At 62.5% G+C, this 56,844-nt stretch carries 54 protein-coding genes and 1 tRNA gene (1 of these 55 only partly in view); 19 read left to right on the forward strand and 36 right to left on the reverse strand.

Translation table 11 applies throughout. The annotated features are described in order from the left end of the window. Positions 1 to 667 precede the first annotated feature (667 nt). Positions 668 to 892: a hypothetical protein gene (locus AC3WTO_RS29760; protein WP_492464800.1), complete on the forward strand. Its 225-nt coding sequence runs from the start codon at positions 668 to 670 to the stop codon at positions 890 to 892. Between the two features lie 183 nt (positions 893 to 1,075). Here AC3WTO_RS29760 and AC3WTO_RS29765 read toward each other — a convergent pair whose 3' ends face one another. Further along, a complete protein-coding gene (locus AC3WTO_RS29765) occupies positions 1,076 to 3,013 on the reverse strand; it encodes an AI-2E family transporter (RefSeq protein ID WP_492464799.1) in 1,938 nt (645 codons plus the stop codon). A gap of 229 nt (positions 3,014 to 3,242) precedes the next feature. Here AC3WTO_RS29765 and AC3WTO_RS29770 point away from each other — a divergent pair, with 229 nt between their 5' ends. Further along, entirely contained in the window at positions 3,243 to 3,524 is a 282-nt protein-coding gene (locus AC3WTO_RS29770) for a DUF982 domain-containing protein (protein WP_492464798.1), read from the forward strand. 98 nt (positions 3,525 to 3,622) lie between these two features. On the opposite strand, the gene AC3WTO_RS29775 is transcribed toward AC3WTO_RS29770, so the two are convergent. The 3 genes from AC3WTO_RS29775 to AC3WTO_RS29785 all read right to left on the reverse strand — a co-directional run bounded on the left by AC3WTO_RS29775 (position 3,623) and on the right by AC3WTO_RS29785 (position 6,126). Further along, a tRNA-Arg gene (locus AC3WTO_RS29775) sits at positions 3,623 to 3,699 on the reverse strand. A gap of 146 nt (positions 3,700 to 3,845) precedes the next feature. Further along, on the reverse strand, positions 3,846 to 5,102 hold the full coding sequence (locus AC3WTO_RS29780; protein WP_492464797.1) for an aminopeptidase: 1,257 nt from the start codon (positions 5,100 to 5,102) through the stop codon (positions 3,846 to 3,848). 109 nt (positions 5,103 to 5,211) lie between these two features. Further along, positions 5,212 to 6,126 (reverse strand): LysR family transcriptional regulator, encoded by a 915-nt coding sequence (locus AC3WTO_RS29785; protein WP_492464796.1) that lies wholly within the window; start codon positions 6,124 to 6,126, stop codon positions 5,212 to 5,214. A 135-nt stretch (positions 6,127 to 6,261) separates the two neighbouring features. Between AC3WTO_RS29785 and cnbZ the strand changes: the two genes are divergently transcribed. From cnbZ to AC3WTO_RS29805, 4 genes are all read left to right on the forward strand, one after another. Continuing rightward, a complete protein-coding gene (cnbZ, locus tag AC3WTO_RS29790) occupies positions 6,262 to 7,017 on the forward strand; it encodes a 2-amino-5-chloromuconate deaminase CnbZ (RefSeq protein ID WP_492464795.1) in 756 nt (251 codons plus the stop codon). Positions 7,018 to 7,139: 122 nt separating this feature from the next. Then, on the forward strand, positions 7,140 to 7,907 hold the full coding sequence (locus tag AC3WTO_RS29795; protein WP_492464794.1) for an SDR family NAD(P)-dependent oxidoreductase: 768 nt from the start codon (positions 7,140 to 7,142) through the stop codon (positions 7,905 to 7,907). 44 nt (positions 7,908 to 7,951) lie between these two features. Next, complete coding sequence (locus AC3WTO_RS29800; RefSeq protein WP_492464793.1) at positions 7,952 to 8,368, forward strand: RidA family protein; 417 nt, start codon at positions 7,952 to 7,954, stop codon at positions 8,366 to 8,368. A 170-nt stretch (positions 8,369 to 8,538) separates the two neighbouring features. Next, positions 8,539 to 9,141, forward strand: a complete 603-nt coding sequence (locus AC3WTO_RS29805) for a hypothetical protein (protein ID WP_492464792.1) — start codon at positions 8,539 to 8,541, stop codon at positions 9,139 to 9,141. 53 nt (positions 9,142 to 9,194) lie between these two features. Here AC3WTO_RS29805 and AC3WTO_RS29810 read toward each other — a convergent pair whose 3' ends face one another. The 14 genes from AC3WTO_RS29810 to AC3WTO_RS29875 form a co-directional block, all read right to left on the reverse strand. Continuing rightward, on the reverse strand, positions 9,195 to 9,659 hold the full coding sequence (locus AC3WTO_RS29810; RefSeq protein WP_492464791.1) for a helix-turn-helix domain-containing protein: 465 nt from the start codon (positions 9,657 to 9,659) through the stop codon (positions 9,195 to 9,197). A gap of 73 nt (positions 9,660 to 9,732) precedes the next feature. Beyond that, a complete protein-coding gene (locus tag AC3WTO_RS29815) occupies positions 9,733 to 11,940 on the reverse strand; it encodes a nitric oxide reductase activation protein NorD (RefSeq protein ID WP_492464790.1) in 2,208 nt (735 codons plus the stop codon). 35 nt (positions 11,941 to 11,975) lie between these two features. Continuing rightward, positions 11,976 to 12,809, reverse strand: coding sequence for a CbbQ/NirQ/NorQ/GpvN family protein (locus AC3WTO_RS29820; protein WP_492464789.1), 834 nt, complete (start codon positions 12,807 to 12,809; stop codon positions 11,976 to 11,978). A 171-nt stretch (positions 12,810 to 12,980) separates the two neighbouring features. Then, on the reverse strand, positions 12,981 to 14,018 hold the full coding sequence (locus AC3WTO_RS29825; protein ID WP_492464788.1) for an aliphatic amidase: 1,038 nt from the start codon (positions 14,016 to 14,018) through the stop codon (positions 12,981 to 12,983). A 70-nt stretch (positions 14,019 to 14,088) separates the two neighbouring features. After that, a complete protein-coding gene (gene urtE / locus AC3WTO_RS29830; RefSeq protein WP_492464787.1) occupies positions 14,089 to 14,784 on the reverse strand; it encodes an urea ABC transporter ATP-binding subunit UrtE in 696 nt (231 codons plus the stop codon). Next, positions 14,777 to 15,535 carry an urea ABC transporter ATP-binding protein UrtD gene (gene urtD / locus AC3WTO_RS29835; RefSeq protein ID WP_492464786.1) on the reverse strand — a complete coding sequence of 253 codons (759 nt, stop codon included), beginning with the start codon at positions 15,533 to 15,535 and terminating at the stop codon, positions 14,777 to 14,779. The genes urtE and urtD overlap by 8 nt, the downstream gene beginning before the upstream one ends. Next, positions 15,532 to 16,764 carry an urea ABC transporter permease subunit UrtC gene (urtC, locus tag AC3WTO_RS29840; protein WP_492464785.1) on the reverse strand — a complete coding sequence of 411 codons (1,233 nt, stop codon included), beginning with the start codon at positions 16,762 to 16,764 and terminating at the stop codon, positions 15,532 to 15,534. Before urtC ends, urtD begins: the two co-directional genes overlap by 4 nt. A 34-nt stretch (positions 16,765 to 16,798) precedes the next feature. Continuing rightward, positions 16,799 to 17,668 carry an urea ABC transporter permease subunit UrtB gene (gene urtB, locus AC3WTO_RS29845; protein WP_144377591.1) on the reverse strand — a complete coding sequence of 290 codons (870 nt, stop codon included), beginning with the start codon at positions 17,666 to 17,668 and terminating at the stop codon, positions 16,799 to 16,801. Positions 17,669 to 17,789: 121 nt separating this feature from the next. Then, complete coding sequence (locus AC3WTO_RS29850; protein ID WP_492464784.1) at positions 17,790 to 19,037, reverse strand: transporter substrate-binding domain-containing protein; 1,248 nt, start codon at positions 19,035 to 19,037, stop codon at positions 17,790 to 17,792. A 233-nt stretch (positions 19,038 to 19,270) separates the two neighbouring features. Further along, positions 19,271 to 19,936 carry an ANTAR domain-containing response regulator gene (locus AC3WTO_RS29855; RefSeq protein WP_492464783.1) on the reverse strand — a complete coding sequence of 222 codons (666 nt, stop codon included), beginning with the start codon at positions 19,934 to 19,936 and terminating at the stop codon, positions 19,271 to 19,273. A 23-nt stretch (positions 19,937 to 19,959) separates the two neighbouring features. Further along, positions 19,960 to 21,120 (reverse strand): transporter substrate-binding domain-containing protein, encoded by a 1,161-nt coding sequence (locus AC3WTO_RS29860; RefSeq protein WP_492464802.1) that lies wholly within the window; start codon positions 21,118 to 21,120, stop codon positions 19,960 to 19,962. A gap of 89 nt (positions 21,121 to 21,209) precedes the next feature. Continuing rightward, complete coding sequence (locus AC3WTO_RS29865; protein ID WP_492464782.1) at positions 21,210 to 22,226, reverse strand: alpha/beta fold hydrolase; 1,017 nt, start codon at positions 22,224 to 22,226, stop codon at positions 21,210 to 21,212. Positions 22,227 to 22,290: 64 nt separating this feature from the next. Beyond that, entirely contained in the window at positions 22,291 to 23,604 is a 1,314-nt protein-coding gene (locus AC3WTO_RS29870) for a purine-cytosine permease family protein (protein ID WP_492464781.1), read from the reverse strand. Between the two features lie 417 nt (positions 23,605 to 24,021). After that, entirely contained in the window at positions 24,022 to 24,813 is a 792-nt protein-coding gene (locus AC3WTO_RS29875) for a DJ-1/PfpI family protein (protein WP_492464780.1), read from the reverse strand. A gap of 219 nt (positions 24,814 to 25,032) precedes the next feature. Here AC3WTO_RS29875 and AC3WTO_RS29880 point away from each other — a divergent pair, with 219 nt between their 5' ends. Further along, the gene (locus AC3WTO_RS29880) at positions 25,033 to 25,992 is read left to right on the forward strand and encodes a GlxA family transcriptional regulator (RefSeq protein ID WP_492464779.1); all 960 of its coding nucleotides are present in this window, start codon (positions 25,033 to 25,035) and stop codon (positions 25,990 to 25,992) included. A 41-nt stretch (positions 25,993 to 26,033) separates the two neighbouring features. On the opposite strand, the gene AC3WTO_RS29885 is transcribed toward AC3WTO_RS29880, so the two are convergent. Together AC3WTO_RS29885 and AC3WTO_RS29890 are read right to left on the reverse strand one after the other, a co-directional pair. Next, entirely contained in the window at positions 26,034 to 27,227 is a 1,194-nt protein-coding gene (locus AC3WTO_RS29885) for a GGDEF domain-containing protein (protein ID WP_492464778.1), read from the reverse strand. 133 nt (positions 27,228 to 27,360) lie between these two features. Then, on the reverse strand, positions 27,361 to 28,527 hold the full coding sequence (locus tag AC3WTO_RS29890) for an MFS transporter (RefSeq protein WP_492464777.1): 1,167 nt from the start codon (positions 28,525 to 28,527) through the stop codon (positions 27,361 to 27,363). 113 nt (positions 28,528 to 28,640) lie between these two features. Between AC3WTO_RS29890 and AC3WTO_RS29895 the strand changes: the two genes are divergently transcribed. Both AC3WTO_RS29895 and AC3WTO_RS29900 read left to right on the forward strand, forming a co-directional pair. Continuing rightward, a complete protein-coding gene (locus tag AC3WTO_RS29895) occupies positions 28,641 to 28,910 on the forward strand; it encodes a hypothetical protein (protein WP_492464776.1) in 270 nt (89 codons plus the stop codon). A gap of 60 nt (positions 28,911 to 28,970) precedes the next feature. Beyond that, positions 28,971 to 29,864, forward strand: a complete 894-nt coding sequence (locus AC3WTO_RS29900; RefSeq protein ID WP_492464775.1) for a DMT family transporter — start codon at positions 28,971 to 28,973, stop codon at positions 29,862 to 29,864. Positions 29,865 to 29,900: 36 nt separating this feature from the next. Here the strand turns inward: AC3WTO_RS29900 and AC3WTO_RS29905 are convergent, their stop codons facing one another. Beyond that, positions 29,901 to 30,161 (reverse strand): cytoplasmic protein, encoded by a 261-nt coding sequence (locus tag AC3WTO_RS29905; RefSeq protein ID WP_492464774.1) that lies wholly within the window; start codon positions 30,159 to 30,161, stop codon positions 29,901 to 29,903. Positions 30,162 to 30,279: 118 nt separating this feature from the next. Here AC3WTO_RS29905 and AC3WTO_RS29910 point away from each other — a divergent pair, with 118 nt between their 5' ends. Then, a complete protein-coding gene (locus tag AC3WTO_RS29910) occupies positions 30,280 to 30,960 on the forward strand; it encodes a class I SAM-dependent methyltransferase (RefSeq protein ID WP_492464773.1) in 681 nt (226 codons plus the stop codon). A gap of 267 nt (positions 30,961 to 31,227) precedes the next feature. Here the strand turns inward: AC3WTO_RS29910 and zwf are convergent, their stop codons facing one another. From zwf to AC3WTO_RS29925, 3 genes are all read right to left on the reverse strand, one after another. Beyond that, the gene (gene zwf, locus AC3WTO_RS29915; RefSeq protein ID WP_492464772.1) at positions 31,228 to 32,610 is read right to left on the reverse strand and encodes a glucose-6-phosphate dehydrogenase; all 1,383 of its coding nucleotides are present in this window, start codon (positions 32,608 to 32,610) and stop codon (positions 31,228 to 31,230) included. 13 nt (positions 32,611 to 32,623) lie between these two features. Further along, positions 32,624 to 33,631 carry a phosphogluconate dehydrogenase (NAD(+)-dependent, decarboxylating) gene (gnd, locus tag AC3WTO_RS29920; protein WP_492464771.1) on the reverse strand — a complete coding sequence of 336 codons (1,008 nt, stop codon included), beginning with the start codon at positions 33,629 to 33,631 and terminating at the stop codon, positions 32,624 to 32,626. A gap of 170 nt (positions 33,632 to 33,801) precedes the next feature. Continuing rightward, a complete protein-coding gene (locus AC3WTO_RS29925; RefSeq protein ID WP_492464770.1) occupies positions 33,802 to 34,269 on the reverse strand; it encodes a VOC family protein in 468 nt (155 codons plus the stop codon). A 178-nt stretch (positions 34,270 to 34,447) separates the two neighbouring features. On the opposite strand from AC3WTO_RS29925, the gene AC3WTO_RS29930 reads away from it, so the two are divergent. Then, positions 34,448 to 34,864, forward strand: a complete 417-nt coding sequence (locus tag AC3WTO_RS29930; protein WP_492464769.1) for a hypothetical protein — start codon at positions 34,448 to 34,450, stop codon at positions 34,862 to 34,864. Positions 34,865 to 34,870: 6 nt separating this feature from the next. On the opposite strand, the gene AC3WTO_RS29935 is transcribed toward AC3WTO_RS29930, so the two are convergent. Both AC3WTO_RS29935 and pgi read right to left on the reverse strand, forming a co-directional pair. After that, positions 34,871 to 35,581: an HAD family hydrolase gene (locus AC3WTO_RS29935; protein ID WP_492464768.1), complete on the reverse strand. Its 711-nt coding sequence runs from the start codon at positions 35,579 to 35,581 to the stop codon at positions 34,871 to 34,873. A 5-nt stretch (positions 35,582 to 35,586) separates the two neighbouring features. Next, a complete protein-coding gene (gene pgi / locus AC3WTO_RS29940) occupies positions 35,587 to 37,230 on the reverse strand; it encodes a glucose-6-phosphate isomerase (protein WP_492464767.1) in 1,644 nt (547 codons plus the stop codon). A 342-nt stretch (positions 37,231 to 37,572) separates the two neighbouring features. On the opposite strand from pgi, the gene pdxR reads away from it, so the two are divergent. Then, positions 37,573 to 39,063: a MocR-like pyridoxine biosynthesis transcription factor PdxR gene (gene pdxR / locus AC3WTO_RS29945; RefSeq protein ID WP_492464766.1), complete on the forward strand. Its 1,491-nt coding sequence runs from the start codon at positions 37,573 to 37,575 to the stop codon at positions 39,061 to 39,063. A gap of 168 nt (positions 39,064 to 39,231) precedes the next feature. Here the strand turns inward: pdxR and AC3WTO_RS29950 are convergent, their stop codons facing one another. Both AC3WTO_RS29950 and AC3WTO_RS29955 read right to left on the reverse strand, forming a co-directional pair. Beyond that, on the reverse strand, positions 39,232 to 39,489 hold the full coding sequence (locus tag AC3WTO_RS29950; protein WP_492464765.1) for a hypothetical protein: 258 nt from the start codon (positions 39,487 to 39,489) through the stop codon (positions 39,232 to 39,234). Between the two features lie 163 nt (positions 39,490 to 39,652). After that, the gene (locus AC3WTO_RS29955) at positions 39,653 to 40,753 is read right to left on the reverse strand and encodes a MerR family transcriptional regulator (RefSeq protein ID WP_492464764.1); all 1,101 of its coding nucleotides are present in this window, start codon (positions 40,751 to 40,753) and stop codon (positions 39,653 to 39,655) included. Between the two features lie 254 nt (positions 40,754 to 41,007). Here AC3WTO_RS29955 and AC3WTO_RS29960 point away from each other — a divergent pair, with 254 nt between their 5' ends. Further along, positions 41,008 to 42,597: a trimethylamine methyltransferase family protein gene (locus AC3WTO_RS29960; RefSeq protein ID WP_492464763.1), complete on the forward strand. Its 1,590-nt coding sequence runs from the start codon at positions 41,008 to 41,010 to the stop codon at positions 42,595 to 42,597. 246 nt (positions 42,598 to 42,843) lie between these two features. On the opposite strand, the gene speB is transcribed toward AC3WTO_RS29960, so the two are convergent. From speB to AC3WTO_RS29975, 3 genes are all read right to left on the reverse strand, one after another. Continuing rightward, entirely contained in the window at positions 42,844 to 43,797 is a 954-nt protein-coding gene (speB, locus tag AC3WTO_RS29965) for an agmatinase (protein WP_492464762.1), read from the reverse strand. Between the two features lie 139 nt (positions 43,798 to 43,936). Further along, entirely contained in the window at positions 43,937 to 44,332 is a 396-nt protein-coding gene (locus AC3WTO_RS29970) for a YybH family protein (RefSeq protein ID WP_492464761.1), read from the reverse strand. Positions 44,333 to 44,361: 29 nt separating this feature from the next. Further along, entirely contained in the window at positions 44,362 to 45,885 is a 1,524-nt protein-coding gene (locus AC3WTO_RS29975) for a purine-cytosine permease family protein (RefSeq protein WP_492464760.1), read from the reverse strand. Positions 45,886 to 45,985: 100 nt separating this feature from the next. Between AC3WTO_RS29975 and AC3WTO_RS29980 the strand changes: the two genes are divergently transcribed. Beyond that, positions 45,986 to 46,891 carry a LysR family transcriptional regulator gene (locus tag AC3WTO_RS29980; RefSeq protein ID WP_492464759.1) on the forward strand — a complete coding sequence of 302 codons (906 nt, stop codon included), beginning with the start codon at positions 45,986 to 45,988 and terminating at the stop codon, positions 46,889 to 46,891. Between the two features lie 99 nt (positions 46,892 to 46,990). Next, positions 46,991 to 47,584 carry a dimethylsulfonioproprionate lyase family protein gene (locus tag AC3WTO_RS29985; protein WP_492464758.1) on the forward strand — a complete coding sequence of 198 codons (594 nt, stop codon included), beginning with the start codon at positions 46,991 to 46,993 and terminating at the stop codon, positions 47,582 to 47,584. Positions 47,585 to 47,636: 52 nt separating this feature from the next. On the opposite strand, the gene chrA is transcribed toward AC3WTO_RS29985, so the two are convergent. Continuing rightward, complete coding sequence (chrA, locus tag AC3WTO_RS29990) at positions 47,637 to 48,839, reverse strand: chromate efflux transporter (protein ID WP_492464757.1); 1,203 nt, start codon at positions 48,837 to 48,839, stop codon at positions 47,637 to 47,639. A gap of 304 nt (positions 48,840 to 49,143) precedes the next feature. Beyond that, a complete protein-coding gene (locus tag AC3WTO_RS29995) occupies positions 49,144 to 49,620 on the reverse strand; it encodes a RidA family protein (protein WP_492464756.1) in 477 nt (158 codons plus the stop codon). A 181-nt stretch (positions 49,621 to 49,801) separates the two neighbouring features. On the opposite strand from AC3WTO_RS29995, the gene AC3WTO_RS30000 reads away from it, so the two are divergent. Then, complete coding sequence (locus AC3WTO_RS30000) at positions 49,802 to 50,503, forward strand: TetR/AcrR family transcriptional regulator (RefSeq protein ID WP_492464755.1); 702 nt, start codon at positions 49,802 to 49,804, stop codon at positions 50,501 to 50,503. Between the two features lie 97 nt (positions 50,504 to 50,600). Here the strand turns inward: AC3WTO_RS30000 and AC3WTO_RS30005 are convergent, their stop codons facing one another. Then, positions 50,601 to 50,885 (reverse strand): hypothetical protein, encoded by a 285-nt coding sequence (locus AC3WTO_RS30005; protein ID WP_492464754.1) that lies wholly within the window; start codon positions 50,883 to 50,885, stop codon positions 50,601 to 50,603. Between the two features lie 175 nt (positions 50,886 to 51,060). Further along, the gene (locus tag AC3WTO_RS30010) at positions 51,061 to 52,527 is read right to left on the reverse strand and encodes an MATE family efflux transporter (protein WP_492464753.1); all 1,467 of its coding nucleotides are present in this window, start codon (positions 52,525 to 52,527) and stop codon (positions 51,061 to 51,063) included. A 550-nt stretch (positions 52,528 to 53,077) separates the two neighbouring features. Here AC3WTO_RS30010 and AC3WTO_RS30015 point away from each other — a divergent pair. After that, positions 53,078 to 54,913: a sensor domain-containing diguanylate cyclase gene (locus AC3WTO_RS30015; protein ID WP_492464752.1), complete on the forward strand. Its 1,836-nt coding sequence runs from the start codon at positions 53,078 to 53,080 to the stop codon at positions 54,911 to 54,913. Between the two features lie 13 nt (positions 54,914 to 54,926). On the opposite strand, the gene AC3WTO_RS30020 is transcribed toward AC3WTO_RS30015, so the two are convergent. Continuing rightward, positions 54,927 to 55,730 carry an alpha/beta fold hydrolase gene (locus AC3WTO_RS30020; protein WP_492464751.1) on the reverse strand — a complete coding sequence of 268 codons (804 nt, stop codon included), beginning with the start codon at positions 55,728 to 55,730 and terminating at the stop codon, positions 54,927 to 54,929. A 256-nt stretch (positions 55,731 to 55,986) separates the two neighbouring features. Here AC3WTO_RS30020 and AC3WTO_RS30025 point away from each other — a divergent pair, with 256 nt between their 5' ends. Then, on the forward strand, positions 55,987 to 56,751 hold the full coding sequence (locus AC3WTO_RS30025) for a hypothetical protein (RefSeq protein ID WP_492464750.1): 765 nt from the start codon (positions 55,987 to 55,989) through the stop codon (positions 56,749 to 56,751). Positions 56,752 to 56,819: 68 nt separating this feature from the next. Further along, positions 56,820 to 56,844: the 5' portion of an ArsR/SmtB family transcription factor gene (locus tag AC3WTO_RS30030; protein ID WP_492464749.1), read on the forward strand. Its footprint extends 290 nt past the window's final position; only the first 25 of its 315 coding nucleotides appear in the window; its start codon is at positions 56,820 to 56,822; the stop codon falls past the right edge of the window.

Here is a 56,844-nt window from a genome sequence, read left to right on the forward strand (position 1 = left end):
CGCGTCGGATGACGACGCGGTCGTGAAGCGGACGAAAATTCATGAGGTTCTTTCTGGAGCCGGCGCATAGGGCGGCCACATCGTCTATATAACGCATTTGGCGCTCGATTGATAGCACTGTCAAATTAACGCTTTTCTTTTGTGAAATTATTCCCCCAATTTTACGTATCAATCAGCGTAATAATTTACGTTCAACTCAACAACCACTGATAATAGGAGATTATATTTTTATAACTTCAAAACTATTTTGGGAATTTTATTTCTTACGTAAGAATAAAATTTTGTTTCACTTTGCTCACAACTCAAATGAGGCACAGACGGTGTCTGGATCCCCCATTCATGCGGAATTCTCGATAGGGGGATTCAGCTGACCACCGGTATTCTCGCAACCGCGACATCGGACCGGCTCGAATGGGAATGACATGCAGGAGGTACCTCCGCTTACTCCTGCAGAAATCGCCCCATGGTCGACCGTACGATAAAGGCCGTAGTCACCCAGCGAGATACGGGGGGAAACGCCATCTCCACATCCTTGAGGGGCAGCAGATTGTCGCCAGGTGCGCATTGCTCAATTCGGCCTGGGATGGCAACACCTATGATCTGACCGGACCGGCGTCGGTTTCCTTCCATAAATCGCCGAAGACCTGCCTGAGGCGAAAGTGGATACGTGCCGGTCTCGCCCGAAGCTCTCGCCCAGAGCGTTCGGGATATGGGCCTGAATGAATGGTTCGCCCAAGGCTATCACGATTACCTGCTGGCCTATTCGCGTGGCTGGGGCGATTTCACCACAGACGCTGTCCTGGCAATTTCAGGCAAGCAGGCCAGATCGTTCAGGCAGTTCGCCAAAGAGGTGCTGGTTCCCGAACTGTTCAAGAACACTCAGGCCGCCTAATCGCCTTACGCAATTGCGAGCGAAACCGCTGCGCACTTTTCCGGAATTGCTCCAGCCAACTCAAAGCCGGATCGTGCGGCGATGTCGTGCACGTGCTGGGGTCCCGCGATGGGCTCCAGCCTGCATCCGAAGGTCTCCCTGCATTGCCGGCGGCACCGTAACGTCGAGATACAAGCCAGAAGTCTATGCATCCGTCGCAGTTGCGGCCTTTTTTCGTGCCGATGTCGCTGGCCGTAGACGCCGGATACTTCTCTGCTTTTTCGGCTTAACGTCACGCGGCTTGTCGTCCGACAGCGCTCCGACGACGCAGTCCGCGAGACTGAACGCAATGAAATCAGCCTCCAACCGTTCGGCGAGTTGGTTCTGATCAAACGGCCTTTCGCTCCCGGGCGATGTCCACAGAACGAGACCGATGCGTGCATGGGGAGCCAGTCGCCTGAGGCGGCGCACCGCGAACCTGGAATACTTCAGGGAGTCGGGACTCAGGAAGCCGATGACGATGGAATTGCGCCCCTCCAGCGGCAGGCTGCGCATTCTGGCTGCAACGAGGTCGCGGTGGCCGACCGCCTCGCATTCGGCCCCTTCGACGGAAATCACCTGCGCCAGTATCACGGCCGCAACGTCGTCCAGTTCGCTATGCCCGCCGATGCAGAGAACCGATTTGCCGGAACCATCCGGAAGATCGATGTCGAACTCGTCTTCTTTTCCTTCGTCCGCCTTGCTTGCAGCCTTGCTGTCCTTGTCCTCCGCACGATCCTGCTCGTCCTCGTCTTCCTCCTCTGCTGCGATTTCGTTCAAATTGGCCACGACTTCGCGCGCATTTTCGGCGAGATCTGCCAATTGGCTCTTTGTCAGCACCCCTCGCGCCCGATCCTGTTCGCCGAGCAACAGAGCCGGTATGCTGACGGCAGCGTGATACTCAATCAGGTATTTCTCCTCGAGCATCTGTTCAGCGTTGTCGGTGGCCTCATCGAGATCATCCGCTAGCAGGCGCTGATACAGGCGTTCGTGAGGATCGAGAACCGGCTCATCGCCGAGCAGAATCTGAAGGAACTCGAACTGAGGCACGTGCCGGCCCAGCACGACCAGGCAAACCGTCAGTGGCGTTGAAAGCACCAATCCTATCGGGCCCCAAAGCCATGCCCAAAACACCGCTGCAACGATGATCGCGAGCGGCGATAGCCCGGTGCGGGAGCCGTACAACCAGGGCTCGATGACATTGTTGCTCAAGAGCTCAAGCAAGATGAACAACCCGGCCGTCCAGATCAGCAACGACCAATCGGGAGCCACCGCGAACGCCAGGAACAGGGGGATCACCGCTGCAATGACCGGCCCGATATAGGGCACGAAGCGGAAAACGATGGCGAGCATGCCCCATAACAACGCGTTGGGAATGCCGAGAAGCCACAGGCCTGCCGCCAAGGGCACGCCAAAGGTGATGTTCACAACCAGCTGCATCAGCAGGTATTTGCCGACGCGGCTGCCTGCGTCCTGCAAAGCCTGCGTGGTTCGGTGAAGATCGCTGTAGCCGACAAGGCGAATGAAGCGATCGCGCAGCTCTTCGCGCTCGAGCAGCATGAAGATCACGATGACGATCACGAGGCCCATCGTGGCCAAGGGGCCGACCAAGGGTTCAATGATGTTCCGCAACGTCTCGATGGGTCGCTGGGGAGAAAATATCTGAACCAGCAGCGGGCGCTGCTCGCCGTGGAGTTGCGGGCTCGCAGGGGTTGCCGAGGAAGCCGATTCATTGATCTCGGTGTTGACGCGCTCGAACACGCGCCCGAGGCGGCTGATGACACCGTCTTCCGAACCGGTCTCTTTCAAGATCCGGATCTTCTCCACGATGTTCGATTGGTACTTCGGAATATCCTGGGCGACCTGGCTGACCTGCGCGGCAACAATGAGACTGAAGATCGATATGACCGCGAACGCGCAGGCGACGGCCCCGATCACGGCCGCCAGCCGCGGCAGCTTCATTTTCCGGAGGAAGGAGACGATCGGAGCCAGTGCAAATGTCAGCAGGACCGCGATCGCCAGAGGAAGCAGCAACTCCTTTGCCACATAGAGAACCACGATTGCCGCGATCATCATAGCGGAGGTCGCGAGCCTGGCGGTCATGTAAGAGGACGAAATCATGGGGTCGAGCTTCGATCTGATGGCGCGTGAGTCACTCCTAACATGAAACGGGCAGTACCAGCGGCATAAGGTTGCTGGATGAACGCAGACGTAAGGTCTATCGAATGCGCTTCCTTCCTCCGAAGGGATGAATTCGTTTGAACGAACTGCCGGATCGTTCGTTCTCGGCAAGCCCGATAATTTCGGTGTTGCTCACAAGCGAGGAAGTCCCATGAAGCCTTTCGCGAAACCCGTTTCCATTTTTGTCGGCCTTGGATTTCCACGCGATGTGGAAACCGTCGACGAGGCCTTTGAAATCCTCACCGAATGGGTCGGTTCGCGAAGCCCTGCTCATGAGCAGGCGCTTGCCGCAGCCCGCACCGCGCTCACCGACGGCAACGAGTCTGTCGCGCGGCTTGCGTTCGAGGCTTTTGCCAGGAAGACGGGGATCCTCGCCCCCGATGCGCTGGAACTGGCCGCCGCAAAGGCTGCCGACGAGTGGTTGACCGCTTGATACCAACAGGGCGGTCAATGCCCGTATGCAAAGGCGCACATTCTGTGACCATTGCGTTATGTGATCATTGCGCAGTGTGGGAAACAATCGGCGGTATTTGGCGCACCCGACAGGATTCGAACCTGTGACCCCTGCCTTCGGAGGGCAGTACTCTATCCAGCTGAGCTACGGGTGCTTCCGGGATCGCGAGATCCGGAAAACGAACCAGCCCGTTAAAGCCGGTCATCGGCTTCATAGACGAAGCCGTGCCCTGCTTCAATGCAGAAATGGATGGGATGCTGCCTTCGAAGGCAGAGGTCCTTTGGCGGCCTTGAGCGATTTCTACACCCAATTGCCCTGACGCATGATCGCTTGGCGGGTGCCGTCCTTGTGGACACCGTGCACATCCATCGAAGCGGAGCCGATCATCAGATCGAGATGAACGAGGCTGTTGTTCAAGCGCTGCTGCCCCTGGTGCAAGTCAGGACGCACGCAGTTGCTGTACGCTCTTCCCAGCGCAACATGACTCGCTGCGTTCTCATCCAGCAACGTGTTGAAAAACACGCGGCGGCTTCGAGCAACTGGAGCAATTTCGGGCACCAGCGCAACTTCCCCCAGTCTTCTGGCGCCCTCGTCCGTGCCGAGAATTGCTGAAAGCGCCGACGAACCAACGCGCGCCGCGCTGTCAACCACGCGCCCCGCCTCGAAGCGCAGTTTGATCCCTTCGATCAGCGAGCCCTGATAAGCCAGCGGCTTGGAACATTCGAAAAAGCCGGCGACTCGATCTTTGTCGGGCGCTGTGTAGACCTCGTCGGTCGGGATGTTGGAGGTGCATGTAACCCCATTGCCACATTTCATCGCGCCGCCCTGCCACACATGCTGGTCCGCCAGTCCGATGGTAAGATCCGTGCCATGACCGACAAAGTGCAGGGCGTCGTAGCCCTGTGCATTCAACCAGTCGGTTTTCTCCCGCAGGGCAACATTGTGTGCCTGCCAGGCAGCCCTCGGATTGGGCTGATCCAACCGGGCTGCCGTGAAAATCTCTTCCGCCAGCAGTGCGACCGCACGATCAACCTGTTCACCAGGAAACACAAACCTGGCCCATGCTGGGGTCGGATAGGCCGCCAGGCACCAATTGACGGCAAAGGTGCTGATGATTTTCTGCGCCGCTGAATAGGCCTGCAGTCTCGACTGGTTTGCGCGTCCGACTTTCGCTGCATCCTGCTCGGCGAGAAGACCGGGATCTTGCCCCCAGATCAGGAGACGGGCTGCCCCGCCTGCATTAGCCTTGGCAACGCCGTCCCACAGCCAGGCATTGGATATGTCGAGGTTGTCGTCGGACGCAGCCGCAAGCCGCAACAGCGACAACGTCTCATCTTCAAACAGCGGCGTTACCAGGCTGGCACCAGCGCGGTAAGCGTGCCTCGCGACCTGTCGGACGAACGGCGCAGCCTCGACTGGCGCGGTGATAATCAGCTGTTGGCCGGGGCGAAGGTTAAGGCCAACATGGACAATGAGCTCGGCGTATCGATCCATTTGAAAATGCAGATCGATCGCCTCCAGCCCCACTCGATCATCGTCACGTGCGCGCTGTAACATGGCTGCCTCTCGTCCATCTTCGATACTCAGATGGTCGCCATGTTCTCCTGACAGCGGCTGCTAACAAGATGAATTTTTGCGTCCATGTGTTGCTGTTTCGGCAATACATCTAGGATCGCTGATAACGGGCGGCCTGCTGCTTCAGAAGCGCAGCCAGTTCGAGGCCGGCATTTGAGAGCTCGCGGTCCTTGCTCTTGCAGATCTTGACGGCAGGGGCACGGGTCAGAAATTCGCCGATCGGGATCGTGGTCAGCATGCCCCGCTCGACATCCTCTTCAACCGACGCCTGCGTCAGTATCGTGGTGCCGCTGCCTGCACGCGCAAAACCTCTCAGAGCCTCGATCGAATTGCTCACCACAGAAGGGCGGAACTCGACATCGGAAGCTTTCGCGGCCGCGTCTACGACATGCCTGATGCCGAAACTGCTGTCCGGAAGCGCAATCGGCCAACGGGTGAGGTCCGGCAAAGTCAGAAGTTGATGTGTGGCGGCGACGTGGCCCGGGGACATCACAGCGAAAAGTGGCGCGGGAAACTGTGCGGCGACGGCAATCCGACTGTTCCGCGGCGGATCGAAGGTGATTCCGATATCGGCTTCGTCCTCCAGCAGCGCAGCAAGGACCTCATCGGAACTCGCCACCACGACATCTGCCGTCACGGCAGGGTACTTTTGATGAAAAAGAGCCAGCGTCGGGCTTACGAAATCTTTGATCATCCCTTCGATCGACCAGACTTTGACATGTCCACGACGGAGCCCGAGCAAATCGTCTATTCCAGAGCGTGCCTGGTCACGATGGCTGATTATGGCGCGGGCGTGCTCAAAGAGTATCTCTCCGGCGGCGGTCAACTTCATCCCGCGCGTCTGACGCTCGAACAGGCTGACACCGTACTCTTCCTCAAGCTGGGCGATCTGGCGGCTGATGGCTGAGGTGGCAACGTGGAGCCGCTCGGAGGCTTCACGGATGGAGCCATGTCGAGCGACCTTCTCGAAATAGCGAAAGCGAGTGAGCGACATCTTCAATCCCATGCCGTTTCGGCAACGGCTTTGCACAAATATTGATATAGTTAGATCGGTGTGACTATGGGAGTAAAGAGGCTGGCGCCGAAGGGCGCGTGACCGTCAGCGCCAGAGCTGACCGTGCTCTTTTGGATCTGTGCAACAATGTCACCAAACAGGTTGCTCCCAAACGGTGGATACCGCTTTGCCGAGGGAGTCTATCAGTATTCCTCCGCTGTCTCCGCGCTCCCTGGATTCATCATCGAGCGCGCCATCTTCAACGAACCCGTTGACTTTGACGCCGCTGCCGGGGCCGTGGAACGTCATCTTGCCGCGATCGGCCGACCTGCGGCCGCGCTTTGCGCCTGCGAATTGCGCTCGCCGAAAGCATTTACCGAGCAAGGCTTTGCGGCGTTCAACCGGCACTATGTGACGACACTCGAGCGCTGGGGCCTCATCGACAACGGAATGAACCCTGTCGCGAGAACGAACGTCTGTCCGGTTCTCGACCCGCCGACGGACGTGAGCATGTTCGCCTTTTGCTACACCGTGCCGACCAGCAACGCAGCCGCCATGACCGATTTCGTTGTTGCCGGCAGTGCTGAAGTCCCGGAAGGCCGAGATAACTACAAGGACCATATCGTGCGTCCCGGCGATGTCTCGCCTGACGGTTTGCGAGAAAAGGCGCGATGGGTGCTGGACGAAATGGAACGCCGCATGGGCGCCTTCGGTGCCGACTGGAGGCACGCAACCGGCACGAACCTCTACACAGTGCACGACACGCACCCGTTGATCTTTGATGAGATCGCGAAGCGCGGTGCAATGAAGAACGGTCTGAACTGGTGGCTCGCCGTCCCACCCGTCATGGGGCTGGAATATGAAATGGATGTTCGGCGCACATCCCGCGAAACATCCATCTAGAGCATTTCCGGCGAAAAGAGAGACGCCGTCGATGCTCTATCTTTTTGTTTTTACGCAATTCCGCACGCAAACGGCTGCATATTTTTGCTGGAATTGCCCTGGTTCGGCAGGAGAATAGACGATTGAACGCCACCAGTGGAGAACACGCACCACGTCGTCTCCAGGGCAAGACGGCGCTGATAACGGGCGGGTCTCGCGGTATCGGGTTGGCTTGCGCCAGGCTCTTTCTCCGCGAGGGCGCGACGGTGGCTATTTCGGGAGCGAGTGACGCCAGCGTTTCAAGCAGTCTCGCGCAGATCGGCAATTCTGCCGCTCATGGCTATGTCGCAGACCTCCTCGACCCAGCCGCCCCAAGCAGATTGGTGGACGCCGTCTTCGCCGACCTCGGTCCGCTTGATATTCTTGTAAACAATGCCGGAACGATAAGCACGACCGATGAATGGAGCCTTTCGCCGGAAGAGTGGGACCGTGTCCAGGGTGTCAACTTGCGCGCGCCGTTCTTCGTGTCCCGGTCGGCGGCCCGCATCATGGCTGGACGGCACGGAAGCATTCTGAACATTTCGTCCATCGCCGGACAGACTGGCGGGGTGGCCGGGGGCCCGGCCTATGCCGCCTCGAAAGCCGGCCTGCTCGGCCTCACGAAGACACTTGCCCGGCGTTTTGCGCCGTTGAACATCAGAGTCAATGCCTTGGCGCCGGCCGACATCGAGACCGACATGACCGTGCCCTGGACGGACGATTTGCGATCAAGCCTGATAGCGAGCACGCCGCTCAAGCGTTTCGGTGTCCCGGCGGAAGTCGCCCAGGCAGCTCTCTATCTGTGTTCCGACGACGCAAGCTTTATTACTGGACAGACACTCTCGGTTAATGGCGGGAGCTTCATGCAATAGCGCCCTTCCGCGGACACCGACAAACGTCAAAATCAGAGGGTAACGTGACTCAGACACAAGAACAGATACTCCTGGCCCCCGATGCCTTGCCGGCGCCGGCCGGATACAGCCACATCGCCATCGTGCCAGCGACGGCAAATCTAGCCTTCATATCCGGCCAAGTGCCGTTGGACCGCGAGGGAAAGCTCATCGGCGGCCAGAATTTCGAAGAGCAGGCGATCCAAGTCTTTCGCAACATTGGGATCGCCCTCGAAGCCGTTGGCAGTGATTTCCGGAACGTGGTGAAATTCGGCATGTTTGTCACCGACATGGCGAACCTGCCGACCTTGCGATCAGTACGTGATCGCTTTGTCGTCGGCGACGCACCGCCAACAAGCACACTGGTCGAGGTTAGCCGGTTCTTTCGCCCGGATATCCTGGTCGAGGTTGAAGCAATAGCTCTATGTCCCGGCGCGCGGTAAGCGCCTGCGACTGAGATGCGCTGATATCTGGCCCGAAGATGTCGTGCAGGGCGTTTGCCGCGAGACACCAGGCACCGCATTTGAGACTTGAAGGGTGCAATGAAGCGCGCTGGCCTGGAAGCATGGTATAAAAGTCAGCCAAATCACATGGCACCCACAGTGGATGGCGTATGAAGCTTCCGACCCTTGTCGCGCTGCTTGTGCTGACGAGCGTTTCGCAGGCCAACATAGCCCGCGGCGCTGACCGCTTGGAGCTGAACCCCCAAGCGGTTCCGCCAGCTTTTTCTTTGAGCAACAAGCCCGCGCTTTCCTCGACGCCTTCCGACACCGACTGCCAAGCCTTCACGCTCAAGAAAGGCAAACAGCGCGTGGGCATGCTTTGCGCGTCCGGCAACAAGGACTTGCTCGTCGATTTTGGCGTGTCGAGCGAGACGGGCAAGGGCGACATCCTCGCTGACGCGTCTGGGTCGGCCCGGTCCCTTCAGGTCGCAACCGGCAGTTCGATGTACCCAATGGAGTCGAGCATACTCAACGGCATGACCTTGCATTCCGCCGACGTGGACTGCGATGAGCGAACCGAGGCTATCTACAGGCCCACGGCGACCTGCCGGATAACGGTCGCCCTGCCTGGCGATGGAACATTTCTCTACAGCAGTTTCGTACTTGAGGACCATGTCACGCACACACCGCGTGCGAGCAAGTCGGACATCTCCAAGCTCTGGGGTTACTTGACGTCAGCCAAGCGCAGCGGGGTCTTGGACACCACTCGGTGAGAAGATCAAAGAGGCCCAGCAGCCTCTCGCCCGCACGGTGTCGCAATATCCTTCTATTGAACAGCCGCGTCTTGTTTGACGCGTGAAGCCCCTCGCACGGTGCGCGCAGATTCATTTTCCGCTTTCCGCCCCAGATGCACATCGTGGATGTCGGCCACCAGCGAGCGGATCGAGTGCTGCAGGCTTGACGGCAGCGCCGAGAACTGCTGCCACATCTTCCAGTCTGATGGGTCGAGAAGCCGGGCGGCCTGGTTCTGACCGACCGCACCTTTGCGCACACGCGTCGTGATGTTCGACAGCCGCGCATGTTCGGAAAAGAAATAGTCGATCGGAACGCTGAGATATTCGGCACAGCGCTGCAGCATGGCTGGGGAGATGCGATTGCGCCCGCGTTCGTATTTCTGCAGCTGCTGGTAGGAAACCCCGATATGGGTGGCCAGCTCCATCTGGGTGACGTTGCGGAGCTGGCGCAGGCCCAGCAATCGTGCCGCTATCGCGGCCGTTTCCGTGTTGTGCATCGCTGGTGGGTTCCCCTTCGTGTTCGCTTCGCATGTTCCGGCCGCCGTCGGCGGACTGCAATCTCGCCTGCTCTCAGCGGCTCAGTGTCAGATAGAGTTTCGGCAGAAGGTCGGTCAGCCGCTCTACCGCTGCGATGGTGATGGCGTTACGCTGGCCGAAGATGCGGCCGAGATAGGAGTCGGCGTTCGAATCCAGCCCGACACAGAACGTGTCGATGCCGAAACGGTTGAGGTGATGCACGGCCTTGCGGGCATCCTCGACCAGATATTGGCGGTCCTCGACATCGATGTCGGACGGTTCGCCATCGGTGACGACGAGCAGCAGGCGTCGGTAGCTGCGCTCACGGGCAAGGTCGGCGCCGGCATGGCGCATGGCGGCGCCGATGCGGGTGGAAAGCCCGCTTTCAAGACCATCGAGCCGGGCATCGACAAGACCGTCATAGCCGCGGTTGAAGTCCTTGATGCGGAGATAACGCACATCGTCGCGCTTGTCGGAGCAGAAGGCGGCGATGGCGAAGGGATCGCCCAGTCCGGCCATCGCCCTGGCCAGCAGGGCCGCCGACTGGCGCTCGACGTCGAGCACCGTTCGCGTCGAGCCGCGCACCTTCTCGGCGGTCGACTGCGAGATGTCGAGCAGCAGAAGCACCGACAGGTCGCGGCTGCGCCGCTCATAGCGGCCATGAATGCGGTGGTCGGCGGCCTCGCCGATGCGGCGGGCGACCGTCGCCTCGATACAGGCGTCCATGTCGAGGAACTCGCCTTCCGGCTGGCGGCGCAGGCGTTCGGCGCGGCTGACACGGGCGGAGCGGATCAGCGCCGCCACCCGCGCGACGAGATCGGCATGCTCTTCGGCAAGCCGCGCCGCCGGGCCATTGGCGACGGCTTTCGGCGCGTATTCCTTGACCGAGGTCCATTCGGGTTGGTCGCGCGCGGCGACATAGTCATATTCGGGATAGCGGGCGACGAGCACGCCATCCTGCGCCTGCTCGATCACCTCGACGCGCCCGCCAGTGTCGCCCATCTCGGTTTCGGTGCGGTCGGGCGGACGGCTGTCGTCCTGTTCTTGCCGGATGCGTGCCGAAGACAGCACCTGCTCGGCCTCCGACGACTGCTGCTGGTCGTCGTCGCCGAAATCCCAGAGGCCGAGATTGTCGTCACGGTAGGGTGGCTGCACGACATAGTTCTTCGGGTCGAACTGCACGCGCATCTGGCCGAGATCGTTGCCGAGCAGATCGCCGATACGGCGGCTGATCTGCTGGCTGCCCCAGTCTGTCTCCGCCTCGAAGAAGGCGCGACGGCCCTTCTGCACCCAGGGATCGGGATCGTCATGGGCCGGATCGGCAAGTGCCCGCGCCAGCCGCGCGAACAGGCCGGGCGCGGTGGCGGTGCCGGATGCTTCCGCCACGTGGAAAGGCGTGAACAGACGCCGAAGACCTGGAAGCTCGCGCATCGCCAGTTGCTCCACCCTGGCATCCTCGATCAGCGACACCAGCGCAATCTGGGCCGGCTTCAGGGCGCCGACCGGAAAGCGTTCGTGCGAGAATTTGAGGTGGGCGCCGATATGGGCGACAGCGGCACGGTAGAGTTTTTCGCTGTCGCTGCCGGAGAAGCCCGGATAGGCGGCGGGCAACCTGACGACACTGCCGTCGAAACCCGGCCGGCGCCTCGCCTGTTCGGGCGCATTGGCCGGCGTCTCGCGCATCGGCGGCGTCTCGCCCCACAGGGCGGCCAGATAAGGCTTCAGCCTCGCTTCGAGGTCAAGGAAACCGACCTCGCCGCTTTCACGCAGCAGCCAGCGCCGTGCATTGGGGTCTTCCAGCGTGAAGAAGCGCAGGCGCCGCTCCGGCTCGCCATTGTTCGAGCGCAGGCCAATCCTGATCCAGGACGCCAGCGCGCGCACGTCAAGGCGTGCGGTGAGGCTGGCCGTCTGGTCGAGCAGGGCGCCGACCGATTCCGGCGCCTGATCGCCCACCTGTTCGATGAGCCGCAGCCATTCCTGCAGCGAGGCGGCATCGTCGTAGCGTTTTGCCGCGACGATCGCTGCGACCGGCGCCAGCGACGCGGCGCGGCGGCCAGCCCGGATCGCCAGGCCTGACACGATCGCAGCCAGCGCGATCGCCGCCTGCGGCGAAGCGAGGCGGGCGAGTTCGGGCGAATGCCTTAGATAGCTGTCGGTGACGACGTCGCCATACCCGGCACCGACAAGGCGGCGACAGACATCCCCCCAGGATTCGTAAAGATCGCCCGGGAAGGCGGACCGGATGGCTTCGTCCGAATGCATCGCCCTGATCGTCTTCTGCTCAGCGATCATCGCCGTCAGAGACAGGCCGCGATTGCAGCGGTGAGCGCATCGCGCATGTCGGCATCGTCGGTTATTGGCAGCACCAGCGCCACCTCGCAGGCCTGGTCGAGCGCGATACCGCCGGCGACGAGCTGGCCGGCATTGATCAGCATGCGCGTCGAGGCACCCTCTTCCAGCCCATGCCCTTTCAGATTGCGCGAGCGCTGGGCGATGCGCACCAGCGTTTCGGCGACGGGCCGGTTGACGCCGGCTTCCGAGGCCACGATCTCGGCTTCGATGGCGGCGTCGGGATAGGTGAAGGCGATCGCCGCGAAGCGCTGCTTGGTCGATTCCTTCAGGTCCTTGAGCACGCTCTGGTAGCCTGGATTGTAGGAGATGACGAGCTGGAAATCGGGATGCGCCTTTAGCACCTCGTTTTTTTTCTCCAGCGGCAGGATGCGGCGGTCGTCGGTCAGCGAGTGGATGACGACGGTGGTGTCCTGTCTGGCCTCGACGATCTCGTCGAGGTAGCAGATGGCGCCCGAGCGCACCGCGAGCGTCAGCGGCCCGTCGTGCCAGACGGTGCCGTCGGCGTCGAGCAGATAGCGCCCGACAAGGTCGGACGCGGTCATGTCCTCATGGCAGGAAACGGTGACCAGCGGGCGTTTGAGCCGCCAGGCCATATGTTCGACGAAACGCGTCTTGCCGCAACCGGTCGGCCCCTTCAGCATGACCGGCATGCGCGCGCCATAGGCGGCCTGAAACAGCGCGACCTCGTGCCCGACGGAGCGGTAATAGGGTTCCTGGTCGATCCTGAAATCGTCGAGCGCAGGATCGTGAGCCGATTTGGCGCCGCTGGTGCTGTGCATTTCCAACCTCGATGCAATTGCCGTTCAACTCCACCCGCCTGCTCGCTTTCTCGAGCCCGGCAGAGCAAGCTCACGGCAAGGCCGCCGCGAGCGAAGAGCCGTGAATGAAGAAATCCGGGCCAAACGTGCCGCGGTCCCTCGTTGACCGCGACACGCCGGTGGCCGCGCCGTTCAGCGGTGCGCCGCCACCTTGTTCGGGATGCCTTCGATCGGGCTTTCCGGCGTGCCGACCGTCTGGCGGGTCATCGCCTCGACCTTCTCGCGCGTGCCTTCCGGATCGGTGATCCACTGATGGTAGAAATTGTACGGGCACACGGCATGGCCGCGGGTATCGTCGCCGGAATTGATCAGGCCGGTGTAACCGCGGTGCAGCAGCTTGAAGAGGTGGTTCTGCGACTGCATGTTGCGGCGCGCGTCGCGCAGCAGCGAGGTCGAGAGCTGCGCATACTGGATGCCGTTCTCCTCGGTGCCGCATTCGCCGAGCGTACGGCCGTCGAAACCGATGATCGCCGAATGGCCGAAATAGGAGTAGACGCCATCGAAGCCAGCGGCGTTGGCAACCGCCACATAGACGTTGTTGGCCCAGGCCATCGATTTCGAGATCAGGATCTGCTGTTCCTTAGCCGGATACATGTAACCCTGGCAGCGGATGATCAACTCGGCGCCGCGCATGGCGCAGTCGCGCCAGATCTCGGGATAGTTGCCGTCGTCGCAGATGATAAGCGAGATCTTCAGGCCCTTGGGACCGTCCGAAACATAGGTGCAGTCACCGGGATACCAGCCTTCGATCGGCACCCAGGGCATGATCTTGCGGTACTTCTGCACGATCTCGCCCTTGTCGTTCATCAGGATCAGCGTGTTGTAGGGCGCCTTGTTGGGGTGCTCCTCATGGCGCTCTCCGGTCAGCGAGAACACGCCCCAGACACGCGCCTTCTTGCACGCCTCGGCGAAGATCTTGGTCTCCTCGCCCGGAATGGCCGAGGCGGTCTCGTACATTTCCTTCTGGTCGTACATGATGCCGTGCGTGGAATATTCCGGGAAGATCACCAGATCCATGCCGGGCAGGCCGCGCTTCATGCCTTCCACCATGTCGGCGATCTTGCGGGCATTGGCGAGCACTTCTTCACGCGTATGCAGCCGCGGCATCTTGTAGTTGACGACGGCAACACCGACGGTGTCGTTGCTGCTCGATATATCGCCATGGTACATTTTTCAGTCTCCTCCTGTGGTTGCTGAACGCTTTGTTGGGGCCTGATCTTTCGGGATCGTGCTCCGGCGCCTAGACGACGAGATGCTTGTGGATGAGGTCGTCGCTTAGCTCTTGAATGGCGCCGCCGACGGCGACGCTGCCGCGATTGAGGATCGCGAAGTGTTTCGAGGCGCGGCGGGCAAAAGCGATGTTCTGCTCGACCAGCACGATGGTCAGGCCCTGCTTGCGGTTGAGGTCGATCAGCACATCCTCGATCTGCTCGACGATGTTGGGCTGGATGCCTTCGGTCGGTTCGTCGAGCAGCATCACCTTCGGTTCCGACAACAGCGCCCGGGCGATCGCCAGTTGCTGCTGCTGACCACCGGACAGATTGCCGCCGCGGCGATTGAGGAATTCCTTGAGGATGGGGAACAGGTCGAGTACCCACTCGGCGATGCGGCCGCCACCGCCTTTTGCCGCAAAGGTGCCGACCATCAGGTTCTCGCGCACGGTGAAGCCGGGCAGGATGCCGCGCCCCTGCGGCACGTAACCGAGGCCGGCCAGCGCACGCTCATGCGTCGGCCTTGCCACCAGTTCCTCGCCATCGAGCTTGATCGAGCCGGCGGTGCGGCTCATCAGGCCGAGCATGGTGCGCAGCAGCGTGGTCTTGCCGACGCCATTGCGGCCGAGTACGGAGAAGAAGTCGCCGTTCTCCACCGTCATCGACACCGATTGGAGGGCGCGGCTGCGGCCGTAGAAGCCGTCGACATTGGCAAGCTCAAGCATGGCCGATTCCTCCGGAACCGAGATAGGCGTCGCGCACCGCCTGGTTGCTTTCGATGTCGGCGATGCTGCCTTCGGCGAGCAGCTTGCCCTGGTGCATCACCGAGATGGTCTGGGCGATGTCGCGCACGAAACCCATGTCGTGTTCGACGACGATCAGCGTGTGGCGCCCGCCGAGCCGGTTGAAGAGCTGCGCCGTCTTCTTGGTCTCCTGCGCCGTCATGCCGGCGGTGGGCTCGTCCATCAGGATCAGTGACGGGTCCTGCGCCAGGATCAGCGCGATCTCCAGCCATTGCGTCTGCCCGTGCGAAAGATGCGCGGCTGGCGTGTCGAGCTCGTCCTCCAGCCCGACCAGTTCAGCGAGCCGCTCGATATCCTGGGTGTCACCGCCCTGGCCGAAGGTCATCAGATTGGCGAGTACGCCGGGATGCCTGGAATGGCCGATGTGCAGATTGTCGCGCACGCTGAGCGCCCGGAACACGCTGGGCACCTGGAACTTGCGGCCAATGCCGGCGCGCGCGATGGCGTGTTCACTGAGCCGGTGGATGGGCTTGCCCTTGAACACGATCTCGCCGCCCGACAGCCGGGTCTTGCCGCAGATCAGGTCGAGCGCGGTGGTCTTGCCGGCGCCGTTGGGGCCGATCAGGCAGCGCAGTTCGCCGGCGCGGACCGAGAGGCAGAGATCCGACACGGCCCGGAAGCCGCTGAAGGACACGCTGGCATTGTCGACGATAAGCTGGTTTTCGCTGGTCATCGCGTGCTCTCGATCTGACGGCCGTTGGGCAGGGCTTCGGTGTGTGGCACCGGTTTTGCTGCTGGCGCAGGCCGCCGCCGTTCGAAGCGCCTGGCGAGGCTGGCGAAGGCACCGGCGATGCCTTGCGGCAGGAACAGCACGACGAGCACGAACAGCAGGCCCATGATCAGGGTCCAGGTGTCGAGGAAGGTTTCCGATTCCGACAGCGCGCCCTGCACACCGGTGACGATGAGGGCGCCGAGCATGGCGCCGAGCAGGCTCTGGCGGCCGCCGACCGCAACCCAGATGACGACCGAAAGCGAGAGCGGCACGCCAAGGAAGGTCGGCGAGGCGAACTCCATGACGATGGTGTAGAGCATGCCGGCAAGGCCAGCGATCGCCGCCGAAACCGAGAAGATGAAGATCTTGTAGAGCGCGACGTCGTAGCCGAAGAAGCGGACACGGTCCTCTTCGTCCCGGATCGCCTGCACGATCAGCCCCGCCTTGCTCTTGGTGATGGCGAGCGCCAGGAACAGCGCAACGGTCAGGCAGATCGCAACGAGGTAATAGCTCGATGAACCATAGGCGTCGAAGGTGATGCCGGCGATGTCGAACTGGCCGAGATCGGTGATGCCGTTGAAGCCGCCGGTGTATGCCTGCTGGTCGATGATGACCAACTGCACCACCACCATGGCGGCGAGGGTGATGATGGCGGCGTAGACGCCGGTCACCCTGCCCTTGAAGACGAACCAGCCGAGCAAAGCGGCGACACCGGCGGGAAGCAGGATGCCGGCCAGTACGCCGAACAGCGGCGAATAGAATGGCGTCCAGAACCAGGGCAGTTCGGTGACATTGTTCCAGACCATGAAGTCTGGCAGACCGTCGGCGCCGGTGTGCACCGGAACGGTCTTCAGCTTCAGCATCATCGCCATGCAGTAGGAGCCGATGCCGAAGGTCATCGCCTGGCCGAGGTTCAGGATGCCACCATAACCCCAGGACAGGCTGAGCGAGACGGCCAGCATGCCGAAGACGAGGTAGCGGGCATACTTGTTGAGCAGGAAGGCGTCCTGGAGGAACACCGGCACCAGCAGGATGGCCAGGCATACCGCCGCGTAGAGCGCGATTTCGGTCTTCGTTCTGGCAAGAGCGTTTCCGTTTTTCACGGAAACGCGGAAACGCTCCAGCTCTTTGTTTTCACGCAATTCCGGACGGAAAGCCGCTACGCCCTTTTCCTGGATTTGCTCTGGCACTCTGTTGTTTCCCTGGCTGGACATGATCGTCGCTTCAGGCGCGCACGCGGGCGGTGAACAGGCCCTGCGGCCGGAAGCGGATGAGAACGACGATGGCGAGCAGCACCAGCGCCTTGGCGATCGTGTCGTTGGAATAAAAGGCGAGGTAACCCGACAGTTCGCCGAGGATGCCGGAGCTGGCCAGCGTGCCCATCAGGCTCTGCGTGCCGCCGAGCACCACCACCATGAAGGCGTCGACGACATAGGTGGTACCCATCTCCGGCGACACGCTCTTGAGCGGCGACACCAGCGCGCCGGCAAGGCCGGCCATGCCGGCTCCATAGGCAAAGGTGCTGCGATAGATGCGACCGGCATTGATGCCGAAGGAGGACGCGACCGCCCGGTTCTGGGTGATGGCGCGCAGCTTCAGACCGAAACTGGTGTAGCGGTAGATGCCCCAGGTCAGCGCGAACAGGCCGAGCGACAGGAACAGGATGAACAGGCGATAGGCGGAGTCGGTCGCGCCAAGGATGTTGACGCTCTGCGACAGCGATTCCGGCATCTGCACATAGCGCAGTTCGCCGCCGGCGGTCAGGCGGATCGCCTGCTGCGCCATGACGCCGATGCCCCAGGTGGCGAGGATCGTATCGAGCGGCCGGTCATAGAGATGGCGGATGACCAGCGCCTCGATGAGCCAGCCGAACAAGGCGAGCAGCAGGAAAATCGGCACCAGGCTTGCCAGCAGGCCGAGCCCGAACTGCGTCTGCAGGAACCAGGCCGCGTAGGCGCCGAGCATGACGAACTCGCCATGGGCCAGGTTGATGACGCCGGTGACGCCGTAGATGATGGCGAGGCCGAGCGCGACCAGCAGCAGGATGGAGCCGATGCTCAGGCCCGTCATGATCTGGGAGACGAAGATTTCCATGTCGCCGCTTCTTCCGGGAAAGAGGGGACGGTGGCGGTGCGAAGCCCGCCACCGATTGTTTCAAGCTGCGCATCGCGTTTTCCGAAAATCGGAACCGATTTTCGGGCCGACGCGCGCGCGCTCAGCTCTGCTTGAGGCCTTCGGCCGTGCAATGCTGGTTGGGATAGGCCTTGTAAGGCGAAGGTTCGAGCCAGTTGGCCGACTGCTTCAGGATCTTGAACTGGCCATCGGCCTGGCACTGGCCGATCTTCGGCCACAGCCAGCTGTGCAGGTTCTCCGGCTCGATGCGCACCTTGCCCTGCGGGACGACAAGTTCCTGGCCCTTCACCGCTTCGCGGATGGCCGTGGGCGAGATGTCGGAGCCGGCCAGTTTCTCGACCGCCTGCTTGAACAGGTAGATCTGGAAATAGGACGGTTCGGACACGAAGTGGGTGACCTTGTCGCCGCCCCAGCGCTTCTTGTAGGCGTCGACGAATTTGTGGTTCTCGGGCGAGTCCCACACCATGAAGTAAGGCGCGGAGGTGAAGTGTCCGGCGGCCGCCTCGCCGCCCATCGCCGCCACTTCGTTTTCGGAAGTGGTGAGGCTGGCCATCGGCATCTTCTCGGGATCGAGGCCGGCGGCATGGTACTGGCGGTGCAGCGCCACGACGGAATCGCCGACCACGGTGGAGAAGATGACGTTCGGCTTCTCGGCCTTCAGCTTGTTGATGACGGACGAGAATTCGGAATGGCCGAGCGGCACGTATTCCTCGGCCACCACCTCGGCGCCGAGCTCAGCCAACAGCTTCTTGCAGTAGTTGTTCTCTTCCTTCGGATAGATGTAGTTCGAGCCGATCAGGTACCAGCGCTTGCCGAACTTCTCGACCAGCCATGGCACGAAATCATCCTGCTGCTGGTTCGGCACGGCGCCGGTGTAGATGACGTTCTTCGAGCATTCGCGGCCCTCATAGAGGGTCGGGTACCAGTAGAGATTGTTCTGCTTCTCGAACACCGGCAGCACCGCTTTGCGGCTGGCCGAGGTGTAGGAGCCGAACACCGAAACGCATTTGTCGGACAGCACCAGCTTGCGGGCCTTCTCGGCGAAGGTCGCCGGGTCGGAAGCCGGATCCTCGACCACCGGCACGAGCTTCCTGCCGTTGATGCCGCCGGCGGCATTGATCTCTTCGATCGCCATGATCGTCGCCTTGTTGAGCGACTCCTCGATGATGGCGGTGGTACCAGTGAGCGAGAACAGTACACCCACCTTGATCTCGCCGTCGGCGGCATAGGCCATCGACGAATTCTTGCTCCAGATATGCGGGAAACCGACGAGGGACACGGTGCCGAAAGCGGCAGTGGCCTTCAGAAAACTGCGACGATTGCTTTTCACCTTCTTCTCCCCTGAAAACAAAAAAGGCCCCGAAGCGAGCTGCCGAAGCAGACCGTTTCGAGGCCGTATTGCCCTGTTGTTTTTCGCGGCAGCGACGCCGCTGCGAACCCTTCATGGGCTCGCTAGAGTAAGGTCGTACGCAACAAAAAACCCCACGTCCCGCTTCCGCGAAAGGCGTGAGGTTCCGTTACCTTTATTTCGCCGACAGCGTCGTTGCTGCCGATACTCGAACGCTAGCCAAGAAGTTCGTAGGAGTCAATGATGGCGCTGGCCACCGCGCCGATCGTCACGCGCCGCTCCATCGCCTGGCGCCTGAGATAGTTGTAAGCCTCTTCTTCGCTGACATTCTTTAGCCGCATAAGCAATGATTTCGCCCGCTCGACGCTGCGCATGGTGCGCAGGCTCTCATCGAGTTTTTCGATGCGTCCCCGCAGCCGACGTTCATAGAGGAAATGGCCGCGGGCCAACGCCAGGGTCGACTGCACCGAGCGCGACGTCACCGGATAGTGCAGCACGCCGTGGGCCGCGCAATTGTGCAGCAGATTGAGATCGAGCATGCCGGCTCCGGGATCGATGACCACCAGGGCCGAGGCCGGCTCTCCCGGTATCCAGGGCAGGCGCTGCGGCAGGTCGGGCGAAAGCACGCAGAAGACGACGTCGTACTGCGCCGGTATCTGCGAAGGCATCGGCCATTCGTGGTGCACGTCGCAACGCAGGCGCTGCAGTTCGCGGATCAGCCGCTCGCCGTCGTCATTGCGGTCGACAATGACGGCGACCTTGAGGTTCCAGAACGAGCGCGACGACGGTGGGCCGGATGGCGCATCGCGGCCACCTTCTTTCTTGGCGCCCGCACCCTGTCGATCGCGGGTGAATCTTGCGATGTCGATGGTTTCCTGCACTGTCTGTTCCTCCCCGCCGCTGCCTATGCGAGCTCGAGATTTTTCTGGCCAAGGCTGCGCCCATAACCCAGCAGATAGGGGTCGGAGAGAACGCAGGATGGCGATTCATAAACAAGGTCGAACTGGCCTTGCCGGTTGGCGCGGCCGATGCGCGTCCACAGGTCGGCGTGACCCCAGATCGGATTGATGGCGACATCACCCTGCGGCGCCTCGAACTCCGATCCCATCACCGAAGCCCGCAGGATCTCGGTGTCCATCGAGTTGGTCTGCTCCAGCGTCTTGGCGAAGGCGTTGACTTGGAAATAGGAAGCCTCCAGGCACATGTTGGTCGGCTCGTCATCGCCGTAGCGTTTCTTGTAGTCGCGCACGAAGGATGAGTTGCGCTCGTTGCCGACGCCCTGGAAATAGGGTGCCGCGGTGATATGGCCCTCGCCGACATCGTAGCCCATGGCGCGGATCTCGGCTTCCGTCGTGGTCAGGCTGGCGATCGGCATGACCTTCGGGTCGAGCCCGAGATCGGCATAAGCCTGGTAGAGATAGACCGTGCCGTCGCCGACGACGGTGGAGAAGATGACGTCTGGCTGCGCGCGCTTGACGTCGCGCATCACCGGCAGGAACTCCTCCCGCGAAGCGCCCATGCGCACATAAGATTCACCGACCACCGTACCACCGCTGTTGCGGATCAGCTCGCGCATGATGCGGTTGGATTCGCGCGGATAGATGTAGTCGGCGCCGATGAAATAGAAGCGCGTGCCGTAGCGCTCCATCAGGATACGGCAGAGCTCGACGCTGTTCTGGTTCGGCGTCGCCCCGGTGTAGATGACGTTGGGCGAGAACTCGAAACCCTCATAGAGCGTCGGATACCAGAGCAGCCCGTTCAGCCTTTCGACCACCGGCAGCACCGCCTTGCGGCTGGATGAGGTGTAGCAGCCGAAGATGGTCGAAACGCCATCCTCGACCATCAGCTTCTTGGCATAGCGGCCGAAGGCGCTGGCCTCGGAACCGGGGTCGTAGACGACCGGCTCGAGCGGGCGGCCGTTGACGCCGCCGGCGTCGTTGATTTCTTCGATCGCCGTCAGCGTGCCACGCAGCTGCGTCTCCTCGATCACGGCCATGAAGCCGGTTCGCGAGAAGAGGACGCCAACGCGCCACGGCTCGGAGGTATTGCTTGATCTCGTCAATATACGCTCCCACGATTCCCCAGTGCCGCTTGGTTCTTTTTTTGCTGTATGCCGCGGCCGGCCGCGCAGCTTGAGGCCGGCCGCGTTGCGGGTCAACTGGCCAGAAGTTCCTTCAGCTTGCCGTCGAGGAATTTGACGTCGTTCGGGCTGGTTCCAGGCCCGCCGGCGAAATGCCCCCAGACAGACTCGAACGGCAGGAATTTTGCGTTCGGCATGTTGGCTACCTCGAATTCGCTGTCTTCCGGCGGGAAGTAGAGGTCGGTGCGGCCAGGCATGACGAAGGCCTTGGCCTTGATGGCCTTGAGCGCCTTCTTGAAATCGCCCTTGTAGAGATCGTTGTCGCTGATGTCGCCGTTCTGCCAGGTCCACAGCATGGTCAGAAGGTTGTTGGCATCCTTGGGCAGGAAGAAACCCTCCCAGAAGGAGACCAGGAAATCTTCCAGCGAGGAATGGCCGAGCGCCTTGAGGTCGAGTTCCTGGCGATAGAAGGCCTGCGAGAAGCCCCAGCCGGCATAGACGCGGGCCATGGCGCGCAGGCCCTTCTCCGGCTTGTTGTCGTACCAGCCGTTGTTCCAGGCGGAGTCGGCGGTGAGTGCTGCCTTGACGCCTTCGAGGAACACGAAATTGTGGCGCGAGCATTTGGCGGAGCCGCAGAATGGCGCGATGCGCTCGACCATGTCGGGGTACATTGCACCCCAATGGAAGGTCTGCAGCGCACCCATCGACCAGCCGACGACAAGCTTCAGTTTCTTGACGCCGAATTTCTCGCTGACCAGCTGGTGCTGGGCGCGGACGTTGTCATAGGCCGTCACCTGCGGGAAGCGCGATTTGTTGTAGGGTTCCGGCGTGTTGCTGGGGGAAGACGATAGCCCGTTGCCGAACATGTTCGGGATGATGATGAAATATTTGGCCGGATCGAGCGTCATGCCCTTGCCGATCAGCCATTCATTGTCGACGTGCTGGCCGGAATACCAGGTCGGGAACACGATGACATTGTCCTTCTTGGCATTCAGCTTACCGAAGGTCTTGTAGGCCAGCTTGGCGTCGCGCAGCGTCGCCCCGCGTTGCAGGATGAAGTCGCCCAGCGAATAGATCTCATAGTCAGGCATCAGGCAGTTTCCTTTACTTTCAAACGTTGAGACGAGGCCCGGCGACCGGGCCTCGTCCGGAACATCATGCGGTTGCCCGCTCCGGCGATCCGCGTAGCGAGAGCGCGGCATAGGCAATGCCGCCGGCGAGCGCCGCGCTGATGGCGGTCGAGAAATGCGGCAGGTAGAATTCGACCACGACGGCGACCGCCGAGCCGATGATCCAGGCGATGAAGGCGGTCGGACGCCAGTCGCGATCGATCTCGGCATTCTTGCGTGCGACATACTGGTCGACCAGGATGATCGCGCCGATCGGCGGAACCAGGATGCCGAGCAGCGACAACCACTGGATGAAGAAGGCCCAGACATTGCCTGCGGCGACCGCGATGCCGATGGCGCCGAGGATGACGGCCATCACCCGCATGCGGGTGCCGAAGATGCGTGACCAGCCGGTAGCGGCGTTGTAGAGGCAGTGCGCGCAGACCGAACCCAGATTGAGATAGAGGAAGACGAAGGCGAGTGCGCTGAGGAAGGCCACCTGCTTGCCGTTGATGTAGCCGAACATGTTGTCGGCGCCGAACGGATTGGCGTTCGGAACGGCAAGGGCCGCCGTCATGATGCCGCCGACCAGCATGGCGATCAGGTTGGCGAACGGAAAGGCGCTGAAGGTCGCGATCAGCGACGCCCTGCCATCCTTGGCCCAGCGGTTGAAGTCTGCGCTCACAGTGCCGGCGTCGATGAAGAGCGCGATGACGACAGTAAGCCCCACGCCCATGGACATGGTCGCCGCGCCATTGTTGCCTGGATAAGCGAGGATCGCCTGCCAGCTGGTGGCGGAAGCGGCGTCGAACACCACCCAGCCGCCGAGGATGACGAAGAGCGGTACCGAAACCAGCCCGATCAGATGCAGGCCGTGCACGCCGACGAAGGTGATGCCGATGTAGAGCAGCCCGGCGACGATGGTCATCGCCACATAGTTCAGATCATAGGCCGAGCTGATCAGCGCGCCTGTGATGCCGGTCTGCACGGCGTACCAGCCGAGCAGCAGCGTCGACAGCAGGCCGGAGGCGAAGACATAGCCCTTGCGGCCGAACACGATCGAGGCCAGCAGCGCGAAGTTCATGCCGCGATTGGTGCCCAGAAGTCCCAGCGCGCCGACATAGGCGAACATGATGAGGTTGCCGATCACCATCGCCCACAAAGCGCTGGTGAAGCCCATGCCGAGCACCAGGATCGAGCCGGTCATGGCGCCGGTGATGATCATCGGAAAGCCGATCCAGACCGTCGTTACCGAAAAGGTCGAGCGCCGCGCGGCCATCGGCACGGGCTGATGTTCGTATTCTTCTCCCAGTATGTGATCGACGCTATCGAGCGTCTCGATCTCCGTCTTGTTGTTCATGCCACCCTCCCAGGGGTCAATCGCGTTGCGTGTGCGGCTGTCGTCGCGATTGGACGTCCTTGTCCTCACCCGCTTTTCCCCGGTGGAAGCGCATTCAGGCCATGGTCAGAAAGGCGCGCGGCGTGAACCACTGGCGGTTCGCCGGCGCAAGCCCCTTGTCATAGCCGTCCGGCGCCGGTTCCCCATCGGCATCTCGGTCGGTATCGCCAAAACGACAAAGGCCTCCCGATGGCTTCGTTTCCGAAGTCAAAGGGAGGCCTTCTTGCCTTGATCTGATTGGGTGGCCCCGTTGCCACCTGCCTGCTTAACAGGCGAAACAAACGTTAGACGGGCATCGAAACACTGTCAATACGACGTTTCGGAGTTCAAAACGACGCCTGGCGGCAAGCTTCCGTGGCGCTCGGTACCTTGACACCGCTACAGTTGCAGGCGCTTGCGCGCCTGCGCCACCGCCTTGTCGAGAGGTCCGAGGCTCGGCTTGAGGAGATCCGAAACCTGCTCTGTGATTTCAGTGCCGGCGCTGGCAGGCGTGCCCGCGTCGTAGGGAGGTTCCGGCGCATATTCCAGGATCAGCTGGATCGATTTCGCCCATTCCTCGTCACGGACGAGCGCGGCGACGACGAGGCCGAAATCGAGCCCGGCGGTGACGCCACCGGCGGTGATGCGGTTGCGGTCGCGCACCACCCGCCCATCCTCGAGAATAGCGCCGAGCTGCGGCAGCACATGCCGGGACTGCCAATGGCCGGTGGCGCGATAGCCGTTGAGAAGCCCGGCCGCGCCAAGCAGCAGCGAACCGGTGCACGCGCTGGTGACGAAACGTGCCGCAGCGCCGGTCTTTTCGACGAAGGCGATCACCTCGGGATCCTGCATGCAGGCGACCGTACCTCTGATGCCGCCCGGGATGTAAAGCACGTCGGGCGCGGCATGCGCCTCGGCCAAGGTCGCGGTCGGGTGGATGTCGACGCCGACATCGGTCGACACCGGATTGCGGTCCTTCCAGACGAGTTGCACATCGCCCATGGTGAGCTGGAAGGCGGTCAGCGCCGGGACGAGGTCGAGCAACACCATATCGGGATGCACCAGCATCACGAATTTCGGCTTCGGCGCCTTCGGGTCGAACTTGATGCGGGCTTGTGCCTCGGGCACCCGCAAGGCCGGCATGGCAAGTGCCGTCAGGGCCAGCATCTGCAACACGTCACGTCTTTGCATCGTCGTCGTCCTTTGGTCACAGCGTCGTCACGAGGCGCCTGGCTTTTGCGTCGCGCCATTGTGCTCACCACCTCTCCCTCGTCGAGCGAGGGAGAGGTGATTGCCCCGCAAACCGGAACTGGGGGTAGTGCTCCGGGTCGCCGGCGGTATTTGCTGGAGACGTCTCTATCCGACCATGCTATTTGGCAGGATGACAACTAAGCTTCACTTCCTGCCAAAATGCCAAAAACCATCCTGTTCCTCGCTTTTGACGGCATGACCGATCTCGATCTCGTCGGTCCGATGCAGGTTTTTTCGACCGCATCGAGCGCGACCGAACAAAACGGCGGCCAGCCGATCTATGCGATCGTGGTGGCATCGATCGCTGGCGGCATGGTGCGCACGCGCTCGGGCCTGACGATCGGCACCCTGCGGCTTGCCGAGGTCGACATGTGTGCCGTCGACACCATCATCGTGCCGGGCGGCCGTTCCAGCCTGGAGGACGATGCGGAGCGGCCGCTTGTCGACTGGCTGAGGCAGAATGCCGGCCGGGCGCGGCGCATCTGTTCGATCTGCGTCGGCGCCTTCCTGCTGGCTGCTGCCGGGTTGCTGGCCGGACGCAAGGCCACCACGCATTGGCGCGCCACGGAACTGCTGCAGGCGCGTTACCCTTCCACCACTGTCGTGCCGGAACTGATCTACCAGCAGGACGGGCCGGTGTGGACGTCGGCCGGGGTCAGCGCCGGCATCGATCTCGCCTTGCATCTGGTCGAGCAGGATCACGGCCGCGGCCTTGCCATGATGGTGGCAAAGGCGCTGGTGGTGTTCCTGCGCCGGCCGGGAGGACAGAAGCAGTTCAGTTCGACGCTGGCCCTGCAGAGCAACGAGGCTTTCTCGCAGCTGATCGCCTGGGCGGCGGACAATCTCGCCGAAGACCTGTCGGTCGAAGCGCTGGCCGAGCGCGCCGCGATGAGCCCGCGCAGCTTTGCCCGCAAATTCCACGCCGCGGTCGGCCAGACGCCGGCGGCAGCCATGGAAGCACTGCGGCTCGAAGCCGCCAAACGCATGCTGGAAGACAGCAGCCAGCCGATGAAGAGCATCGCCGCAAGCAGCGGCTTCGGCGACCTGCAGGGACTGCGCCGCGCCTTCACACGCGCGCTCGGCATCACGCCCAGCGAATACCGCGAGCGCTTTGGGTAGCGTCGTTTCCTTTTCTGCTTAAAGGAAAGGGGAACTGCCCCTTACGAAACCACCAGCTTGAGGTGGCTCTGCCCGGCTGGTCTGCGGTTCTTCATGCCGGAAATGGCGTAGCCGTCGCGGCCGGCCGCCTTGGCCCGATAAAGCGCCTCGTCGGCCTTGGCGGTAAGGTCGACAGCAGCGACATAGATGTCCGGCGTCCACTCGGCGATGCCGACGCTGATGGTGAAACGTTCTTCATCCTCTGTCCTGCCGCTGCCTTCACGCACCGTGGCGACGAGAACGGAAGCGACCTTCTCTGCCTGGCGCGCGGTGGTTTCCGGCAAGATGATAGCGAACTCGTCGCCGCCAAGTCGGAATACGGTATCGCTGCCGCGCACCATCGCCCTGGCGATCTCGGCGAACTGGCGCAGGACGCGGTCGCCGAAGGCATGGCCGTGCGTGTCGTTGAAGCTCTTGAAGTGGTCGATATCGACCAGCATCAGCGAGAAATGGCGACCGGTGCGGCGCGTGCGCTTGTCTTCTGCTTCCAGCAGGGCCAGGAAATGGCGGCGATTGGGAATGCCGGTGAGGTCGTCGGTCTGGGCAAGCTCGGCAAGCTCCTCGCGCAGCCTTCCGATCGACATCACCGTGAAGCCAAAGTTCCATACCACGCCGGAGAAGATGACACAGAGCAGCGCGTTGGATTCCACCATGGTGTAGAAATCCTGGTCGACGCGGCCCAGCATCAGCCCCACGTTCAAGCCACTTTCGATGAGATGGCCGAGGATGCCGACGATCATGGCAGTGGCCGCGATCATCGCGCCGAGATCCTTGCGATGCCAGCGCAGCAGGTACCAGGCGGCGAGCACCAGCGGCACCGACTGGCCACCAGCATAGACGAGATTGCGACCCTGCAGGCTGCCGAAGAGGAGGAGCAGCAGGAACAAGCTGCCGGCAGTGATGACAATGCTCGCCTTCAGCCCACCGGGCTGGCCATAGAAGACGCGCACGCCGATCCAGAACATGCAGAAGCCGAAGATGACGAAGCCGTTGCCGACCACGGCCGGCACATAGCTGCCCTCATTGCCCTGCAGCGCCAGCACGCAGCCGCCGATGGTGGACAGCACGCAGCCGGCCAACCACACGCGTGCCGCCGCGAAATTGCGGTAGCGGTAAGCGATCGCGCCCCAGATGACCGCCACCGTCAGCGAGTTGAGCAGGATGACGATGTAAAGGGTCAGGAAGTCGAGTTTCATCACAATGTCCCGGGCGAAGCCCCCTCCTACGGGTTCGCCACTTGCCCAGACGTTAATATAAAAGGTGCGTTTTGCGTCAACTGTTACAAAAAGCCGACGGCGATGATGACCTCGGGCAATTCCCGCAAAATGCTCAGACCGCCGGCTGTGTGGCCCGTATCGCCGTAGCGCCAGAGCGCATGGCGACAAAGGCGGCGGCCACAGCGCCGGCCGCCAGCACCCCGCCCAGCCAGGGCAGGCTCTGCAACGGCAGCCAGGCCAGCGCGAGACCGCCGAGGGCCGTGCCGAGGCCGACACCGACATGCATGGCCGACAGGTTGAGGCCGACGCCGGCATCCGCCGTCTGTGGTCCGGCCGCAATGAGGAAACTCTGAACCACCGGCGAGATCATCCAGCTGATCATCGCCCAGGCCATCATGACGACAATGAACAGCCCGGGCACCCTTGCCGCCAGAGGTATGGCGAGCAGCACGACCAGATAGGCGGCCGGCGTCGCCACGATGGCGAAACGCGGACCGGCGACATCGGCCAGCCAGCCGCCGCAATAACCACCGCATACGCCGGCGACACCGAAGGCGAGGAAGACCAGCGCGACAGTACCCGTTTTTATCCCGACCACCTCGGTGAGGTAGGGCGCCAGATAGGCGAACAGCATGAAATGGCCACCGATCATCAGGATGGAAACAAGCTGCCCGGCAACCAGCGGCAGCGAGCGCAGATGCTGCACATAGCCCGACGCGGCCGGGCGGCCACGCCCCGCCGTCGGCAGTGTGCGCAGGCAGATCAGCAACACGGCCACGGCAAGCAGGGCAAGTGCTGCAAAAACCGCGCGCCAGCCGAAATAACCACCGATCAGCATCCCCACCGGCACGCCGAGCACCATGGAACCGCTGATGCCCATGAAGATGATGCCGATTGCCCTGCCGCGCTTGGCCGGCCCGGCCAGTTCCGTCGCCAGCATAGTTGCGACCAGGCAGGCAACGGCGCTGGCCGCAGCCATGCCGATCCGGGCTATGAACAGCACGGCATAGCTGGAGCTTGCCGCCGCAAGCAGGTTGCTGGCGATGAACAGCTGCAGCGCGAGACCCAGCATGGTCTTGCGTTCCAGCCGTGTGGCGAGGGACAGGGCAAGCGGGGCCGTCAGCGCAAAGGTGAGCGAGAAGACAGCCGTCAGTTGGCCTGCAAGCCCGATCGGGATATCAAGGCCTGAAGCGACATCCGGCAGGATACCGATGACGATGTTTTCCGCAGTGCCGGTGGCGAAGGTCGCCAAAGCCAGGAAGAAGATCCGAAAGTTCACGTGTCCGTCCCGTCGCGCGTTTCGCCGCAACGGAGGAGCCCCCGATACGGCGTTGTGTTGCGTATCGGGTTTCGAGGCTGTGCTTCGGTTATCCCACGAGCCTGGGTCCTAACATGCGCGGATCCGAGGGAAAAGGCGGCCGACCGGTCGCGACGATGGCGGCGCCGCTGCAAGCCATCCTCGAGGCCGAACTCGCCCGCGGCAACAGGATCGTCGAGATCGGCGGCTGGCCGCCGCGTTGCCGGTTGCTGATCATGCTGGCGCAACAGTTCCACACCAGCTACCCGCTTGCGGACGGTGTCGAATTCCGCGAGATCGACGACCCGCATTACTGGAAAGCCGAATATGTGCTTGCCGACGAATGCCTGGCCTGCCGTTTCTAGGCGCTTTCGACGGCAAGGGCCGGCCAGGCATCCAGACTGAATCCGATCGACCGAGGACCGATGCCTATCCACGAACTCGCAGCACTTGGCGCCGCAACCTGCTGGGCGCTGACCGGCATCATCTCGGCCGGACCGGCCGGCCATCTCGGCGCACCGGCGTTCAATCGCCTGCGCCAGATCTTCGTCACCGCCATGCTGGCGCTTTATGTGCTGGCGACCGGCTCATGGCGCGAGCTCGAGACGGCCAATGTGCTGCCGCTTGTCGCCTCCGGCTTCATCGGCATCTTCATCGGCGACACGTTGCTGTTCGCCACGCTGAACCGCGTCGGCCCACGCCGTTCCGGTATCCTGTTCGCACTCAACGCCCCGATCGCGGCGATCCTCGGCTGGCTGCTGCTCGGCGAGACGTTGTCCGTGAAGGCGCTCGCCGGCATGGCGCTGGTCGTCGCCGGCGTGCTGCTGGCCATCCTATTCGGGAAGCGCCGCGCGCAGCTGCATCAATGGGAGACAGTGAAAGGTCCGCTGTGGATCGGCGTGGCGCTCGGGCTGGGTGCCGCGACCGGGCAGGCGATCGGTTCCATCATCGCACGGCCGGTGATGGAAACCGGCATCGACCCCTTTGTCGCTTCGATGCTCAGGGTCGGCATCGCGGCCGCTTTCCTCACCGTCATGATCCAGCTGCCCATTCCAGCGCTGAAGCCCAAGAACCCGCTGACCTTGAAGGTAGCGGCTCTGACTGCGCTGACCGGCATCCTGGCGCTGGCGATCGGCATGACACTGCTGTTGTTCGCCCTTTCCGGCGGCAAGGTCGGCATCGTCTCGACGCTGTCGGCAACCTCGCCCGTCATCATCCTGCCGCTGCTGTGGCTGCGCACCGGCGAACGGCCGGCGGCCGGTGCCTGGGCAGGTGCCGCGCTGGTGGTGGCCGGCATGGGCCTGATCTTCATGGCGTGAGGCCGCACCCGGATTTGTGCCTCTCTCTGCGGCGAACTAACTGAACCAGTAGCGTTTCATGGCCTGAAGGAACGTGATCTCTTCGACAGGAAAGCCCGATGCCTCGCCGATGACCGCGTCTATCCCGCATTCGGGACAAAGCGCGGTGACGCCCTTGTCCGTCCAGTCTTCGATCTCATTGAAATCGAACGTCTCACAGCAGTAAAAGCAGCCGCAGACGGCGCTATGATAGAGTTCACCCCAATGATAGGAGGAATGCTCGTGAGCCTCCTTCAAAGCATTGTCCGGCACATCCATGGCTGCGAAGCGCGGCGTCAGCGCGATGCCTGATCATCGACCCCATGCCTAGCCGAACTGTGTCGACGGGTCCACAGACAAGGCCGGGTCTGCATACACCACCGAGCAGGAACGGGTAATGACAGAGAGCGCAAATTCAGACGATCAGGCAATAACAGAGCCTATCACCGAGGTCTCAGCCTTCATTACTGACAACCTGCCGGTCGCACCGGTTCCGGGCATTCCCGAGATCCGGCTGCATGGCGCGCGTCCCGGCAGTGGACTGCGCCGCGTCGTCGAACGGCGCAGCAAACTCTCGCCCTACTGGGCCTATCAATGGGCCGGCGGCGCGGTGCTGGCCCGCCATCTGCTCGACCATCCCGAAACGGTGCGAGGCCTGGCGGTCCTCGACCTCGGCACCGGCTCCGGGCTCGTCGCCATTGCCGCAGCCAAAGCCGGCGCCGGCAAGGTGATGGCTGCGGACATCGATGCGCATGCGATCGCCGCGCTACGCCTCAATGCCGTATTGAACGATGTGACGGTCGAGCCCGTGCTTGCCGACCTGACCATCGGGGAGCCCCCGCATGTCGATCTGGTGATGGTCGGCGACCTGTTCTACGAACGCCGGCTTACCCGGCGCGTCACCGCTTTCCTCGACCGCTGTCTTGCCGCCGGCGTTACGGTGCTGGTCGGCGATCCCGGCCGCGCCCACCTGCCGCGCAGGCGGCTCAGGACGATCGCCGAATACCATGTCACCGACTTCGGTGCTGTGGGCGCAGCGACCCTGGCAACTGTCTTTTCGTTTATTCAGGAGTCCTAATTCAACCCTGGCGGAAGGGACTCAGTTTCCACGCCACCTGCGATTGCTCGCAACAATAACGCCAATTTTTGCATGGATTGCTTCAAAAACAGAATCCCATGCTTCGCGCACGCCAGAATCTTGCTGCAAACTGAAATAATCATCCGGTGATTCCTCCCGTACCACCGGTTGTGTTCTTCCCTCCCGAGAGGCTTTTCAGCCTCTGCTTCGGCCGGGGCGCCAAGCGTCCCGGTCTTTTTTCTGCGATACAGCCCCGTTTCCCAGGCTCTATTTTGCCGGATCGATCCAGCCGTTGGGCGGCCCGAACTTGGCCATCGTCTCGGCAGGCCCCCAGGTGCCCGGCTCGTAGATCGCCGGCTGGCTCTTGTCATCGAGTATCGGACCGACGATGCGCCAGGCCGCTTCCGACGCATCCTGGCGGGTGAACAGGCGCACATCGCCGTTCATGGCATCGCCGATCAGGCGCTCATACGGCTCCATGTCGCCGGCGGAATCGTCGACGGCCGAAAGCTCGACCTGCTCGCCGACCATCGCGTCGCCGGCCTGCTTGCGGCGCGCGCCGATGCTGATGGAGATTTCCGGGTTGATGCGGAACCGCACATAATTGGCCTCGTCAGGCGCGATCGTGTCGAAGACATCGAGCGGTGGCCGCTTCAGCCGGACGACGACCTCTGTGGCGCGCACCGGCAGGTTCTTGCCGGCGCGGATGAAGAAGGGCACATCCTGCCAGCGCCAGGTGTCGACGAAGAAGCGCACGGCGGCGAAGGTCTCGACGGTCGAGCCCGCCGCGACGCCCGGCTCCTGCAGATAGCCGGCAAACTGTCCGCGCACCACATCGTCCTTGGTCAGCGTGCGCACCGCCTTCAGCACCTGCACCTTCTCGTCGATCAGGTCCTCGGCGGAGCGACCAGACGGTGGCTCCATCGCCAGAAGCAGCATGATGTTGAGCAGGTGGTTCTCGATGACGTCGCGGATGCAGCCGACCTCGTCATAGAATTTCCCGCGCCCCTGCACGCCGAAATTCTCGGCCATGGTGATCTGGACGCTCTCGACATAGTTGCGATTCCAGATCGGCTCCAGGAAGGAGTTGGCGAAGCGGAAGTAGAGCAGGTTCTGGATCGCTTCCTTGCCGAGATAGTGGTCGATGCGGAAGATCGAGTTCTCGTCGAAGACGATGTGCAGCACCCGGTTCAGCCAACGCGCCGACTGCAGGTCGCGCCCGAAGGGCTTTTCCACCATCAGCCTGGCGCCAACCGCGCCACCCGACTGCTCCAGCCCCTGCACCACCGGTTCGAACATCGAAGGCGGTACGGCGAGATAGTAGAGCGGATGGCGGAAGCCGTTCAGCTCTTCCTTCAGCTTGTCGAAGGTTTCCTGGTTACGGTAATCGCCGCTGACATAGCGCAACAGCCCAACAAGCCTGGCGAAGACTTTCTCATCGACCTTGCCGAGTGCCGCCTTGATGCCGTCATGCGCACGCTCGGCCAGCTTCTCCACCGTCCAGTCGTCATAGGCGATACCGATGATCGGTTCTTTCAGGTGGTCGCGCTCCACCATCGAATAGAGCGCCGGGAAGATCTTCTTGTGCGCCAGGTCGCCTGTGGCGCCGAACAGCACAAGCACATCCGATCGGGTTTCAGCCGCTGCCATGATCGGTACTCCCTTACGCCTTCGGCTTTTCGAGATGGCCGCCGAAGGCATAACGCATGGCGGACAAAAGCTTGTCGGCGAAGGCCGACTCGCCCTGCGAGGAGAAGCGGTCGAAGAGCGCGGCGGACAGTACCGGTGCCGGCACGCCGGTGTCGATGGCAGCCTTCAGCGTCCAGCGGCCCTCGCCGGAATCCGAGACGCGGCCGCCGTACCCGGCCAGCGCAGGATCCGCCTTGAGCGCGCCGGCGGTGAGATCGAGCAGCCAGGAACCGATGACCGAACCATGCCGCCACACTTCAGTGACCGCCGGCAGGTCGATGTCGAACTGGTAATATTGCGGCTCCGACAGCGGCGTCGTCTCGGCATCGGCACTGCGCTTGGCCTTGCCGGAATTCGCGGCCTTGAGGATGTTCACGCCTTCGGCATAGGCGGCCATGACGCCGTATTCGATGCCGTTGTGCACCATCTTGACGAAGTGACCGGCACCACTCGGCCCGCAATGCAGATAACCGAATGGCGCAGTGCCGGCGGCCTTGTCGGGCGTAGCCCCATTGTCCGCACCGGGCGCCAGCGTTGCGAAAACCGGGTCGAGGTGCTTCACCGCCGCATCGGGACCGCCGATCATCAGGCAGTAACCGCGCTCCAGCCCCCAGACGCCGCCGCTGGTGCCGACATCGACGAAAGCCAGGCCCTTTTCGGCATACCGCGCGGCGAGATCGACCGCGTCGCGATAGTTTGAATTGCCGCCGTCGATAATGATGTCGCCTTTGTCGAGAAGGCCCGCGACCTGATCGGCGACCTTGCCGGTGATGGCGGCGGGCAGCATCAGCCAGACGGCACGCGGCTTGGCCAGCTTGCCGATGAACTCTTCCAGCGAACCTGCGCCGGTCGCCCCTTCCTTGACCAGGGCTTCGACGCTGGCCGGATTGATATCGTAGACGACGCATTCATGGCCGTCGCGCTGCAGGCGCCTGACCATGTTGGCGCCCATCCTGCCCAGTCCCATCATTCCGATCTGCATAGTTCCATCCTGCTTGCTGACATTGGCCTGCCCGATCGCCCTGCTCGCCGGCACCAGCCGACGCAACCGAGACGCCGACAATCTCCGATCCGCGGCCATCAAGCCAGAGGAATGTGAAGGCTGTTTCAAAGGAAGTGGTTTCGAATGCAGAGTAGGCTACGATGACCCTGCTATTCTGCGTGCCAGCCGTCGATCCGGCAGCCGCTCAGCTGTTCGGCCTCCTCACGCGGGACATGCCGGACGGTCTCGGCAAAGGTCCAGACATGGCCTTCCGGATCGCGCGCCCGATAAGTGCGCTCGCCATAGAACTGATCGGCGGGCTCCTGCATGATCTCGGCGCCGGCGAGACGCGCCCGTTCGCAATGTTCGTCGAGACCACCAGGCAGCTTCAGATACACAAGTTGCGTGTTCCTGCCGCCGACCGAAACAGGGCTGGCGATATCGTCCGCCCATTCATGGTCGACGACGATGTAGGCATCGGCAAAGCGCATCTCGGAATGCACCAGCCGGCCCGACGGATCGGTGACCAGCATGCTGCGCTGGAAGCCGAAGGCACGCTCAAGCCATTCAAGCGCTGCCCATGGATCACGATAAAAGACGCCGACGCCCAAGGTGGCATGCTGGAAGGGATCGTGCATCGTTGCGAAACTCGTCTAGGCAAGAGTTTAATCTTATGCCTTGCGGCGTATTTACTCTTTTGTGTTTCGATATGCAGCGCTTGAGCCAACCTGGATTCAACAAAGGCAAATTTATCAGATGCCTGTTGCAGACAATAACCTTCCGCTCCTGCGGTATCCGACGGCAGATGGAACAAGGATGCTCAACCAAGAGCAGTCTGAAGCCGTCAGGAAATTCAATTTCCTGGAAAGCATGACGGCGTTTCCTTTTGCAATTCTTATCCTTGTCACGTTGCTCGGCTGGCTGACCAGCGGGTGGAGTGCGCTGCCGCTTCTTGCCAGCCTGACAATTACGCTCGTGGCTTTGATTTTGGTGACGCGGGCCTTCAACCGCCGCCGATTGGAGATCATCCGGACTGCCCATCTATCGACGAACCCCGCCGATAGACCGACCCTTCAATCAGGGATCGAGGATGCGTCCCGAACCATGCGACAGCTCTGGCGCGATGTGCCTGCTCCCCCTCTCGTGCGATTTCTAGCACTTGGGCTGCGCTTCCCTGTTCGCGTGCTCATCAAGATGTTCAAATCGCTTTCTTCCTCGCGGGAGGAAAGATAGACACGTTCACCCTCTTCCAGCCAGGAACGCCGGAAGATCCGCGACGGAAGCCAGCACCACATCGGCCAGTGGTGCCAGGGTCTCGCGCGTGCCGGTGCCCGACAAAACACCCACCGCCAGGCCGCAGCCGCCGGCGCGCGCCATGTCGAGGTCATGTCGGTTGTCGCCGACCATGGCGATCTCGGAAGGCTTCAGCCCGGTGAGGTCGCAGAAGGCAATGACCGCGTCCGGCGCCGGCTTCGGGTTGGCGACCGCGTCATAACCGTAGGCGGCGTCGAACAGCTGCGCCATGCCGATGGCCGACAGCGTACGCTCGCAGCCGGCGGTGGAATCGTTGGTGGCGACGCCCAGCCGGTAGGATTTGGCGTGCAGCGCTGCAAGCGACTCGGCAATGCCGGGCAGCGGCACGGCAAAGGCAGAACCCTGTTCGATGCAGATCTCATTGAAATGATCCAGCGCCTCGCGCTGCTCGGCCGCCGACAATTCGGGAAACCACAGCTCGATGATGTCGGCATTGGTGCCGGCGGCGAAGATGGAGTCCGCCTTGAAGCCCTTGGTTTCGAAGTCGTAGCCGACCTTGGCCAGCAGCTCGTCGGCCCTGGCGCGATCGCCGTTCGCCGCTTCCAGCGCCATGCGATCAGCCACGCCACCCCAGGTGGCGTGGAAATCGATCAGTGTGCCGTCCTTGTCGAAAAGAATACCCTTGATGCCCGCCAAACCAGCTACTCCCGTTCGTTTAGCCGGTGAATATGTCCTACCAGCCCCGCTGTCGAGGCATCTCTCTTGGCGGCATTCTCCTTGCCCTCAACGACAGGCAGCAGGCTGGTGGCGAGTTCCTTGCCGAGTTCGACCCCCCATTGGTCGAAGGAATTGATATCGTAGAGCGTGCCTTCGACGAAGACGCGGTGCTCGTAGAGCGCGATCAGCCGGCCAAAGGTACGCGGGTCGAGCTTGCGATAGAGGATGGTGAGCGACGGCCGGTTGCCGGAAAAGACCCGGTGCGGCGCGATCTTGTCGACCTGTTCCGGCTTCATGCCCTTGGCCAGCATCTGCGCACGCGCTTCTTCCAGCGTGCGGCCCTTCATCAGCGCTTCCGACTGCGCCACGACATTGGCCAGCAGCAGGTCGTGATGATGCCTGAGCTCGGGCTCATGACCGATGGCAGCGGCAATGAATTCGACCGGGATGATGTCCGTGCCCTGATGCAGGAGCTGGAAGAAGGCATGCTGGCCATTGGTGCCGGGCTCGCCCCAGACCAGCGGGCCGGTCAGGGTGACGGCCTTTTCTCCGTCCAGCATGACGCTCTTGCCGTTCGATTCCATATCGAGCTGCTGCAGATAGGCCGGCAGGCGCGACAGGCGCTGGTCATAAGGAATGACGGCGCGGGCCGGATAACCACAGACGACGCGGTGCCAGAAACCAACGAGGCCGAGCAGCACCGGCAGGTTCTTGTTCAGCGGCGCAGACTGGAAATGCTCGTCCATGTCATGGGCGCCGGCCAGGAAGGCGCGGAAGTTTGCAGGACCGACGGCAATCATCACCGGCAGGCCGATGGCGCCCCAGACCGAATAACGCCCGCCGACCCAGTCCCAGAAACCGAAGACGCGGTCCTTCTCGATGCCGAACTTGGCAACCAGATCGAGCGCGGTGGAGACAGCGGCGAAATGCTTGCCGACGGCCTCCTTGCCAAGCTTGGCCTCGACCCATTTGCGTGCCGTCTCGGCATTGGTCATCGTCTCGACGGTGGTGAAGGTCTTGGAAGCGACGATGATCAGCGTCGTTTCGGGAGACAGGCCCTTCAGCGTATCATGAATGTGGGCGCCGTCGATGTTGGAGACGTAATGCGTGCGCGGCCCGTCATGATAGGGCGCGAGCGCCAGCGTCGCCATCACCGGGCCGAGATCCGAACCGCCGATGCCGATGTTGACGATGTCGGTTATCTTCTTGCCGGTGTGGCCGGCGGCCTTGCCGGTGCGGATGGCATCGGCAAAGACACTCATGGCGTCGAGCACCGAGCGTACATCCTTCTGCACGTCCTGGCCGTCGACATGAAGACCCCTGCCGTCGAGATTGCGCAGCGCGGTATGCAGCACGGCGCGATCCTCGGTGATGTTGATGTGCTTGCCGGCGAACATCGCCGCGCGGCGACCTTCGAGGTCGGCGTCCCTGGCCAGGCCTTCGAGCAGTTTCATCGTCTCTTCGTCGACCGCGCATTTGGACCAATCGAGCAGCATGTCGCCGTCCAGCGCCGAAAAGCGCTTGAAGCGGTCCGGATCGGCGGCAAAGGCCTCGCGCATGTTCATCGGGGTTGCAGCGCGATGGGCGCGCAGTGCGGCGAGCTGTTTGTCGAAAGCGGTGCGGTCCACGGCGATCTCCGGAAAATGGCGAGGAGTGGCGGTTCAGCGGCAGTCTAGCAGAGCGATTGTGGCAAGCGAGAGATTTGCCGGAAGTTATCTAGGGGAATTTCAATCGGTTCAAGTTGCCGATCGCGTACATTTTGCGTCCGGCTGAAACGGGCCGAGGCAAAGGTGCCACGCCGCCAACCAGAGCGGGAAATTTCTACTTTTTGGTGTTCACCGGCGGGAATGAAGGATCACTGGCATAAATCCCAAGGATCAGAAAAATTGATTGGCGCAAACCCTTGGACCAATCATACAGTCCAATGGTCCACAAAACAAAAAAGACTGACCAACGAGGAGCGCCCGAATATGCCACAGCGTAACGACACAGCGATATGGTCGGGCCTGTTCAGGATTTCGGCCGAGTCCGGCCAGACCCTGCAGGCGCAGATCCGCCAGGCGATCGTGGCCGCCATTCTCGACCGTCAGATCGCCGCATCCATGCCGCTTCCGTCCTGCCGCATCCTGGCCGAAAAGCTCGGCGTCGCGCGCGGCACCGTGGTGCTCGCCTTCCAGCAGCTGGTCGATCAGGGCTTCCTGGTGGCGCGCGAACGGCGTGGCCACTTCGTCAATCCGGAGGTGCTGGCAACGCCGGCACGGCCGCAGAAGGCGCCGGAGCAGGCCAACGAGATCGACTGGAAGAAGCTGCGCCAGATCGCTGCCAGCGACATGCCGCCGCCCAACAAGCACGACAACTGGATCAAGTCGTCATATCCATTTGTATATGGCCAGTTCGACCCGGCGCTGTTCCCGACCGCCGAATGGCGCGAGTGCAACCGCATGGCGCTGGCCGTACTGGAGATCCGCAACTGGGCCTCGGACATGGTCGACCGCGACGACCCGCTGCTGATCGAACAGATCCAGGCCCGGCTGCTGCCGCGGCGCGGCATCTTCGCCAACCCAGACGAGATCATCGTGACGCTCGGCGCGCAGAACGCGCTCTACATGCTCGCTACACTCTTGATGGCCAAGGGCTCGAAGGTGGCGATGGAAGACCCCGGTTATCCGGATGCCCGCTCGATCTTCCGGCTGGCCGGCGCCGACATTCAGCCGATCCCGGTCGACCAGTCCGGCATCGTCACCTCGGCGATCCCGGCCGATTCCGGCTTCGTGTTCGTGACGCCGAGCCATCAGTGCCCGACGATGGTGCCGTTGTCGCAGGAACGCCGTCAGGACCTTCTGGCCCGCGCCAACCGCAACAACCAGATCATCATCGAGGACGGCTATGACAGCCAGTTGCTGGATGAGGCGCCACAGCAGGCGCTGAAGAGCATCGATCGCTCCGGCCGCGTCGTCTATGTCGGCTCGATGTCGAAGACGCTCGCCCCAGGCCTGCGCCTCGGCTACATCGTGGCTTCTGCCGGGCTGATCGCCGAACTGCGCGCGCTGCGTCGCTTCATGCTGCGCCATCCGCCGGCCAACAACCAGCGCGCCGTTGCGCTGTTCCTGTCGCTCGGCCATCACGAGGCGCTGGTGCGTCGCCTTTCGACCGCCTTCGACGAGCGCCGCAAGCGGCTGGTCAATGCCATCTCGGCCTTCCTGCCGGAATGGCGCGCCACCGACTCCGCCGGCGGCACCTCGCTGTGGCTGGAAGGACCACGCGGCACCGACTCGCGCGATCTTGCGACAGCCGCAGCCAGCCGCAGCGTGATCATCGAACCAGGCGACCGCTTCTTCGACCGCGCCGACAAACCGTCGCGCTTCATGCGACTGGGCATATCGTCCATTTCGCTGCAACATATCGAACCCGGCATACGCGAGCTCGCTACCGCAGCGGGCCGGCGACCGGCAGCCGCTTAGCCGCATCCTCCCAGACGGCTCACCTCCGCCCGGTCCAAAGCCGGGCGGTTTCTTTTCCAGAGAGCACCGACGAGATATTAGCCGGCGTACCTATTGGCGCCGTCGTGGAAGCGTCTCGATGCCAGCCGAACGGTTCGGTCCGCGCCGAGGAGTGTGGTACCGCCAGTGTCAATGCAGGCGAAAGGCAAAGGATACCGGCAGGCACACCGGCAGAAGCCACCAGACACCGGCCGTGAGCAGCGTGACCACAGCCAGTATGCTGGCCCAAGCCAGCAGCCTGGCCAGATGCCCTGCCGTGGACCGGTGGCCAGCATCCCGTGTCCGGGCCGATTGGGCCAGCAGCGGACCGAAACCGATGATGCCAGGCAGGACGGCTGCCCAACGGCGTGACTGCACACGCAGGCGTAGCGCGCAATTCCAGGACAAGTGTGCAGCGGTTTTCCGTCCGGAATTGCGTGAGAACAAAGAATAGGAGCGTTTCCGCGTTTCCGTGCAAAACGGAAACGCTTTAGTCCAGCCAATGACCATTGGACCGGTTCCTCATGATTCGACGGACTTGGCTGTCGCAATGGCGCGACGGGGGCTCCCCCTAAGGCCTTGGGCGCAGGAACATGCCGCTGAACTTGCCGTCGGGCGTCAGCGAAAAACTCCACTCCACCTCGCCATGCTCGAAGCGCACGTCGTAGACGTCCCAGCCCTCCTGATTGACCCCTCGGAACGTCACGTCGATCAGGGCACCGAAACGCGCCAGGTCCTTGGCGATGAAATCCCTCTGCGTGCGGGCCGCTTCAGCCAAAGCCGGGCTCATCCGCTCGTAATCGGGTTCTCCGCGCATGTGATCGCGGATCGTCGCCCGTAGCAGCACCTCGCTGTCCGGCACCGGGGTCTTGTCGCGGATACGCTTGTCCAGCGCCGCCTGAATCTCGCGGCTGACGGCCTCGTCGATGCGTTGTGCGGGAAGATCCAACCCACCCTGGTGCAACACCAACCGGTCGACCACGCCTGAGGCGGAGCGCATGAAGGTGATCTGGGCCGGTTCCAATTTGAGAAAGAAAGAATGGTCGCTCTCGGGAAAGGCTTCCACTTCGGGTTGACCGGTCACCTGGATAAAGAGATGCCCGTCGCGGTGGATAATGGCCAGACCCGGCCCATCCTGCAGCTGATAGTGGCCGGCAAAATCGACATAAAGCGCGGGGGCGATTTCGACCGCGGCGCGCGGCCTGGTCTGTTCATAGCGGCGCCAGGCGATGGCGTCTGACGAGATGTCGCTCATCTGGGTCTCCTTTGCCAGTTTGACGAGGTCGTCGATCGACACGCGACCGCCGCCGGCAAGCTTGCCTTGCAACGCCTCGACGATGACCAGGCCCTGGTCGGCGCGCTCGCGCGTCTCCCGCAACAATGCCTGCTGCATGCGCAGCAGGCGCTCGATATCGGTTGCCTGGCCAGCCAGCAGGCCGGCAATGGCCGACAGGCTGAGGCCGAGCCGTTTCAGGGCCAGGACCTCGGTGAGGCGGGCGACGTCGCCGGCGCCATAGAGCCGCCAGTCCTTGTCGGTGCGGCGCGGCGCGATCAGGCCATAGCGTTCGTACAGCCTGAGCGCCCGTACCGTCAGGCCGATGCGGCCGGCGCATTCGGCGGCGGTCAGCCATTCGGTCTCGGCGATGTGAACGTTCCTTGCAAGCTCGTCCATGAAACCTCCGGAGGACCGCTGTAAGCTATGACCTAAGGTCCGGCTCAAGCCTTATCTTTGAAGGCGACTGCAGAATGTGTCACGGGGCAATGCTGGCGAACGATTTGCGGAATCTGGTCCACCGGCCGGGTAAATTTGGCTCATATGCTGTACCAATGCGATTGACATAGTTCGCCAATACAAGGGGAAGAAGCCCGCTGATGGTGGACCAACCACCACGCGCAAAGCTTCGGGACTAAAAGCGGAGGTTTTCCATGTCCATGACGGCGGAAAAGCATGATTTACAAGGCACTGGCGGGTCTCGACGATCCGGTGGGCGCGAGGCGCGACGAGCCATGCGTGCCGCGCCTCTGGCTGATGACATTAGGCCAGTGAGGGCCGGACTGGAAGGCGGACGCTACGGTCCATTGGCCCAGAACGACCTGGAACGCGTCCATGAGGCGGTCCTGACGCTGCTGGAAACGGTCGGCTTCGCCAACGCCATTCCATCCTGCATCGAGGCGCTGACCGGGGTCGGCGCCAGCTACAGCGACGATGGCCGCATCCGCTTCCCGCGCGCGCTGGTGCTCGACACCATCCGCAAGGCGGCGCGCAACTTCACGCTGCACGGCCAGGATCCGAAACACGACATGTTGATCCAGGGCAAACGCGTGCATTACGGCACGGCGGGTGCCGCCGTGCATCTGGTCGATGTCGAGAAGCGTGAATACCGCGAGAGCCTGTTGCAGGACATCTATGATGCCGCACGCATCGTCGATGGCCTCGACAACATCCACTTCTTCCAGCGGCCGATGGTGCCGCGCGACATTCCCGATCCGCTCGAGATGGACTTCAACACGCTCTACGCCTGCGTGATGGGAACGTCCAAACATGTCGGCACCTCGTTCACGGTGCGCGAGAACGTGAAACCGGCGCTGGAGATGCTCTATGCGATCGCCGGTGGCGAGGAGAATTTCCGCGCCCGGCCCTTCGTGTCCAACTCCAACTGTTTCGTCGTACCGCCGATGAAGTTCGCCGAGGACGCCTGCGGCGTGCTGGAGGCCTGTATTGAAGGCGGCATACCGATCCTGCTGCTTTCCGCCGGCCAGGCCGGTGCGACCGCACCGGCGGCGATTGCCGGCGCCGTGGTGCAGGCGGTGGCCGAAGTGCTGGCGGGACTGGTCTATGTCAACGCCCTCAAACCCGGACATCCGGCCATTTTCGGCACCTGGCCCTTCGTCTCGGACCTGCGCACCGGCGCGATGTCGGGCGGCTCGGCCGAGCAGGCGCTTTTGACGGCAGCCTGCGCACAGATGGCGCAATTCTACGATCTGCCGGGCGGTTCGGCCGCCGGCATGGCCGATTCCAAACTGCCGGATATCCAGTCCGGCTTCGAAAAAGGCATCACCGACGTGATGGCCGGCCTGTCGGGGCTCAACCTCGTCTACGAATCCGCCGGCATGCATGCTTCCCTTCTCGGCTTCTGCCTGGAAAGCCTGATCATCGACAACGACATGATCGGCCAATGCCTGCGCTGCGTGCGCGGCATCGAGGTCAGCGACGAGGCGCTGTCGATCGATACCATCACCGAAGTCTGCCTTAACGGGCCCGGCCACTACCTCGGCAATGACCAGACGCTGAAGCTGATGCAGACGGAGTATTTCTACCCGGCCATCGGCGACCGCTTTTCGCCCAAGGAATGGAACGAAAGGGGTAAGCCCGACATCCTGCAGCGCGCCATTGCCGAGAAGAAGCGCATCCTGGCGGAACGTTTCCCGAACCATGTACCCCGCGCCATCGACGACCGCCTGCGCCAGCGTTTTGACGGGCTCATCCATCTGCCGCGTTCCGGCATGGGCGGGTAAGGCGCGGCCGTTTCCTTCTCCCCTTGTGGGAGAAGGTGGATCGGCGCGCAGCGCCGAGACGGATGAGGGGTGCTGGAAGAAATGAGGCTGAGCAATATTACGCGCTGTGGAGGCGCTCCACGTAGATAACCAAGTCGATGGCGTTCAGTCCAACACCCCTCATCCGACCTCGCCTACAGCGGCTGCGCCGCCGAGGCTCAGCCACCTTCTCCCACAAGGGGAGAAGGAAAGTCGCAACACTCGTCCCTACACCCTCCTCCTCACACCCGGCAGCACACAAAGCATCTCGAACAGCAAATTGGCGGCGACGAGCGCCGTATTGCCGGACGTATCGTAAGGCGGGCTGACCTCGACGAGGTCGCAGCCGACGATGTTCAGGCCGGCGCAGCCGCGTATGATCTCGAGCGCCTGCACCGTTGTCAGCCCGCCGATCTCCGGCGTTCCGGTACCGGGCGCATAGGCCGGATCGAGGCTGTCGATGTCGAAGGAGATGTAGACCGGTCCGTCGCCGATCTGTTGGCGCACTTCCTGCATCAGCGGCGACAGCGACTTGTGCCAGCATTCCTCGGCCTGGACGACACGGAAGCCCTGCTGGCGTGGCCAGTCGAAATCGTCGGCCGCGTAACCGGTGCCGCGCAGACCGATCTGGACGCAACGGCGCGTGTCGAGCACGCCCGCCTCGACCGAACGGCGGAACGGCGTCCCGTGCGCGATCGCCTCGCCGAACATGTGATCGTTGATATCGGCATGCGCATCGACATGGATCAATCCAACCGGACCGTGCTTCTCGGCAACCGCGCGCAGGATCGGATAGGTCAGGGTGTGGTCGCCACCCAGCGTCAGCGGAATGCACGAGGCTTCCATGATCCCCGCATAGTGCCGGGTGATGATGTCCATGCAAGCCGGCAGGTTGAAGGTGTCGATCGGCACGTCGCCGATGTCGGCCACCATCAGGCTGTCGAAGGGCGCGGCGCGTGTCGCCATGTTGTAGGGCCTGACCATGCAGGATTCGGCACGGATCTGACGGGGGCCGAAGCGGGTGCCGGCGCGGTTCGACGTGCCGATGTCGAGCGGCACGCCGACGAAGCAGGCGTCGAGACCGGTCGCATCCGGCTGTGTCGGCAGGCGCATCATGGTCGCCGGTCCACCGAAACGCGGCATCTCGTTGCCGCCGAGCGGCTGGTTGAAGGATCTGGTCACGATGCGGGCCTGCTATGCTGTTGGAGCATTTTGTAGCCAAGTGGATTCACTTGGCGTTACAAAAATGCTTTGAAAACAAAACTTTAGAGCGTTTCCGCGAAAAAGCGGAAACGCTCTAATGGTGGACCGGAAGGAGCTCTCAAGCTTCCGGCATGGTCGAGAGATGCTCGTGGACGGCGAGCCATTGGCCATCGTGCTTGCGGAAAACGATGGTTTCGCGTTCATGGCTGGTGACGGCTTCACCACCGAACGCCGCACGGGTTTCGACGCGATGCGTGAAGATCGCCATGTCGCCGAAAAGCCGGATGTCCCTGTCGGATGACTTGCAGTCGAGAACCTTGAAGCCGAGCGATGTCTCCCAGTCCTTCCACAAAAGACGGTAGTCCTCGCGGCTGGCCAGAACCGCCGGATGATTGTGGAAGATGAAGGTGGCGTCCGGTGCGAAGGCCGAGAAATAGGCCTCGGTGTCGTGACGACCGAACGCGGCCACCAGGCGTTCCGCCGCTTCGGCGACCGCGGTTTGGTTCTGATCCATCAATCATGCTCCTTGCATCTTGGCGCCGATCAGGTGATTGGCGCGATCGCTTCGTCCGACACCGGAACAAGGCGTGGGCCGTTGGGGCCGTAAACGGCGCGCGGTTCGGGGAACACGAACAGCAGGGCCGGGTAGATGATCGCCGGCAGGACAAGCGCCACGATCAGCGAGACATCGACGCCGCCGAACAGATTGCCGAGCCAGCCGACGAACTGGCCGGGAATGTTGACCGTCGCCAGCGCCAGCAGTGCGGTCGGGATCCAGGCGGTGATGCCGGCAATGTTCCAGCCGTTGCGGAACCAGTAGGCGCCGCCGGTCTTGCCCTGGTTGAACACCTGCATGTGTTCGGGAAGATAATAGCCGCGCCGCAGGAACGCGCCGACGATCATCACCGACATCCATGGGGTGGTCATGACGATGATCAGCGTCACCAGCGTGGTGATCGAAGAGATCAGGCTGAAGCTGAAGCGGCCGACGAAGATCAAGACGATCGAGATGATGCCGATCAGCAAGGTCGCCTGCACCCTGCTCAGCACCGGAAACACGCTGGAGAAGTCGAGGCCGGTGCCATAAAGCGACGTGGTGCCGGTCGACATGCCGCTGACCAGGGCGAGGCCGAGCAGCGGCAGCAGGAACCATGCCGGGGCAACCGCGATGAGCCCGCCGGTGTAGTTCGCATTGGTGATGTAGTCGGGCGCGGCGGCGGCAACCACCGTCGCGGTGATCAGGCCGAACAGGAACGGCAGCAGGGTCAGCACCTGCGCCAGGAAGGCCGCGCCCATCAGCTTGAGCTTGCTGGTCTGACGCGGAACGTAGCGGGTCCAGTCGCCAAGGAAGGCACCGAAGGAGATCGGATTCGACAGCACGATCAGCGTCGACCCGATGAAGGCCGGCCAGAAGCCTTCGCCACCGACGACAAGCCCGGAGCCGGCGAAGCTCTGGTCGAACTGCGGCCAGAAGGCGACCAGCCCGATGATCATCAGGGCCGTCACCACGACGACCGCGATCCTGTTGACGACCAGCATCAGCTGGAAGCCGTAGATGCAGACCAGCAGGATCGCACCGGCGAAGAGGCCATAGGCAAGCCCGTAGAGCCATTCGCTTTCCGCGGCGCCGAACAGCCGGTGCAGGGTTCCGACCAGGGCATCGCCGCTCGACCAGACGCTGATCGCGAAAAAGCAGATCGCCGTGAGCAGGGCCAGGAACGAACCGACGATACGGCCGACGACACCGAAATGCGCGCTGGAGGAGACGGCATTGTTGGTGCCGTTCATGGCGCCGAAAATCGCCATCGGCGCAAGGATCAGTCCGCCGATGACCACGCCGGTCACGCAGGCGGCGACGCCTTGCCAGAAGGAAAGGCCGAAGATGATCGGAAACGATCCGAGCACCGCGGTGGCCAGTGAGTTCGCACCACCCCATTCGATGCGCATGAAGTCGAACACGGTGGCGTGCCGTTCATGGTCGGGAATGATGTCGATGCCGTGGGTTTCGATCTTCATTGCGGCGGGCGCCGCAGCCAGCGGCGCTGCCGCCTCGTAAGCGGTATTCATAGTCTCCCCCTCTATGTTCTCCTCGCCGGCATTTGGGCGGCAGCTTGCATTGGATTTCAATCCTGATTTCGGTATGCATGCATAGGCAGAGGTCTATGTAATGAGCGGCATCTCCACGGATCTGGACCTGAGGCTGACCCGCATCTTCTTCGCGGTGGTCAATGCCGGCGGGCTTTCAGCGGCGCAGCATGCGCTCAACATGCGCCAGCCCACGATCAGCAGCCACATCGCCGATCTCGAGATGCGGCTCGGCTACCGGCTGTGCGAACGCGGCCGCAAGGGCTTCCGGCTGACGCCGAAGGGCGAGCGCTTCCTGCATGTGGCGCGGCGCTATCTCAACCTGCTCGGCGAGCTGAACATCGAAGCGCGAAACATCGACCGCGAACTGGTCGGCATCCTCAATCTCGGCCTGATCGGCAATGCGCCGGCGGCACAGAACGCGCTGCTCAGCCAGGCGATCTCACGGTTTCGCCGGCGCGACGAGGCCGTGCAGATCAATGTGACGATCAATTCTCCCGACCTCATCGAGGACCTTCTGGAGAACGGCCAACTGCACGCGGCGATCGGCTATTTCTGGCGCCGCGTGCCGGTGCTCGAATACCGGCACCTGTTTTCCGAGCGCCAGGTCGCCTATTGCGGACGTGGCCACGCGCTGTTCGCCGAGAGCGGCACCTGCACGATGGAACAGCTGTCCGGGCAAAGCTGGGCATCACGGCGCTATCCGGTTCCGACCGCTCCGCAACTGCCACCGAACTCACACATCACCGCGTCGGCCGACAATATGGAAGCCAATCTCATCCTCATCCTGTCAGGCGAGCATCTCGGCTATCTGCCCGATCATTTCGCCGAACCCCATTGCCGGTCAGGGGATCTCGCACCGCTCAATCCCGATACGCTGTCATACGGCGTCGATTTCCATCTCGCGCTGCGTCGCGACTACAAGGCCGATCCCGTGGTCAGCGCTTTCATGGAAGATCTGTCGGCGCAGGTGCAACGGCAGGCGTGATCGGCCCGAGCGACGCTGAAGCCTTCGCGATAAACCACACACCATTGCCTCCGCCCATGCGGTCGTGGAACAGTGTGGCGGCAACGCCGGAGCAGCACCATGGCAGCATCGCACCAGGAAAACCTGGCCACCTTCCTCGACGACCTCGCAGCCGCGATCGCACCGAAAGCGACTGGCGACACACCCCTGGCGCTGGGCTGGCGACGCGTCGCTGACAGCATTCCGCGTGGCGAGTTCGAGTGCGGTACGACGGAACCGGCACGACGGCCTTCCTGCATCCACCTCCAGGCGAGCTATCGCAATCTGGAAAATGGCGGACTGCGCAAGCTGGCCGCTTCCTTCCAGGCGATCGAACCGCTTCTGGCCTGGAGCAGCCGGGCCGAACGTCGCATTTCCGACGCGCTTTCGGAAAATTATGCCGAGGCGACGATCGTCGGCCAGGGTGGCGCAATACCCAGCGAGCGTGTCGAAATCGGTGCTTCTATCCTCAGCCCGAACATGGATTATCCGAACCACCGCCACCCGCCGGAAGAAGTCTATATCGCCCTGTCCCAGGGTCATTGGCGACAGGATGACGATCCGTGGGTAGAGCCTGGCATCGGCGGCCTGATCCACAACCCCGCTAACATCGTCCACGCCATGCGCTCCGGCGACCAGCCGCTGTTCGCGATCTGGTGCCTGCCTTTGCCTTAGCTGGCGGCAGCTATCCCTTCTCCCTCCGGGGGAGAAGGGAGGTTCGCGACCTTCACATCACCGCTCCGGCGCCGGCCAGCAGCAACACCACCATCCAGGGCGGTGCCTTGGCGAAGACCAGCAACAGGAACCCGGCGAGACCCAGCACGGCGTCGAGCGGACCGATGATGGCGCTGGTCAGCACCGGATCGTAGAAGGCGGCGGCCAGGATGCCGACCACTGCAGCATTGGTGCCGCGCATCGCCGCCTGCGCCTTCGGCAGTGCGCGCAGCTGATCCCAGAACGGCAAGGCGCCGTAAACGAGAAGAAGGCCGGGAAGGAAGATGGCGACAAGCGCCAACGATGCGCCGACGAGGCCGTTGGGCACGATGCCGGAAACCGCGCCGAGATAGGCGGCGAAGGTGAACAGTGGCCCGGGAACGGCCTGTGCCGCGCCGTAGCCGGCGAGGAAATCCTGCAGCGGTACCCAGCCGGGTGCGGCGACCGCGTTCTCCAGCAGCGGCAGCACGACGTGGCCGCCACCGAACACCAGCGCACCCGAGCGGTAGAAAGCATCGAAGAAGGCCAGTACATGGCTGCCGGTCCAGCCGAAGAGCAGCGGCGGCGCGACGAGCAGAACCGCGAACAGGACAAGCGCCGCCATGCCGGCCCGGCGATTGACGGGGAAAGCCGGATGCGTCGCGGCGGCGTTGGCCTCGGCCCTGCAGAAGAAAAGCCCGGCAACCGCACCAGCGGCTATAGCGCCGACCTGGCCGAGCCAACCTCCAACCAACATGGCAAGGAACAGAGCGCCAAGTGCGATGGCGATGCGCTGGCGATCGGGCGTCAGGGTGCGCGCCATGCCCCACAATGCCTGCGCAACGACCGCCACCGCCACCAGCTTCAGCCCATGCAGAATGCCCCCGCCAACCGGATTGTCGAGTGCGGCTGCACAAAAGGCGAAGACGACCAGCAGTGCCGCCGACGGCAAGGTGAAGCCGGCCCAGGCCGCAAGCCCGCCGGCGATCCCGCCACCTCGCAGCACGCCGAGCGAGAAGCCAACCTGGCTGGAAGCGGGACCCGGCAGGAACTGGCAGAGCGCGACAAGGTCGGCATAGCCGGCCTCGTCGATCCATTTCCGGCGCACCACGAAGGCATCGCGGAAATAACCGAGATGCGCGATCGGCCCGCCGAAGGAGGTCAGGCCCAGATGCAGGAAAACTCGGAACACCTCGGCGATGCGCGATCCCGACGCCTCATCACTTGCCACCGCCACCCTGCGCCTCGTCACTGCCGTCCGTCTGCGGCGGCGATCCTAGCGGCTTGCCGTGGCGGAGCAAGGGTGGAGCACGCCCTTCCCTTCTCCCCGTTCACGGGGAGAAGGTGTCACGAAGTGACGGACGAGGGGCTGCGTCAAGGGGACAAAAGCTGGCTCTGCCCCTCACTGTCCTGCCGGACCCGGCCCTTCGCTATCGCGCCGGGCGTTCATCACTCGAAAAGCCAAGCAGTTGGCTTTTCGTCCGCTTCGCGGAACGCTCCTCACCCCCGTAAACGGGGGAGAAAAGCAGCTTCCACGCTCGCTACTCCAGAACCACCACCGCCTCGACCTCGAACAGCATCGGGTCGACGGCAAGCTTGGGAACGGGAACCAGGGTCTGCGCCGGCAGCCGGTCGCCGAACATCTCCTTGACGTTCTGGGTCAGCACCCCGAGCTTGGACATGTCGTGATCGACAACGAAGACGGTGAGCTTGGCGACCTGATCCGGCCGGGCGCCGATTCCATCCAAGGCTGCCTGCAGGTTCGCATAAGCCTGCTTTACCTGTACGGCAAAGTCGGGCGACAGGCCGCCGGTGCTGTCCTGGCCGCCTTGCCCGGAAATATAGGCCACCCGGGCTCCCGGTGGCGTGATCACTGCCGTGCTGTAGCCGTTCGGCGACGGGTCGTAGAGGGTCTTTGGATTGACGATGGTCAAATCCTTCGCCGTTGCCGCAGTGGAAACTGCCGTGGTCATGATGAGGAGGCCTCCGAAGAACAGATGGTTGATGGCGCGTGACATGATTTGGCTCCGCGATGTGAACGACGACCGTTCGCGGCCAGGGTGATCGACCGTGACCGACAATCGACTCGTACGATATACGATTCATCCTATGGTACAATGTACGAGTCAACCGTTGCACATCGACAATGCTGACGCCGCCTGCCAAAATCGCGACCGACGAATAGAAAGAAACTGACGCATGGCAGCCAGATCCGACGCTGCGCGGGGTAAACGGCCGCAGCGAAAAAAAGCGATCCCCGCGGCGCGCGGCGAACCGTCGTTGTCGCTGGAGCGCATCGTCGCCACGGCGATTGGACTGTTGGACGCCCAAGGCGCCGATGGATTGACGATGCGCGGGCTGGCCGATCGTCTCGGCTCGGGCGTGATGAGCCTGTATTGGCATGTCGACAACAAGGAAGAGGTGTTCGATCTGGCGCTGGACGCGGTGATGGAATATCGCGAGCCGCCGCAGGTCGCCGAGGCCGGCGACTGGCGTGCCGAAGTCATCCCCATGCTCGAAGACTGGCGCGCGGTCATGCTGCACCACCCGTGGTCGGCGTCGCTGCTGCCGACCCGTGCGCTCGGCCCCAATATCCTCGGGCGTCTTGAGATGCTGAGCCGTACCTTGTCCAGAGCCGGGGTTACGGACGCCGACCTCAACGTCGCGATATGGTCACTGTGGAACTATGTGATGGGTGCCACCATCACCCGGGCGAATTTCGACCGCTCGGATGACGACATGGCCGCCGCGCAACAGCACCTTGCCGGTCTCAGCGCGCGCTATCCGACGATCGAGCGCTCGCGCTTGCTGCTGGACAATGATTGGGACGGGGTCTTCCGAAGCGGCCTGGATTTCCTGCTCGATGGTTTCGTCCTGAAAGGCAACACCGCGGCGCGATAGAGCATGAACCCGAAAAGTTGCAGACTTTTCGGACCAAGATCATGCTCCAAAAAAGGGATAGAGCAGTTTCTGCGGGGCCGGTCGGCTGGCGAAGCCATCACATCGGGTTCGCCGCCGCTCCCAGCACACCCAGCAGCGCGATCAGCCCGGAAACATAGTTCAGCCGCGACGTGGTGAACGTCGTGACCGCCGCAGGTCCACGCACAAGACGCGTCCCGTAGAAAAGGACGGCTTGAAAGACTAGGAAAAAGACGACCGGGCCGAACAACATGGCGCCGATCGCCCCGCCCCAATTGCCGTCCGATGTCATCATCGCCGCGGCTTTCAGGTTCAAAACCACGGCAACGGCGACAACGACACACAATGACAGGAACTGCGGCATCGGACGGAACCTCCAGAGCAATTCCAGGAAAAGTGCGCAGCGGTTTTCCGTCCGGAATTGCGTAAAAACAAAGAGTTAGAGCGGTTCCGCGCGAACCGCTCTCGCATGCAGGCGAGTGGACTTCATCACATCCGTAGCGTGGTCGCAACGCGACAAGCCGCGCGGTCGGTATGCCTCAGCTTTGCCCTTGCGGTGCCAGTCCGGCGCGGCCGCGCGGCACGCCAAGACCGGTATCCGGCGGCTCACCGGCAGCCGGCCGCTCCTCCTCGATCATGTGCATGGTGCGCCATCTGCCGAAGCGATAATAGGCGGCTGCCAGCGCCAGGGAAGCAATCGAACCGGCTGGGAAACTCCACCACAAGGCATTTTGACCAAGCATATCGCGCAGCCCATAGGCAAAGCCGGTGCGGATGAAGAGCACCGAGATGACCAGGATGATCAACGGCGGCATCACCGCACCGGTGGCACGCACCGTGGCAAACAGCACGATGGTGACGCCGAACAGGATGAACGACCACGAGGCAAGGTTGTTGATGTGCTGGGCAATATCCACCGCAGCGCCGTCGGCGGCCAGGAACAGGCCAAGCACCGGTCGGTCGAAGAAGTACAACAGCAACACCAGCGTGCCGGTGAGCAGGAGATTGAAGCCGACGCCGGCAGCGGCGATCTTCCCGATGCGGTCCCAGCGGCGGGCGCCGACATTCTGAGCCGCCATCGAAGACACGGCGGCGCCAATCGCCAATGCCGGCATCTGGATATAGGTCCAGAGCTGCGCGGCGATGCCATAGGCGGCGGCCACTTGCGAACCATAACCGTTGACCATGCCCATCAGCACCAGCGCGGCCATCGAGATGACGATCATCTGCAGGCCCATCGGGATGCCTTTGGTGACAACGATGCGCAACAGCCTGGGATCCGGCTTCAGCAAGGCGAGATCAGACCCAGCCAGCCGCAGCGGATGCTTGCGCCGGTAGAGCAGGATCAGGATCGCGGCCACGCTCACCGTCTGCCCGATCAGCGTGGCCAGCGCCGAGCCGGCAATGCCAAAACCGGGGATCGGGCCGAAGCCGATGATGAGCAGCGGATTGAGTACGATGTCGAGCAGCACGGCGAGCGCCATGAAATAGAACGGCGTGCGGGAATCGCCGGCGCCACGCAGGATCGTCATGACGAAGGACAAGAGATTGGCCGACGGCACCGCCGCAAAAATGATGACCAGATAGGCGCGCGCCAGCGGCATCACGTCGGCGGGCGTGCCGAGCAGCCCAAGGATCTGGTCCACCCACAGCCAGCCGCCAAGCGCGAAGACCAGCGAGACGAGAAAGAAGAACGTCGCGCTGGTGCCGACAATGCGTCGGGCCTCGACCATATCACGGGCGCCGACCGACTGCGCCACCAGGATGGTGGCCGCCACGCCGATTCCGAACATGGTGCCGAGCAGGAGAAACAACACAAGGTTGGCATTGGAGGTCGCCGCCAGCGCGGTTTCGCCCAGGAAGCGGCCGACCCAGACCGAATTGATCGAGCCGTTGAGCGACTGCAGCACATTGGAACCGAGCACCGGCAGCGCGAACACCAGCAGCGTCGAGGCGATCGGTCCGCTGGTCAGGTCGCGCGGGCGGCGGGAGGTCTTGTCATTCATGGCCGGTCGTTCCTGTTTCCGCCGTCCTGAGGCGTTTCCGGTTCTCCCGGAAACGCCTCAACTCGTTGCCTTGGAGCAAAGCCGGCACTGGTGACTGTAGCGAAAAGCTGCTGTTGTCTAAATACCAGCCCTATGCCGCACGCTATCCTTCATGTCAATATTACCCGGGTAAAATCATCGATGTATCGAGTTGGCCGCCTGATGGCTGGAACTGGCCACGACGGAGCGACCTGGATTGCAGCTATCGCCGCTCGCAAAGCTGGTCGAATGGAGCAAGAAGAGGAACAACAACCCCTCTTCTCTGGGGTTGGCACATCCCGGAGAAGATTTTCGCGCGGCGCGTTTCATATATTGAACCGACGTTCAAGAAGTCATTCATTCATTCACTGAATTTGATTTCGACACCAGCACTTCCACCATCCACTTCTTGGTGATGACGCGGTAAAGAGCAGCGAGCAAGGGCGGCATCCATTAAGAATAGCTAATGCAGCAATTTCAAATACTTGGCCCCGTCCGCCAAACGGGGACCACGGCAAGGTTCCTGTTCTGGATGGTCTTGCTGGGGGTTGCCAATTACCTGTCCAACTCACCGTTTCGCATGGACGGCCTGGTCGCCCTTCAGCTCACCTACGCCCTGTTGCTGGCAATTCTGCTGCTGACACCGCGAAAGCAATGGCTGGCCTATCTCGCCGCCGCCTTTCCTCTGCTGGTCGTCGTGCGGGCATCAACGATCGGCTCGCTCGCCGAATTGACCAACCCCTTCGCGCTGGTAAGCACGGCGACCGGGATCCTCTTGGCTGCGATGGGAGCGGCGCTGCTGTCGCGCGATCGTGACTGGGTCGATGGCCGTTCAGACCAGTTGGTCGCCTGGGTCAGGGCGGCTTTTATCACCGCGGTGCTCATGCCGCTGATCTGCGCGACCGTTTTCGCGGCGATGCGCATTCCGCCGCCCGGATACAATTCGACCGCATACTGGTTCAACGTTTATTCCAATGCAGCACTTGGCTATCTGGTGCTGACGCCACTGGTGCTGCGCGCCCGGCCGCGCCAGTGGATGGAACTCTATCGAAGCGGCAAGTTGCCTGAGGCGATCGCCTCGATCGCCGGCTTCTGCGCCGTCGCCGTGCTGATCTTCCAGCAGCCTTCGGTGCTGCCGCTGTTCCTGGTGCTGCCGCCGCTGATCATCATCCTGTTCCGTGTCGGGTTCATCGGGCTCTCGGTGGGTATGGCCCTGCTGGTACCGATCGCTGTCCTGCTGACCGGCGCAGGGGAAGGGCCGTTCCATGCCATGGACAACCTGCATGCGGTAGCTGACGCCGCCGGCCACGATGCCAACCACGCGCTGCTGCTGTGTCGGGCGTTCCTCATACTTACCTTCATCGTCGCCGTGATGATCGCGGCACTGCTGCATGAGCGCGAACATCTGCAGCGCATGGCCCAGGCCGACCGTGACATCTATGAGATGGTCGCGCGACAGTCGGGCGACATGGCTTTCGTCTCCGATCTCGAAGGCCGCCTCATCTTCATTTCACCGGTGACGGCCCAGGTGCTCGGCCTCGCCGAAGGCGCCCTTGGTAATTTCGACTGGCGCAACCACATCCATCCCGACGATCTCGGCATTATCGACGCCGCCCTGCAACGCGTGCGCGATGGCGAAGAGGACGTCGACTACCTGTTCCGAGCCTTCGACAATGACAGAAACGAGTTGTGGTTCGAAAACCGGCTCCGGCTGTCGACCGCCGCGGCTAAGGACGGATCGCGGTTTCTCGTCGGCTCGTCCCGTGAGGTGACGGCACGCGTGCTGCGCGAGCAGCAATTGCAGCAGATGGCGGCCATCGACGCCCTCACCGGACTTGCGAACCGGCGCCAGTTCAACGAGCAGAGCCGCCTGAAATGGCGGCAGGCTTCGCGGCACGGCGATTTCCTGTCCCTGCATGTCATCGATGTCGACTTCTTCAAGGCCTACAACGACGTCTACGGCCACGCCCAGGGCGACAAATGCCTTCACGCGGTGGCGACCGCCATCCGCAACACGCTGAAGCGACCGGACGATTTCTGTGCCCGCTACGGCGGTGAGGAATTCGTCGCCCTGCTGCCTGGAACCGACGCCGCCGGAGCCCTCAAAATCGGCGAGGATATCTGCGCGGCAGTGCGTGACCTCAACATACGGCACGATGCCAGCGAATACGACACTGTATCGGTGAGCATTGGCTGCGCCACGGTCCGCCCGGCTTTCGCCGAGGATGACGGCTCGCTGTTCGAAGCGGCGGACGCCGCCCTCTATCAGGCGAAACGACAGGGCCGGAACCGCGTGGTGACCAGCAGCCTGCGCAATCTTGTCGCCGAGGCCAACATCATCGCCCTGCCCAACAAGCGTCGCGTCTGACCTCCTCGGGCGCCTAGCGCACCCGGTCGAGAAACCGGCGCACTTCGCGATTGAACTGCACCGGACGCTGCAGCGGCGCGAAATGGCCGACGCCGGCAAGGACAACGAGTTCTGCTCCCGGAATGCTGAGTGCCAGATAATCGGCATGGTCCTGCCGGATGAACTCGTCATGCTCGCCAATGACGATGGCTACGGGCACCCTGATGCCTCTCAACTGGCTGGCGCTGTAATTCGGCTCGGTCGCCATCATGCGTCCGACATCCGCGACAAATGTCGAGAAATCATCGGGCGTTGCCGACAGCGCCGCATAGTCCTTGCCATGACGGCTGAAACAGCGATCGATCAGCGGTGTCGACTTGAACTCAAGCGTACCGCCCGGATCCATGTTGCAGGCGAAGAAGAAAACGCCCGAAACCCGCTCCGGATGTTTGTCGGCAAGGATCAATGCCGTGCAGGCGCCGTCGCTCCAGCCGACGAGGGCTGCCTTGTCGACGCCAAGCCGGTCCATCACCGCCAGCACGTCTCCCGCCATGCGTTCGTAACCGAATGGTCCGGCGTCACGCGTGCTGCGGCCATGGCCACGGCTGTCGATGACGACCACGGTTCTGCCCGCCTGGACAAGAGCCGGAACCTGGTGACCCCAGTTGCCGGCGTTGCCCAGCCCGCCATGCAGCAGGATGACAGCCGGACCGGAGCCGTAGACGGCATGCCAGATGCGCGCGCCATCGTTCTCGACAAACCCTTCCGTTGTCGCTGGCGGAAGCGGCGCCGCGCCATGCGCGTCGAACTCCAGCAGCTCGTTGTCGGTGAAATGCATCGGCGTCTCCTTTGTCGTTCTTCATTAAAGACGATTGAGCGCGGCGTTTCTCGACAGTCCAGGGCAAAGAAATTCGTCGCCGCCAGGCGCCGTGGTCCAGGCCGTCTCATCTTTAATGCAGGCATTTGCCTGCATGAGTTGACATGCAGGTATTCACCTGCATATAACAGATCACATTCGAGCGGAAGCGATGTGCACCGGTCACGACGATCGAAGCGACAGGCTACCGGCAACATCATGCGGAAAGGATGGTCAGATGCGTAATTATTCGGCGATCGCAGTCATAGCAGGCCTGCTTCATGCAACGTCGGCCGGCGCACAGTCTTCGCAAGCGGCGAAGGGTCCGGAGCCGCTGCCGCACGATCTGGAGATCGAGCTGGCGTTGAGTTCCTTGCCACCACATCTCAGAGACAAGGCGACGGTCTATGTGTTGAACCCTGCCAAGGGTTTTGAACTCGCACGCGAAGGCAGCAACGGCTTTCATGCCTTCGTGGCCCGGACCGGCGACGACTCCTTCAAGGGCGACTGGCCCCTGACGCAATACCGCGACGACATCCTCTATCCGATCTCGTTCGATTCCGCCGGCGTCACCGCGCAGATGCGGGTGTTCTTCGACGCGGCACAGGAGCAGGCGAAAGGCACCCCGGCGGGCGAACTCAAGAAGCTGATCCAGCAACGCTACAGGGACGGCACCTACAAGGCGCCGCAGCGCGCCGGCATCTCGTACATGCTGTCACCGGTGCTCAGGACCTACACCAGCCCGGAACAGAACGACAATGTCGCCACCGCCAACCTGCCGCACGTGATGTACTACGCGCCAGACGTCACCAGTCACGACGTCGGCGGCAGTCAGCCCGGCGGCACTTATCCCGCAGTCATTCTGCACGGTCATCACGGCTATACGATCCAGCCCATCGGCGTGACGGAAATCGCAGCCGTCACCCACGGATACGCGCCAATGCTGGATAGCCTGTGCAAGATCAACGAATTGTGGTGCTTGCCGAAGCCGAAGGCCCAATAGAATGGTCGCAGCGCGCCTGTCTGAAAGACAACAGGCGGCATGCCCGATGGCGGTTTCGAGTGGAGCTGATGGACGCTGACAAGGTTTTCAAGG

It is taken from the genome of Mesorhizobium sp. EU05-FHT14A09 (genome assembly GCF_058790995.1).

Coding starts and splice junctions, on each gene's coding strand:
- AC3WTO_RS29815 (WP_492464790.1), bottom strand. CDS start 11,940: ATGCATTCGGACGAAGCCATCCGGTCCGCCTTCCCGGGCGATCTTTAC.
- AC3WTO_RS29785 (WP_492464796.1), bottom strand. CDS start 6,126: ATGGGATTGAAGATGTCGCTCACTCGCTTTCGCTATTTCGAGAAGGTC.
- pdxR (WP_492464766.1), top strand. CDS start 37,573: ATGCCACAGCGTAACGACACAGCGATATGGTCGGGCCTGTTCAGGATT.
- urtE (WP_492464787.1), bottom strand. CDS start 14,784: ATGCTTGAGCTTGCCAATGTCGACGGCTTCTACGGCCGCAGCCGCGCC.
- urtB (WP_144377591.1), bottom strand. CDS start 17,668: ATGGAAATCTTCGTCTCCCAGATCATGACGGGCCTGAGCATCGGCTCC.
- AC3WTO_RS29910 (WP_492464773.1), top strand. CDS start 30,280: ATGACAGAGAGCGCAAATTCAGACGATCAGGCAATAACAGAGCCTATC.
- AC3WTO_RS29875 (WP_492464780.1), bottom strand. CDS start 24,813: ATGCAAAGACGTGACGTGTTGCAGATGCTGGCCCTGACGGCACTTGCC.
- AC3WTO_RS29870 (WP_492464781.1), bottom strand. CDS start 23,604: ATGAACAACAAGACGGAGATCGAGACGCTCGATAGCGTCGATCACATA.
- AC3WTO_RS29885 (WP_492464778.1), bottom strand. CDS start 27,227: ATGAAACTCGACTTCCTGACCCTTTACATCGTCATCCTGCTCAACTCG.
- AC3WTO_RS29880 (WP_492464779.1), top strand. CDS start 25,033: ATGCCAAAAACCATCCTGTTCCTCGCTTTTGACGGCATGACCGATCTC.
- AC3WTO_RS29765 (WP_492464799.1), bottom strand. CDS start 3,013: ATGACCGCCAGGCTCGCGACCTCCGCTATGATGATCGCGGCAATCGTG.
- AC3WTO_RS30020 (WP_492464751.1), bottom strand. CDS start 55,730: ATGCATTTCACCGACAACGAGCTGCTGGAGTTCGACGCGCATGGCGCG.
- zwf (WP_492464772.1), bottom strand. CDS start 32,610: ATGGCAGCGGCTGAAACCCGATCGGATGTGCTTGTGCTGTTCGGCGCC.
- AC3WTO_RS30010 (WP_492464753.1), bottom strand. CDS start 52,527: ATGAATGACAAGACCTCCCGCCGCCCGCGCGACCTGACCAGCGGACCG.
- AC3WTO_RS29930 (WP_492464769.1), top strand. CDS start 34,448: ATGCTCAACCAAGAGCAGTCTGAAGCCGTCAGGAAATTCAATTTCCTG.
- AC3WTO_RS29810 (WP_492464791.1), bottom strand. CDS start 9,659: ATGCACAACACGGAAACGGCCGCGATAGCGGCACGATTGCTGGGCCTG.
- AC3WTO_RS29825 (WP_492464788.1), bottom strand. CDS start 14,018: ATGTACCATGGCGATATATCGAGCAGCAACGACACCGTCGGTGTTGCC.
- AC3WTO_RS29960 (WP_492464763.1), top strand. CDS start 41,008: ATGTCCATGACGGCGGAAAAGCATGATTTACAAGGCACTGGCGGGTCT.
- AC3WTO_RS30015 (WP_492464752.1), top strand. CDS start 53,078: ATGGTCTTGCTGGGGGTTGCCAATTACCTGTCCAACTCACCGTTTCGC.
- AC3WTO_RS29955 (WP_492464764.1), bottom strand. CDS start 40,753: ATGGACGAGCTTGCAAGGAACGTTCACATCGCCGAGACCGAATGGCTG.
- AC3WTO_RS29980 (WP_492464759.1), top strand. CDS start 45,986: ATGAGCGGCATCTCCACGGATCTGGACCTGAGGCTGACCCGCATCTTC.
- cnbZ (WP_492464795.1), top strand. CDS start 6,262: ATGTCACCAAACAGGTTGCTCCCAAACGGTGGATACCGCTTTGCCGAG.
- AC3WTO_RS29900 (WP_492464775.1), top strand. CDS start 28,971: ATGCCTATCCACGAACTCGCAGCACTTGGCGCCGCAACCTGCTGGGCG.
- AC3WTO_RS29805 (WP_492464792.1), top strand. CDS start 8,539: ATGAAGCTTCCGACCCTTGTCGCGCTGCTTGTGCTGACGAGCGTTTCG.
- urtD (WP_492464786.1), bottom strand. CDS start 15,535: ATGACCAGCGAAAACCAGCTTATCGTCGACAATGCCAGCGTGTCCTTC.
- AC3WTO_RS30005 (WP_492464754.1), bottom strand. CDS start 50,885: ATGCCGCAGTTCCTGTCATTGTGTGTCGTTGTCGCCGTTGCCGTGGTT.
- AC3WTO_RS29865 (WP_492464782.1), bottom strand. CDS start 22,226: ATGCCTGACTATGAGATCTATTCGCTGGGCGACTTCATCCTGCAACGC.
- AC3WTO_RS29985 (WP_492464758.1), top strand. CDS start 46,991: ATGGCAGCATCGCACCAGGAAAACCTGGCCACCTTCCTCGACGACCTC.
- AC3WTO_RS29770 (WP_492464798.1), top strand. CDS start 3,243: ATGAAGCCTTTCGCGAAACCCGTTTCCATTTTTGTCGGCCTTGGATTT.
- AC3WTO_RS29820 (WP_492464789.1), bottom strand. CDS start 12,809: ATGCACAGCACCAGCGGCGCCAAATCGGCTCACGATCCTGCGCTCGAC.
- AC3WTO_RS29905 (WP_492464774.1), bottom strand. CDS start 30,161: ATGGATGTGCCGGACAATGCTTTGAAGGAGGCTCACGAGCATTCCTCC.
- AC3WTO_RS30025 (WP_492464750.1), top strand. CDS start 55,987: ATGCGTAATTATTCGGCGATCGCAGTCATAGCAGGCCTGCTTCATGCA.
- AC3WTO_RS29970 (WP_492464761.1), bottom strand. CDS start 44,332: ATGGATCAGAACCAAACCGCGGTCGCCGAAGCGGCGGAACGCCTGGTG.
- AC3WTO_RS29925 (WP_492464770.1), bottom strand. CDS start 34,269: ATGCACGATCCCTTCCAGCATGCCACCTTGGGCGTCGGCGTCTTTTAT.
- AC3WTO_RS29895 (WP_492464776.1), top strand. CDS start 28,641: ATGCGCGGATCCGAGGGAAAAGGCGGCCGACCGGTCGCGACGATGGCG.
- AC3WTO_RS29780 (WP_492464797.1), bottom strand. CDS start 5,102: ATGTTACAGCGCGCACGTGACGATGATCGAGTGGGGCTGGAGGCGATC.
- AC3WTO_RS29995 (WP_492464756.1), bottom strand. CDS start 49,620: ATGTCACGCGCCATCAACCATCTGTTCTTCGGAGGCCTCCTCATCATG.
- gnd (WP_492464771.1), bottom strand. CDS start 33,631: ATGCAGATCGGAATGATGGGACTGGGCAGGATGGGCGCCAACATGGTC.
- AC3WTO_RS29975 (WP_492464760.1), bottom strand. CDS start 45,885: ATGAATACCGCTTACGAGGCGGCAGCGCCGCTGGCTGCGGCGCCCGCC.
- AC3WTO_RS30000 (WP_492464755.1), top strand. CDS start 49,802: ATGGCAGCCAGATCCGACGCTGCGCGGGGTAAACGGCCGCAGCGAAAA.